Annotated in this window: 50 protein-coding genes (1 of these 50 running past the window's edge); 23 read left to right on the top strand and 27 right to left on the bottom strand. The window is 63.7% G+C overall.

Annotation, left to right across the window (positions count from 1 at the left end; genetic code table 11):
- Window positions 1-509 carry the 3' portion of a hypothetical protein gene (locus tag HKD46_RS08660; RefSeq protein ID WP_171865266.1) on the top strand. The gene continues 202 nt to the left of window position 1, outside the view, so only the last 509 of its 711 coding nucleotides appear in the window; its start codon lies off the left edge, out of view; its stop codon occupies window positions 507-509.
- 54 nt (window positions 510-563) lie between these two features.
- Here the strand turns inward: HKD46_RS08660 and HKD46_RS08655 are convergent, their stop codons facing one another.
- Window positions 564-1,304: a lipase secretion chaperone gene (locus HKD46_RS08655; protein WP_171865264.1), complete on the bottom strand. Its 741-nt coding sequence runs from the start codon at window positions 1,302-1,304 to the stop codon at window positions 564-566.
- Entirely contained in the window at window positions 1,301-2,212 is a 912-nt protein-coding gene (locus HKD46_RS08650; protein WP_151027224.1) for a triacylglycerol lipase, read from the bottom strand. Before HKD46_RS08650 ends, HKD46_RS08655 begins: the two co-directional genes overlap by 4 nt.
- A gap of 305 nt (window positions 2,213-2,517) precedes the next feature.
- Between HKD46_RS08650 and HKD46_RS08645 the strand changes: the two genes are divergently transcribed.
- Window positions 2,518-2,943: a hypothetical protein gene (locus HKD46_RS08645; RefSeq protein WP_029313599.1), complete on the top strand. Its 426-nt coding sequence runs from the start codon at window positions 2,518-2,520 to the stop codon at window positions 2,941-2,943.
- 23 nt (window positions 2,944-2,966) lie between these two features.
- On the top strand, window positions 2,967-3,581 hold the full coding sequence (locus tag HKD46_RS08640; RefSeq protein ID WP_171865296.1) for a superoxide dismutase: 615 nt from the start codon (window positions 2,967-2,969) through the stop codon (window positions 3,579-3,581).
- A gap of 53 nt (window positions 3,582-3,634) precedes the next feature.
- Here HKD46_RS08640 and HKD46_RS08635 read toward each other — a convergent pair whose 3' ends face one another.
- From HKD46_RS08635 to HKD46_RS08600, 8 genes are all read right to left on the bottom strand, one after another.
- Entirely contained in the window at window positions 3,635-4,516 is an 882-nt protein-coding gene (locus HKD46_RS08635; protein WP_103259414.1) for a vancomycin high temperature exclusion protein, read from the bottom strand.
- 156 nt (window positions 4,517-4,672) lie between these two features.
- Entirely contained in the window at window positions 4,673-7,420 is a 2,748-nt protein-coding gene (locus HKD46_RS08630) for a collagenase (RefSeq protein ID WP_171865262.1), read from the bottom strand.
- A gap of 176 nt (window positions 7,421-7,596) precedes the next feature.
- Entirely contained in the window at window positions 7,597-8,997 is a 1,401-nt protein-coding gene (gene menE, locus HKD46_RS08625; protein WP_103243808.1) for an o-succinylbenzoate--CoA ligase, read from the bottom strand.
- Window positions 8,998-9,000: 3 nt separating this feature from the next.
- Window positions 9,001-9,930 carry an o-succinylbenzoate synthase gene (menC, locus tag HKD46_RS08620; protein ID WP_041212276.1) on the bottom strand — a complete coding sequence of 310 codons (930 nt, stop codon included), beginning with the start codon at window positions 9,928-9,930 and terminating at the stop codon, window positions 9,001-9,003.
- Complete coding sequence (menB, locus tag HKD46_RS08615; RefSeq protein WP_039039779.1) at window positions 9,930-10,790, bottom strand: 1,4-dihydroxy-2-naphthoyl-CoA synthase; 861 nt, start codon at window positions 10,788-10,790, stop codon at window positions 9,930-9,932. Before menB ends, menC begins: the two co-directional genes overlap by 1 nt.
- On the bottom strand, window positions 10,783-11,547 hold the full coding sequence (menH, locus tag HKD46_RS08610; protein ID WP_052815629.1) for a 2-succinyl-6-hydroxy-2,4-cyclohexadiene-1-carboxylate synthase: 765 nt from the start codon (window positions 11,545-11,547) through the stop codon (window positions 10,783-10,785). The genes menB and menH overlap by 8 nt, the downstream gene beginning before the upstream one ends.
- Window positions 11,537-13,282, bottom strand: a complete 1,746-nt coding sequence (gene menD / locus HKD46_RS08605) for a 2-succinyl-5-enolpyruvyl-6-hydroxy-3-cyclohexene-1-carboxylic-acid synthase (protein ID WP_052815630.1) — start codon at window positions 13,280-13,282, stop codon at window positions 11,537-11,539. The genes menH and menD overlap by 11 nt, the downstream gene beginning before the upstream one ends.
- Before the next feature lie 33 nt (window positions 13,283-13,315).
- On the bottom strand, window positions 13,316-14,647 hold the full coding sequence (locus tag HKD46_RS08600) for an isochorismate synthase MenF (RefSeq protein ID WP_043154006.1): 1,332 nt from the start codon (window positions 14,645-14,647) through the stop codon (window positions 13,316-13,318).
- Window positions 14,648-14,857: 210 nt separating this feature from the next.
- On the opposite strand from HKD46_RS08600, the gene HKD46_RS08595 reads away from it, so the two are divergent.
- Window positions 14,858-15,763, top strand: a complete 906-nt coding sequence (locus HKD46_RS08595) for a 1,4-dihydroxy-2-naphthoate polyprenyltransferase (RefSeq protein ID WP_029313608.1) — start codon at window positions 14,858-14,860, stop codon at window positions 15,761-15,763.
- Between the two features lie 203 nt (window positions 15,764-15,966).
- Here HKD46_RS08595 and HKD46_RS08590 read toward each other — a convergent pair whose 3' ends face one another.
- Complete coding sequence (locus HKD46_RS08590; protein ID WP_161470174.1) at window positions 15,967-17,361, bottom strand: PepSY domain-containing protein; 1,395 nt, start codon at window positions 17,359-17,361, stop codon at window positions 15,967-15,969.
- Window positions 17,362-17,646: 285 nt separating this feature from the next.
- Between HKD46_RS08590 and HKD46_RS08585 the strand changes: the two genes are divergently transcribed.
- Window positions 17,647-18,039, top strand: a complete 393-nt coding sequence (locus tag HKD46_RS08585) for a hypothetical protein (RefSeq protein WP_185219242.1) — start codon at window positions 17,647-17,649, stop codon at window positions 18,037-18,039.
- Between the two features lie 9 nt (window positions 18,040-18,048).
- On the opposite strand, the gene HKD46_RS08580 is transcribed toward HKD46_RS08585, so the two are convergent.
- Together HKD46_RS08580 and dbpA are read right to left on the bottom strand one after the other, a co-directional pair.
- Window positions 18,049-18,339: a YkgJ family cysteine cluster protein gene (locus HKD46_RS08580; RefSeq protein WP_039039772.1), complete on the bottom strand. Its 291-nt coding sequence runs from the start codon at window positions 18,337-18,339 to the stop codon at window positions 18,049-18,051.
- An 85-nt stretch (window positions 18,340-18,424) separates the two neighbouring features.
- Entirely contained in the window at window positions 18,425-19,804 is a 1,380-nt protein-coding gene (gene dbpA, locus HKD46_RS08575) for an ATP-dependent RNA helicase DbpA (RefSeq protein ID WP_103259421.1), read from the bottom strand.
- A gap of 527 nt (window positions 19,805-20,331) precedes the next feature.
- Between dbpA and HKD46_RS08570 the strand changes: the two genes are divergently transcribed.
- Entirely contained in the window at window positions 20,332-21,537 is a 1,206-nt protein-coding gene (locus HKD46_RS08570; RefSeq protein WP_041214374.1) for a NupC/NupG family nucleoside CNT transporter, read from the top strand.
- Window positions 21,538-21,643: 106 nt separating this feature from the next.
- On the opposite strand, the gene HKD46_RS08565 is transcribed toward HKD46_RS08570, so the two are convergent.
- The 3 genes from HKD46_RS08565 to HKD46_RS08555 all read right to left on the bottom strand — a co-directional run bounded on the left by HKD46_RS08565 (window position 21,644) and on the right by HKD46_RS08555 (window position 23,092).
- Window positions 21,644-22,201, bottom strand: coding sequence for a cytochrome b/b6 domain-containing protein (locus HKD46_RS08565; protein WP_103259422.1), 558 nt, complete (start codon window positions 22,199-22,201; stop codon window positions 21,644-21,646).
- A 47-nt stretch (window positions 22,202-22,248) separates the two neighbouring features.
- Window positions 22,249-22,518 carry a PepSY domain-containing protein gene (locus HKD46_RS08560; RefSeq protein ID WP_010672753.1) on the bottom strand — a complete coding sequence of 90 codons (270 nt, stop codon included), beginning with the start codon at window positions 22,516-22,518 and terminating at the stop codon, window positions 22,249-22,251.
- Window positions 22,519-22,639: 121 nt separating this feature from the next.
- Window positions 22,640-23,092 carry a YaiI/YqxD family protein gene (locus tag HKD46_RS08555; protein WP_039039769.1) on the bottom strand — a complete coding sequence of 151 codons (453 nt, stop codon included), beginning with the start codon at window positions 23,090-23,092 and terminating at the stop codon, window positions 22,640-22,642.
- 131 nt (window positions 23,093-23,223) lie between these two features.
- On the opposite strand from HKD46_RS08555, the gene zntB reads away from it, so the two are divergent.
- Both zntB and HKD46_RS08545 read left to right on the top strand, forming a co-directional pair.
- Window positions 23,224-24,189: a zinc transporter ZntB gene (gene zntB / locus HKD46_RS08550; protein WP_171865294.1), complete on the top strand. Its 966-nt coding sequence runs from the start codon at window positions 23,224-23,226 to the stop codon at window positions 24,187-24,189.
- Window positions 24,190-24,198: 9 nt separating this feature from the next.
- Complete coding sequence (locus HKD46_RS08545) at window positions 24,199-24,717, top strand: mechanosensitive ion channel domain-containing protein (protein WP_052815684.1); 519 nt, start codon at window positions 24,199-24,201, stop codon at window positions 24,715-24,717.
- 36 nt (window positions 24,718-24,753) lie between these two features.
- Here the strand turns inward: HKD46_RS08545 and HKD46_RS08540 are convergent, their stop codons facing one another.
- From HKD46_RS08540 to HKD46_RS08505, 8 genes are all read right to left on the bottom strand, one after another.
- Window positions 24,754-25,002, bottom strand: coding sequence for a hypothetical protein (locus HKD46_RS08540; protein ID WP_010672757.1), 249 nt, complete (start codon window positions 25,000-25,002; stop codon window positions 24,754-24,756).
- A 69-nt stretch (window positions 25,003-25,071) separates the two neighbouring features.
- Window positions 25,072-26,862 (bottom strand): sodium:proton antiporter, encoded by a 1,791-nt coding sequence (locus tag HKD46_RS08535; RefSeq protein ID WP_171865260.1) that lies wholly within the window; start codon window positions 26,860-26,862, stop codon window positions 25,072-25,074.
- 94 nt (window positions 26,863-26,956) lie between these two features.
- Window positions 26,957-27,478 carry an MltR family transcriptional regulator gene (locus HKD46_RS08530; RefSeq protein WP_010672759.1) on the bottom strand — a complete coding sequence of 174 codons (522 nt, stop codon included), beginning with the start codon at window positions 27,476-27,478 and terminating at the stop codon, window positions 26,957-26,959.
- Window positions 27,479-27,575: 97 nt separating this feature from the next.
- Complete coding sequence (locus tag HKD46_RS08525; RefSeq protein ID WP_171865258.1) at window positions 27,576-28,721, bottom strand: mannitol-1-phosphate 5-dehydrogenase; 1,146 nt, start codon at window positions 28,719-28,721, stop codon at window positions 27,576-27,578.
- Window positions 28,722-28,758: 37 nt separating this feature from the next.
- Complete coding sequence (locus tag HKD46_RS08520; RefSeq protein WP_041212287.1) at window positions 28,759-30,687, bottom strand: PTS mannitol transporter subunit IICBA; 1,929 nt, start codon at window positions 30,685-30,687, stop codon at window positions 28,759-28,761.
- A gap of 644 nt (window positions 30,688-31,331) precedes the next feature.
- Window positions 31,332-33,353 carry an exoribonuclease II gene (locus HKD46_RS08515; RefSeq protein ID WP_171865256.1) on the bottom strand — a complete coding sequence of 674 codons (2,022 nt, stop codon included), beginning with the start codon at window positions 33,351-33,353 and terminating at the stop codon, window positions 31,332-31,334.
- An 86-nt stretch (window positions 33,354-33,439) separates the two neighbouring features.
- A complete protein-coding gene (locus HKD46_RS08510) occupies window positions 33,440-34,339 on the bottom strand; it encodes a LysR family transcriptional regulator ArgP (protein WP_010672764.1) in 900 nt (299 codons plus the stop codon).
- A gap of 232 nt (window positions 34,340-34,571) precedes the next feature.
- Window positions 34,572-35,201, bottom strand: coding sequence for an acyl-homoserine-lactone synthase (locus HKD46_RS08505; protein WP_029313613.1), 630 nt, complete (start codon window positions 35,199-35,201; stop codon window positions 34,572-34,574).
- Window positions 35,202-35,265: 64 nt separating this feature from the next.
- Between HKD46_RS08505 and HKD46_RS08500 the strand changes: the two genes are divergently transcribed.
- The 3 genes from HKD46_RS08500 (at window position 35,266) to HKD46_RS08490 (ending at window position 39,038) form a co-directional block, all read left to right on the top strand.
- Window positions 35,266-36,048, top strand: a complete 783-nt coding sequence (locus HKD46_RS08500; protein WP_010672766.1) for a LuxR family transcriptional regulator — start codon at window positions 35,266-35,268, stop codon at window positions 36,046-36,048.
- 262 nt (window positions 36,049-36,310) lie between these two features.
- Complete coding sequence (lysE, locus tag HKD46_RS08495) at window positions 36,311-36,931, top strand: L-lysine exporter (RefSeq protein ID WP_041212291.1); 621 nt, start codon at window positions 36,311-36,313, stop codon at window positions 36,929-36,931.
- 127 nt (window positions 36,932-37,058) lie between these two features.
- On the top strand, window positions 37,059-39,038 hold the full coding sequence (locus HKD46_RS08490) for a bifunctional 2',3'-cyclic-nucleotide 2'-phosphodiesterase/3'-nucleotidase (RefSeq protein WP_043153994.1): 1,980 nt from the start codon (window positions 37,059-37,061) through the stop codon (window positions 39,036-39,038).
- Window positions 39,039-39,152: 114 nt separating this feature from the next.
- On the opposite strand, the gene lpxL is transcribed toward HKD46_RS08490, so the two are convergent.
- On the bottom strand, window positions 39,153-40,076 hold the full coding sequence (gene lpxL, locus HKD46_RS08485; protein ID WP_103243797.1) for an LpxL/LpxP family Kdo(2)-lipid IV(A) lauroyl/palmitoleoyl acyltransferase: 924 nt from the start codon (window positions 40,074-40,076) through the stop codon (window positions 39,153-39,155).
- Between the two features lie 248 nt (window positions 40,077-40,324).
- Between lpxL and hldE the strand changes: the two genes are divergently transcribed.
- On the top strand, window positions 40,325-41,752 hold the full coding sequence (hldE, locus tag HKD46_RS08480; protein WP_052815074.1) for a bifunctional D-glycero-beta-D-manno-heptose-7-phosphate kinase/D-glycero-beta-D-manno-heptose 1-phosphate adenylyltransferase HldE: 1,428 nt from the start codon (window positions 40,325-40,327) through the stop codon (window positions 41,750-41,752).
- 154 nt (window positions 41,753-41,906) lie between these two features.
- Here hldE and tolC read toward each other — a convergent pair whose 3' ends face one another.
- Window positions 41,907-43,232 carry an outer membrane channel protein TolC gene (gene tolC / locus HKD46_RS08475; protein ID WP_029313618.1) on the bottom strand — a complete coding sequence of 442 codons (1,326 nt, stop codon included), beginning with the start codon at window positions 43,230-43,232 and terminating at the stop codon, window positions 41,907-41,909.
- 306 nt (window positions 43,233-43,538) lie between these two features.
- Between tolC and nudF the strand changes: the two genes are divergently transcribed.
- The 11 genes from nudF to parC all read left to right on the top strand — a co-directional run bounded on the left by nudF (window position 43,539) and on the right by parC (window position 55,083).
- The gene (gene nudF / locus HKD46_RS08470) at window positions 43,539-44,180 is read left to right on the top strand and encodes an ADP-ribose diphosphatase (protein ID WP_010672772.1); all 642 of its coding nucleotides are present in this window, start codon (window positions 43,539-43,541) and stop codon (window positions 44,178-44,180) included.
- Window positions 44,181-44,279: 99 nt separating this feature from the next.
- Window positions 44,280-44,726: a DUF1249 domain-containing protein gene (locus HKD46_RS08465; protein WP_039039758.1), complete on the top strand. Its 447-nt coding sequence runs from the start codon at window positions 44,280-44,282 to the stop codon at window positions 44,724-44,726.
- 28 nt (window positions 44,727-44,754) lie between these two features.
- Window positions 44,755-45,573, top strand: a complete 819-nt coding sequence (gene cpdA / locus HKD46_RS08460; protein ID WP_052815075.1) for a 3',5'-cyclic-AMP phosphodiesterase — start codon at window positions 44,755-44,757, stop codon at window positions 45,571-45,573.
- A gap of 9 nt (window positions 45,574-45,582) precedes the next feature.
- Window positions 45,583-46,170 carry a YqiA/YcfP family alpha/beta fold hydrolase gene (locus HKD46_RS08455; protein WP_052815076.1) on the top strand — a complete coding sequence of 196 codons (588 nt, stop codon included), beginning with the start codon at window positions 45,583-45,585 and terminating at the stop codon, window positions 46,168-46,170.
- A 2-nt stretch (window positions 46,171-46,172) separates the two neighbouring features.
- Entirely contained in the window at window positions 46,173-46,796 is a 624-nt protein-coding gene (locus HKD46_RS08450; protein ID WP_052815077.1) for an NUDIX hydrolase, read from the top strand.
- A gap of 36 nt (window positions 46,797-46,832) precedes the next feature.
- Window positions 46,833-47,237, top strand: coding sequence for a GFA family protein (locus tag HKD46_RS08445; RefSeq protein WP_039039754.1), 405 nt, complete (start codon window positions 46,833-46,835; stop codon window positions 47,235-47,237).
- A gap of 170 nt (window positions 47,238-47,407) precedes the next feature.
- The gene (locus tag HKD46_RS08440; RefSeq protein ID WP_039039819.1) at window positions 47,408-47,650 is read left to right on the top strand and encodes a DUF1656 domain-containing protein; all 243 of its coding nucleotides are present in this window, start codon (window positions 47,408-47,410) and stop codon (window positions 47,648-47,650) included.
- A complete protein-coding gene (locus HKD46_RS08435) occupies window positions 47,643-48,509 on the top strand; it encodes an HlyD family secretion protein (protein WP_069651983.1) in 867 nt (288 codons plus the stop codon). The genes HKD46_RS08440 and HKD46_RS08435 overlap by 8 nt, the downstream gene beginning before the upstream one ends.
- Window position 48,510: 1 nt before the next feature.
- Window positions 48,511-50,514 (top strand): FUSC family protein, encoded by a 2,004-nt coding sequence (locus tag HKD46_RS08430; protein ID WP_171865254.1) that lies wholly within the window; start codon window positions 48,511-48,513, stop codon window positions 50,512-50,514.
- Window positions 50,515-50,627: 113 nt separating this feature from the next.
- The gene (parE, locus tag HKD46_RS08425; protein WP_010672780.1) at window positions 50,628-52,538 is read left to right on the top strand and encodes a DNA topoisomerase IV subunit B; all 1,911 of its coding nucleotides are present in this window, start codon (window positions 50,628-50,630) and stop codon (window positions 52,536-52,538) included.
- A gap of 250 nt (window positions 52,539-52,788) precedes the next feature.
- Entirely contained in the window at window positions 52,789-55,083 is a 2,295-nt protein-coding gene (gene parC / locus HKD46_RS08420) for a DNA topoisomerase IV subunit A (RefSeq protein ID WP_161470340.1), read from the top strand.
- 102 nt (window positions 55,084-55,185) lie between these two features.
- Here parC and HKD46_RS08415 read toward each other — a convergent pair whose 3' ends face one another.
- Window positions 55,186-56,175 (bottom strand): toll/interleukin-1 receptor domain-containing protein, encoded by a 990-nt coding sequence (locus HKD46_RS08415; RefSeq protein WP_052815463.1) that lies wholly within the window; start codon window positions 56,173-56,175, stop codon window positions 55,186-55,188.
- Between the last annotated feature and the right edge of the window lie 164 nt (window positions 56,176-56,339).

The following is a 56,339-nucleotide window of genomic DNA, read 5'->3' as shown; positions in this document are numbered from 1 at the left end:
TCCTGAACGAGCAGGGTAAACAGGAAGGGGAGAGCCGTTACTACTTCAAGGGCGGCAAGCTGTTCGGGGTGAAGGAGCCCGCCGCCCAGTTCGCCTTCGATGACAGTGGCAAGCTGACCCAATGGCTGGACGACAAAGGGCAGCCTGCGGAGTTTGTCAGCAAGATGAGCATGCAGCAGCGGGAAGCCTGGCTGACCAGACGGGCGGCCGAGCTGGGCGGGTTGTTTGCACCGAGCACCGCCGAGGAGAGGGCTGACAAGGGCGTCAAGCTCAAGGGGGCCGAGCTCGCCCAGTGGCTCTGCAATGGCAAGCTGATGGCGCTCGCCGGAGGTGACAAGGTGACCTTCGAGCCGGCCAAACTCAAGAGGAGTGCAGAGGGCATCAAGGGAGAGGTTTCCCTGCGCCAAGAGAAGGGGTGGCAGGATCTCTGCCTCACCTGCGAGGTGCAGGGCAACCGGGTGACTCGCCTCACCTGGCAGCCGCTGCCGGGTGCCAACAAGCCGCAGTAAGGGCGGCAGCGTCAAAGAATGGGGGCCCACTTGCGGGCCCCTTTTTCATGCCGGTTACTGCTCGCCCAGGGTGAGCCGGGTGAGGGCCTCCACCCGTCGCCACTGACCGGGCTCGAACCAGCGTGCCAGGATCTCCGGCTGCTGGCTGACCCGGGCCTCGGCAGGCAGGGGCCTGATCTCGGCCAGATAGCCGGCCAGCTGCTGCTCGAACGCCTGCTGGCTCTCTGCCAACTGGTGCAACCGGTCTGCCGCCTCCGGTCCCAACTGTTCGCGCAGTGCGGCGTCACGCCCGGCTGCGGGGAGTTGATCCAGAGCCTGCAGATCGCCCAGCAGGCGGCTGTTGGCCTCCGCCTCCCGAAACCACTGGGGCTGCTCCGCCAGCCAGAGCTCCAGCTCGCTCGCCAGCAGCGGCTTGTCGGCATCGCTGGACTCCGCCAGCGCCTTGCGGCGCAGGGTCCACTGCTCCATCAGCCTGTCCTCGGCAAACAGCTGCTCCTGCTCGACCGGGGTGAAGCGCTGCCTGCGCAACTGTTCGCGCTCGTCGAACAGTTTCTGCAAGCTGGCGAGGCCCGGATCCGTCGGCACCGTCAGGCTGCCCTCGGCCGCGAGAAAGGCTTCATGGCGGGCCTGCAGCGAGCCCTTGTCCGACGGTGGTGCAGCCTGCCTGACCAGAGGGGAAGCGGGCCCGACATGTTGCGGCGAAGGGGCGGTTGCGTCAGCGGAGGGCCAATACTGCCAGTCCCCCAGCAGCAGGGCTGTCGCCAGCGGAGCAGCCATCAGCCATGCCCTGTTCATAGTCCCAGCCTCTGCAGGCGGTTGGCGTGCTGGCGATAGAGGTTGACCGGGTTGGTCTCGAACAGGTGGCGAATGCCGAACGACTGGTTCACCTCGTCCAGATGGTTCATGCGGTAGTGGGTGCCGATCACCTTGCCGAGGTGGCTGCTGCACACCCCGACCAGGCCGTCACTGGGCTCCTTGAAGAAGCTGCCGGTCAGCGCCAGCGCCGGATCCACCGGATCCAGGATGTTGGTCATGGTGCCGCGTCCGCTCCAGGAAAAGTAGTAGACCCCGTTGGCGGCCTGCATGGGCCCTTCGCCGCAATGCTGGCTCGGCAGCCCTTCCGGATAGCGCTGGTTGAAGCGCTGGGCGCCGGTGCTGGTGAGGGCGTCGAGGGCTGCGAGGGGATCCTGCGGCAGCTGGCTTCCCCCGGAGAGCAGCGAGATGACCCCGGACAGGGCCGAGGCGGCGGCCACCGCCAGACCTTCGGCCGCCGAGCCCGGCGTCACCTTGGCCCGCACCAGGTCGGCGATCTCCGAGCCATGGTTGACCCCGCCCACGCTGGTGGCGGAGGCGACCAGCTCGGGGGCGACCGAAGCGACGTAGCGAATGGTGGGGCCACCGTGAGAGTGGCCGATGAGGTTCACCTTCTCCGCCCCCGTGATGGCGAGCACCTGCTGCACCTGCTTGAGCAGCTGTTCACCGCGCAGCTCCGAGCTCTGGGTGGCGGAGACCTGTGCCACGTAGACCTTGGCGCCATCCCGGGTCAGGGCCTGGGGGATGCCGTAGAAGTAATCGACACCGAGCAGCTTGTCGAAACCGAACAGACCGTGCACCAGCACTATGGGGTAGCGGGTCTGGGTATAACCGGCCCCCTGACCCAGCATGGGCAGGGCGCACAACAGCATCAATAGCCATCTTTTCATCTTCACCGTCCTTGTGAAAAAACCGGCTGCACTCTGGTCGTCACCGGGGGTCGTCACCGGGCAGCCACCGGCCTCATGCCAGTACCGGCAGCATGGTGGCTGAACTCAAATGTATCTGTGGGTGGGATCACTAAACCGGGGATTGCAGAAAAACCCTACCCATATGGGCAAAAAAGGCGGCACCAACTATTCCTTGTGTCTGCCCATCAAATAAGTTAAATAATAATTATTATCATTTGAGTAGTCGAGTCATGACGGGAACCTGGGTGAAGGGATGGGTCGGTACCACCGGAGCGGACAGCAGCATGGCGCACTGGAAGGCGCAGACCCTGAGTGGCAACCGCCATTTCGATGCGGGGGAGTACGCCAGGGCGCTCGACTGCTATCAGCAGGCGCTGTGGCTTGCCCGCCAGCAGTTTGCCGACTGGCACGATGCCGACGAAGCGGTGGCGGCCCTGGTGGTGGCCCATCACAACCTGGCGGATCTGCTGGTGGCCATGACCCTGCCGGATCGGGCCGCCGACCTGCTGTGTCACATCCATGATTGCCTGCTGGCCACCAGCCAGTCCCCCACCAGTTCCGCTGCCCTGCGGGAGGCGGCTGTTCGCCACGCCCGCAGCACCCGTACCGAGCTGCTCGCCTTTCTGGGCAAACACGGTCATCACGACGGCATCCAGCGCAGCCTGGGTCAATGTTTGTGTCAGACCGGCTCTGCCCATCAACTGCATTGAGCCCAACAGGAGAGACAATGAACATGAGCCATACCCTGCCAGCCCTTCCTTACGCCTATGACGCGCTGGAACCCCATATCGATGCAAAGACCATGGAGATCCATCACAGCCGTCACCATCAGACCTATGTCACCAACCTCAATGCCGCCCTGGCCGATCTGCCGGAGCTGGCTGCCCTGCCGCTGGAGGCATTGCTTGCCCGTATCGACAGCCTGCCGGCCCAGGTTCAGGGGGCGGTGCGCAATCACGGCGGCGGCCACGCCAACCACAGCCTGTTCTGGCAGGTGATGAGTCCGCAGGGCGGCGGCGAGCCGGACGGCGAGCTGGCCGCAGCGATGGAGCGGGATCTGGGTGGGCTGGAGGCCTTCAAGCAGGCCTTTACTCAGGCGGCGCTGAGCCGTTTTGGCAGCGGCTGGGCCTGGCTGGTGGTCGATGGGCGCGGCAAGTTGCAGGTGGTGAGTAGCGCGAACCAGGACAGCCCCCTGATGGAGGTGCTCACCCCGATACTCGGGCTGGATGTGTGGGAGCATGCCTACTACCTCAAGTACCAGAACAAGCGTCCCGATTACATAGCCGCGTTTTACAACGTGATCGACTGGGATGAGGTGGCACGGCGTTACGTGGCGGCAAGGGCCTGATCGCCGGAAATACCGAGCCCAATGAAAGAGACCCGCCTGTTGGCGGGTCTCTGCTATTGAGGGGTCGGCGCGCTGCTGGCAGCCGGATTATCCACGGGTGTTGCTTCGCTCGGCACGGCTGCGCTGGTGGCTGTTGCCGCGCTCACGGCCGTTGCCTGCTTGGCCTTCGGCTGATGAGGGGGCGGTGCAATGGGCAGGCAGGGTTGGCTAGCCCCTATGGTGCTCAACGCCTGGCAGGGAACGGGAGCGCCGATGACGATGGGCTCGCCGAGGAACTTGGGTCCCTTGTCCAGCACGTAGAGGTCGAGCAGCCCCATCAGGCGGGCAAACACCTCGCGCACCCGGGTCTTGATGCCCTGATAGGCGCTGGGATCCACGGCGTTGAAGCCGACCGCCTCGATGCCGAAATGGCGGGCGATGAAGATGGCTCGCTCGTTGTGAAAGGCCTGGGAGACCACGGTGAAGTGGGCCTGACCGAACACCTCCTTTGCCCGCACGATGGAGTCCAGGGTCCGAAAGCCGGCGTAGTCGCTGTAGATGGCGCTGGCCGGAATGCCGGCCTGGATCAGGGCCCGCCGCATCTGGCGCGGTTCGTTGTACTGCACGGTGGCGTTGTCGCCGGAGACCAGGATGTAGTCCACCTTGCCGTTGTTGTAGAGCTCGGCGGCGGCCTTGATCCGGTATTTGAAGTAGTGGTTCGGGCTGCCGCCAATCAGGTATTTGGAGGTGCCGAGCACCAGGGCGACCCGGTTGTAGGGCACCGCGTTGACGTCGTCGTAGGTGTAGTGACGGGCGTCCGAGACGGTCCACTCGCTGTAGCCAAGCAGGGCGGCGATGGAGGCCAGCAACAGGCAGAGGCAGGCGAGCAGGATCTTGGCAAACTTCTTCATGCGCGGTGCGGTTCGGGTCTGAAGTAAGAGAAGACAGGGGGTCATTCTATTACAAGTTGTTGTGGCGCGTCAGGTTTGATGGCGGCGCAGGGGCTCACTCGGGCAGAGGTTGTCGCAGCGCGCGCCAGGATCCCGGGATTATCAAACGGCGCCATAAACAAGGGGCGGCCATGGCCGCCCCTTGTCATAGCCGTCTCGTTCTCAGTGGGAGGAGTCGTTGGCCTTGCACTCGTCGGAGTCCTTGCTGGCTTCCCACCAGGGCAGCAGCTCGCGGCCGAGCCACTGCTGGTAGGCCTCGCTGTCATTGGCAATCAGCTGGTCCAGCTCGGCTTCGAAGGCATTCATGGCCTGCTCTCGATCCGGGCCTCGCAGGGCCCGGGCCATGGCCAGCCAGCTGGCGCTGCGACCGGTCTCGTTCAGGAAGCGGTGCACCGTGTAGGACCAGGAGTAGACCATCTCGCCCCCCTTGTCGTAATCCAGATGCAGGATGTCGGCCAGGGTCGGACGATCGCTGGCCGGGCGGCCGGCGACGTTGTCCAGACCGCGGGCGAAGCACTGGCCGTGGGCGACGAACTCCGCCAGCCCTTCCGACCACCAGGTGGTGCGGTTGAGCGGGTAGTGGCCGAAGCTGCCGTACTGGTTGAAGCGGCCGTCCAGGTAGTGCACGTACTCGTGGCGCAGGTTCCACACCTGGAATGCAGGGCGCTTCCACTCCGCCTCGTAGGCGAAGAAGCGGGCCTGGTTGCCGGGGCGCGCCGGATCCCCTTCGAGGTAGATGCCGCCGTTGTCGGTGGAGACGCCGCCAAACAGAGCACTGCCGTAGCGTTTCCAGTCAGCGGAGGAGTCGAAGATCACCAGTTCCAGCGCCTCGTTGTGATCATCCGCCACCGGCTGCCAGCCGGTCTCCATCTGCTGGTGGAACTGCTGCTCTTCGGCACCCAGTTCACGGCAGATCCCCTCGGCCTGGCTCATGGTCAGATCCTGGGCCCGCAGGCGCAGGGTCGGCGAGCAGGTGTGCTCGAACGGCAGCACGTCCTCCACCCGGACAGGGGTGCAGAGCCCGGCGAAGTCACCGCTGATGCAGGCTTCGCTGGTGCGGTCCGTGTAGGTCAGGTAGTAGGTGGAGAGGGTCAGCGACATGTCTTCCAGCAGATCCTGGCTCTGCTGACCACCAGGGATCAGGTCGTGGTGGCGAACGAGGGCGATGACGGAGTCATCCAGCAGCTTGCGGTAGCCATCGAGCTCGTCCGGGCGGGTGTAGCGGGCGACCCGGTAGAGGCGGGTGTAGGCATCCAGCACGTTGTTGAGCAGGAACAGATCGGCGCCATCCCTTCCTTGCCACAACGCGAGCTCGCTCATGCCGAGGGCGTGCAGCTGCTTGCGCAGCTCGCCATCCTGCTGGCGGAAGTCGTTGGCGAAGGGGTCGCTGTAGTCGCTGGCGAAGTCGAGGAAGTTGAGCAGATCGAACAGACCGGTTGCCCAGGCGTGCTGACCGTTGATCTCGCTGGCATGGCGGGTGCTGTAGGCCAGCATCTGGTTGAACTCGCCGAGCAGGGTGCCAAAGCGGCTCTGCACTGCCGGGCTCTTGAACTGACCGTGCAGAGCGATGCTCCAGGCTCCCATGACGGCGCCTACTTCGTCGCTGGCCTGCTCCGGGAAGAGCAGCGGATGGGCACCGAGTGCCGTCAATGCCTCGGCCAGCGCCTCAGCAGCAGCCGGGCCGTCTTCCTTGTGCTTGCCGTAGTTGTGGTAGTTGTGGGCACGCACGTATTCCAGCAGCAGCTTCATGGCCGGATGGGCCGGCTGATTGGCCGCCAGCAGGCTCTGGATGCCGCGCGACACGGCCAGCAGCTTGGTGTCATCGTGACCATAGTTCTCCTGCCAGACCGGTGCGGGCTGGCCACTGGCATCCTGCACTATCTTGGCAGCTTCGGCGTCCAGCAGCTCGGTGCCCGGCAGATCCGGCTCGGAGCAGGCGCGGCCGTCGGCACGGCGACAGTCGAGCAGCTCTTCCTTGCTGGCCAGCACGATGGGGCGGTTGAGCACCCGGCTCTCCTGCCACTCGGTTGTCTCCGGCAGGGTCTGCCATTCGCTGCCCCCCACCGGGTATTGATAGCCGGTGTCCTTCAAGACCACCTGCACTTCGCTGCCAGCGGGCAGGGTTTGACGGCACACCCGGTAGCTGATGGTCTTGTCCCCTTCCTGACGCGTCTGGGGTTCATCGCACTCCTGCTGGGCCTTGATCTCGTCCAGCAACCAGGTGTACTGGCGCCAGACGTGCAGCTCGCTCACCTGCTTGGCGGCCTGGCTGCCCGCGATGGGCTGCAGGCGGAAGAAGATCTGCTCGAGGCGGCCATCCCGTTCATTGGGGGTCTCTTCCAGCACCTTCAATTGCTGCCAGTTTTGCGGCTGGTACTGCCATGCCTGCTCGGCGCAGCGACCTTCGGCGTTGAGCTCGCAGCGATCCAGCTCCTGCTCGCTGTGACCCAGGATGACCCGCTCAGCCAGCGGCAGACGATCCTGACGCGGCGCGGTCGGGGTGCCCGCCAGCGGCTCCCAGCGGCCCTGCTTCATGCCGTAGCCATAGTCATAGCTGCTGGCCGGGACGGCCTTGCCGGCCGGTACCACCTCTTCACAGCTGAGGTAGCGGATCTGCCAGCCCTGCTCGATCTTGAGTTGCGGCTCGCCGCACTGCTGCTCTGCCAGCGCAGCCAGGTTGGCATCGCGCCAGTCGAAGCGGCGATACACCCTCAACTGCTGATAAGGGGCGTCGCCGCTGCGGGCGCTCAGTTCAAAGGTCACTTCGGTGAGACGATCCCCCAGCTGACGGCTGGATTCGCCTTTGAGTTGATACTGTTGCCAGTCGGAGGGGGAGTAGTTGGCCAGCGCCGAAGTGGCGAGCAGGCCTGGGGCTGCCAGGAGCAGCAGCCGGGGAGAGAGGTGCTTCATCATGATCCCTTTGGTGGATGGAGAGGCGTGGGGACCAGAGAGGGTATTGGGCTCCAAAGGAATATCAATTGGCCAGATGGCGCAGCGAAATGATGTATTCGGGAGCAAACAACATAAAAACAGCCCCAAAGGGGGCTGTGTTGATAGCAAGGACTCCGCCCCATATGGGGGAGGCGTCACTCCTCTTGTCGCAAGCTGCGGGCGAGCAGGGTGCGGGAGGGTTTCAGATTGCCGCCGAGATCCGGCCAGGGATGCCACTGGTCCGGCACCATGAAGCCGGGTAACGACAGCCTGATCCAGGCGGCCAGCTCGGCAGATGGTGCCGGTTCGCCGTGCCAGTCGATGAAGGCGGCGGGCCTATGCCCCCACTCGTCGCTCGGCACCGGCACCACCAGGGCCTGGGCCACGGCGGGGTGATCCACCAGCCGCTGCTCTATGGTCTCGGGCTGGATGTTCTCCCCTCCCGAGATGAAGAGGTTGTCGAGCCGCCCCTCCACCACCAGATCGCCCCCCGGAGTGAGGCGGCCCTTGTCCCGGGTGTGGAACCAGCCCTCTTCATCGAGGGGGCGCACCAGCTCGCCTTCCCTGAAATATCCGGCAAACAGGGTCTCACCGCGCACGCAGATCTCCCCCTGGCGGATGCAGACCTCCCGCCCCGGCAGCGGGCGACCCACCACGCCGGCGGCGCAGGGTTGCCCGGTGCAGACCTGGCTGCCCATCTCGGAGAGGCCATAGCTCACCTTGGGCTCCAGCCCCAGAGCGGTCAGCCGGTTGACCAGGGGCGCCGGGATGGCGGCGCCCCCGAGCAGCAGCTCTCGCACCCGGGTGCGGGATGGGTCGAAGCCCTGTGCCAGCAGGCGCCAGAGCTGGGTCGGCACCAGCGAGAGGTGGGTGATGTGCTGATCCTCGAGCCGCGCCTTGAGGGGCCGGGTGCGATCGTCCAGCACCAGGGCGGCTCCCGCCAGGAAGACCCGAAACAGGATGGCGTAACCGCCGACGTGAAACAGTGGCAGGGAGAGCAGCCAGCCGCAGGCTTCGTCCAGGGGGATCAGGGTGGCGGAACCCCGGGCCGAGGCGAGGTGGTTGGCGAGGCGGTGGACCACCGCCTTGGGGGTACCGCTGGATCCCGAGGTGAGGATCATGTTGTTCGGCTGGTCGGGTACCAGCGGGAACTCCCCATCTGCGGCCAGCTCGCCCGTGAAGTCGAGGCTGAGGGCTTGCCAGTCGCCCGCCGGGATCTCGCCTGCCGACCAGAATGCCCGGGCCTCGAGCTGGCTCGCCAGTTCGCTGTGTCTGGTTGCCGGAAAGGCGGGATTGAGGGGGCAGAAGACGATGCCGCTGCGCACGCAGGCCCAGGCCAGCAACACATCCTCCAGGGCGCCGCGCACCACGGCGGCGAGATGATCTCCCCGTTCCAGCCCGGCCCGGGCGAGCTGATTGCACAGGCTGTTGAGGCGCAGGTCGAGGCGCTGGTAGCTAAGAGGCTCCCCGCTGTGGATGGCAATACGATGAGGGGCCTGTGTCGCCCAGCGTCGTACCGGGCAGGTTTCCTGCCGTGGGATCTGACGGGTCACCATGGGTCAGTCACGGTGAAACAGGGGGTCCATCCTGCCCGGATCGGGTTGTCCCTGCTTGTCCAGCAGATCCCTGGCCAGCCAGCGGCGGGTATCGAGGCCAGGGGCCTGATCCGGCGCCCACTCCCCCGCGAGGCGGGCGAGCTGACCGAGGCCGAGACCGGACTCGAAACAGGAGGAGACGATCACCTTGAGCTTCAGTTCGCGAGCGCGGGCCACCAGGGCCTCGCTGTTGGCCAGGGCGCCGAGCAGGGTCGGCTTGAGCACCAGGGCGCGCAGTTGCGGGATGGGCTCCCAGGGCTTGCCCTGGGCCAGCAGTTCGTCCAGCGCCACCGGCATGCCGGTGCGGCTGGCGACGAAGGCGATGTCCTCGAAGTCGGCGCACAGATCTTCGAGGTATTCGATGCGATTCGGATCCAGGTGGCCGCAAAAGGCCCAGGCCTCCTCGCGGGTCCAGCCCTGGTTGGCGTCCAGGACCAGCTTGAGGTTGGGGCGCCGATCGAGCAGTAGCCGGATTAGCGCCAGCTCGTCGCGCATGGGGTAGCGGGCCACCTTCAGCTTGGCCTTGAGGGGGGTCTCGTGCAGCCACTGCTTCCAGTTCTTGAGCAGCTCCTGGGGGGAGCCCTGGATCAGCGGATAGGGCTCGGGCAGGGGGGCACCCTGCTCGGGCCAGCTACGACGGGCGCAGTCGAGCCCGAACTGCACCGAGGGCAGCTGTGGCGTCGGGGTCTGTCCCCGCGCCAGCTGCGCCAGACAGTCGAGGGCCTCGGCCTGGGCGTCGGCCAGGGTCTCTTTGGAAAATCCTGGCAGGGGGGCTATCTCCCCCCAGCCATCGTCGATGCGTACCAGCAGGCCCTCGCGCGCTACCTGCAACTGACCGTGAAAGGCCAGGGGCTGGGTAAAGGGCAGTTGGTAGCGGTAGAGGGCGAGTGTCATCAGGGATTCCGCTTGTATTTGGAGAAGTCGGGACGGCGTTTCTCGTTGAATGCGTTGCGCCCTTCCTGACCCTCTTCGGTCATGTAGAACAGCATGGTGGCATTGCCTGCCAGCTCCTGCAAACCGGCCTGGCCGTCGCAGTCGGCGTTGAGGGCCGCCTTCAGGCAGCGCAGGGCCATGGGGCTGTGTTGCAGCATCTCGCGGCACCAGCGCACGGTTTCACGCTCCAGCTCGGCCAGGGGCACGACGGTGTTGACCAGCCCCATGTCGAGGGCCTGTTTGGCGTCGTAGAGGCGGCAGAGGAACCAGATCTCCCGAGCCTTCTTCTGGCCGACGATGCGGGCCATGTAGGAGGCGCCCCAGCCGCCGTCGAAGGAACCCACCTTGGGGCCGGTCTGGCCGAACTGGGCGTTGTCGGCGGCGATGGTCAGGTCGCACATCATGTGCAGCACGTGGCCGCCACCGACGGCGTAGCCAGCCACCATGGCCACCACGGGTTTGGGGCAGGTACGGATGTCACGCTGGAAGTCGAGCACGTTGAGGTGATGGGTGCCTTCATCGTCCTTGTAGCCACCGTAGTCGCCGCGGATCTTCTGGTCGCCGCCGGCGCAGAAGGCCTTCTCGCCGAAGCCTGTGAGGATGATGGAGCCGACCTTGTCGTCGTAGCGGGCATCGGCCAGGGCTTGCAGCATCTCTTTCACGGTGCGGGGGCGGAAGGCGTTGCGCACCTGGGGACGGTTGATGGTGATCTTGGCAATGCCCTCTGGGGACTTGTGATAGAGGATGTCCTCGTAACCGGCGGAGCAGTCGTGCCACTCGACAGGGGCATAGAGCTCGGCTTCCGTCATTGCTTCAATCATGGATCTTCTCTTCTGGTTGGTGAGCCCACTCCCGCAGGAGCCGGGCAAAGGTATCGGGCTGGCTTGTGTGCAGATTGTGTCCGCCATCCAGAGCCAAGTGTTTGATATTGCAGCCTTGCTTGACCAACTGGCAAGCGAGGGCATGGAATTTGTGATCCCGGTTGCCTGAGACCCACTGCACCGGCAGCCGGGTATCCCGAAGCCAGGGGGCGAGAGCCGGCTGCCGCCCCAGGGACGTGGCCCTCAGCATGGCGGCCATGGCCTTGCCGTCGTTGCCAAGGCGGCGTGCGGCCTGGCGGGTGCGGGCATCGTCGTCCAGGTCGGCGAAGACGCCCTGGCGGTACCAGTCGGCAAGCACCCGGGTCAGAGGCTCGCACTCGAAACGCCGGGCCCAGGCTTCATCGTGAGCGATGCGGGCCGGACGTTCCCCGGCAGGCAGCCCGGGGTGGCAGTTCTCCAGCAGCAGGGCCTGCAACCCCGCCGGGGAGTGGCTGGCGTGATGAAGCGCGAGCCGCCCCCCCAGCGAATACCCCACCAGCCGGTAGTGGGCGATATCCAGCGCGGCCAGCTCGTCGCAGAGCCAGCGATGGGCCTCGTCAAAGCCGCTCACCCGCAGTGCCCGGTTGCGGCCGTGGCCCGGCAGATCCAGGGCATGGCACGGGACGCCGGGCAGGGCCTGGATGACAGGTCGCCAGTCGTCGGCGTCCCCCAGCAGGCCGTGCAGCAGCACCAGCGGCACGGCGGGATCAGAGACCACGGATAGCGGCTCCCAGTGCTTTGAGATCCTCGGCGACTTCACTGCTCGGTACCTTGATTTCAATCAGGGTTACCCCGTTTTTCAGGGCTGCGGCATAGTCCTGCTCAAATGCGTCGAGGGTGGTGGGGGCCCGGTAGTGCAGGCCGAACATGGCGGCGGCGTGCTCGAAGTGCAGGCCGTGGGGCAGGCAGTAGTAGGTCTCCAGCAGGGCGTCCTGGGTGGGCACAGGCAGCATGCGGAAGATGCTGCCGCCGTCGTTGTTGAGCAGGATCACCACCAGGGGGCGGCTCCCCTTGCCGAGCAGCGCCAGGCTGTTGAGGTCGTGCAGGGCGCTGAGATCCCCGAGCAGCAGGGTGGTGGGCTCGCGACTGTCAGGCGGGACCGACTGTGCGAAGCCGTATGCGGTGGCGATAAGGCCATCGATGCCGGAGGCGCCGCGGTTGGTCATCACCCGGCTGGGGCCCTTGCCCACCTCGCCCAGCATGTCCATCAGCCGGGCCGGCATGCTGTTGCCGACGAACAACTGACCCTGGATGAGCTGATTCAGGCGGTGGCACACCCCGAGCTCCGAGAAGCGATCACAGGCGGTGCGGATCTGCTGGCTGATAGCCTGCTGGCGCGCGGCCAACTGGTGCCAGGGCTGCTGCGAATGGGGGATTGGATGGGTAGCCGCAAAGGCGGCGGGGTCGCACACCAGGCGACGGCGCAGCCGGTAGTCGGGGTCGAGGCGTGCCGGCTGCGGGTCCACCAGCCAGTAATCCTGCCAGGGGTGTTGTTTGATGAACTGGCCGAGGCGCTTGGAGATGAGGCGGGCGCCGAATTGCAGCAGTACCTCGGCGCGGGCCAGCTCGGCCACGAAGTCGCTGTGTTGCAGGGCGAGATCCGTGTGGACGAGGTTGCGATCATCGAAGCGGATCTGGCTTTGCAGATCTGCCAGCAGGGGCCAGCCGAGGCGGTCGGCCAGCTCGGCCACCGCCTTGCCTTGCACCGGATCCTGGATGCGTCCGGCGACGATGACACCGCGCTTGCCCTTCAGCTCCTCCCAGTCCGGCTGGGCGGGGCAGCCCGGCTCGCCCGCCAGCCAGGGGCTCCAGGGCTTGGCCGAGTGCAGCCAGTCGCCGAGAGGCGCCAGGTAGTCGGCAAAGTCCAGGTAGGTATCGCCGGGATAGAGGGGCTCGGGGTACATGCAGTTGAAGTGCACCGGCCCCGGGGTGTGCGCCTGTCGGGCCAGGGCCTGATCCACCGAGCTCAGCACGAAGGCCGCCGGAATGGCGGGAGTGGGGCTCGGCAGATTTTGCTGATAGACGGGGTAGCGACCGAAGATCCCCGGCTGATCGATGGCCTGGTTGGCCCCGTTGTCGATGAGCTCGGGTGGCCTGTCGGCAGAGAGAATGATGAGCGGGACCCCGGTGAGCTGGGCTTCCGCCACCGCGGGCCAGAGGTTGGCCACCGCGGTGCCCGAGGTCATGATCACCGCCACCGGGCGGCCGCTCCCCTTGGCCAGCCCCAACGCCATGAAGCCCAGACCCCGCTCGTCGAAGTGCAGATGGCGGCGAAAGCCCGGGTGGGCTGCGGCGGCCATGGTGAGCGGCGCCGAGCGGGATCCGGAGGCCAGGGCGATGTCACGCACGCCGAGGCGAAAGAGCTCTTCCAGCAAGAGGGAGGACCAGACATGGTTGAAGGTGGCGTGATGGCTGGCAAAGGCGTGATGCGCGGACACGTGGCTGGCGGACATGAAGCTCTCGCAGTGAGGAGTCGGTAAGAAACGCTATCCCAGCAGGGAGAGCACGTTGGCGATCTTGTTGTCGAGTTCGGCCCACTCGGCGGCGGGCTCCGATCCCGCCACTATGCCGGCACCGGCGAACAGGCTGATGCGCGGGCCCCTGATCCGGGCGCTGCGAATGGCGACGGAGAACTCCGAGGTCTCCCGGCTCAGCATGCCACAGGCACCGGCATACCAGCCGCGATCATGGGGCTCGCATTCACGGATGAAGGCGAGCGCCGCCTCGCGGGGGGCGCCCCCCACGGCGGGGGTGGGGTGCAGGGCAGCCAGCAGTTGCCAGTCGCAGACGCCGGGTTTGAGCTCGGCCTCGATGTCGCACTTGAGGTGTTGCAGCAGCCGCAATTTCAGAATGCGCGGCTCGGTCAGGGTGGCATCGGTCGTGAGGGGGGCCAGGCGGCTGAGAATGTCGGCGTGAACCAGCCGGTTCTCCAGCCGGTTCTTGCTGTCGGCCAGCAGCTCGGCGGCCAGGGCCGCGTCGGTCGCCTCATCCCCGGAACGGCGAATGGTGCCTGCCAGCGCCTCGGTAAAGAGGTGGCCCTTCTCCCGGCGGTAGAGGCGCTCGGGGGAGCAGGAGATGAAGCTCTGCTCGGGGGAGAACTGGAAGCCGAAGTGGAAGCACTCCTGGGCGTGGCGGGCCCACTGTGTCAGCAGGGACCAGGGGCAGAGGGGCGCATCGTGCGCCTCGCTCTGGAGCAGGCTCTCCCGCGACAGCACCACCTTGGGGGTGCGGGCCTGGAAGTCGGGGGCCGTGACCTGCTCCACCAGGGTCTGCCACTGGGCAGGGCCCGGCAGGTCCTGGCGCTGCCATGGCCGCTTTTGCAGGGCGGGCAGAGGGGCCTCGGGTTGCAGGGCATCGAGCGCCGCCTCGGCGGCGCAGAGTTCGGCTTCGAATGCGTGACCCTCTTCCCGAGCGGGCAGCCAGAGATTGAGGCAGAGGCTGGTGCACTCCCCCCGGCGTACCAGTTCGATACGGGGCAGCACGAAGCGGCAGGGGCCAAAACCCTGCCAGCCGGGCAGATCCGGGTCGAACGCCAGGCCACCGTAGTAGCGAGGGCTGTCTTCACTGGCCGTGCCGGCAAGGTCGCAGACCCGCTGGATATCCTCCGGCCGCGTCAGCTCGTGGATGGCGCCAAGCGCCACGTACTCCGGGCTCTGTTGCCCTCTGGCGTGCCAATAGATGCGGGGGTAGAGCGTCTGGGCCGCCAACCAGCCGGGAAAGACGTCGACGTGAGCGGCCACGCGCAGTCGCACGAAACCGCTGACAGTGCTGTGACGCAGGGCGTCCAGTTGTTGCTTGAGGTGGGTCTGAGCCAACATGGATGTCTAGTCTGAGCCGGATAATCGCGATCGCTCCGGGGGAGGATGGCGCAGGTTGATGCCAAAGGGCGACGATTTCCTATATATTATCTGCCCATTCGTCCATGTAAATTGCCCGGGGGAGCCGACGCCCCCGCGCAGCCAAGTATACCTAAATCCGGTTCGATAACCCTTAACACGATCAATATCTGATTGTTTGGCCATCACAATATGACAAATACCTTCTCTGTTTGGTTGCTGGCGGCGCGTTTGCGAACACTGCCCCTGGCGTGCTCCTCCATCTTGCTGGGCTCGGGGCTGGCAGCCAGCCGGGGAGCGTTCGACGGCACCATCATGGGACTCTCCCTGCTGACCGCCATCCTGCTGCAAATTCTCTCCAATCTGGCCAACGACTATGGCGATGCGGTCTCCGGTGCCGACAACGGGGAGCGGATCGGTCCCCAGCGCGCCGTGGTTTCCGGCCTCATCACCCGGCACCAGATGTGTGTGGCCATGGGGCTGACCGCCCTGGCGGCCGTGGTGAGCGGCCTCTCCCTGCTGGTCTGCGCCTTCGGGGAGGCGTGGCAGCAGATCCTGACGTTCATCCTGCTGGGGGGAGCGGCCATCGTCGCGGCCATCACCTACACGGTGGGCAAGAGCCCCTACGGCTATCGCGGCTTCGGGGACATCTCGGTATTCCTGTTCTTCGGCCTGCTGGGGGTGCTCGGTTCCTACTACCTCTTCACCCATAGCCTGGAGTGGGACCTGTTGCTGCCCGCCACCGCCTGCGGCCTGCTGGCGACTGCCGTGCTCAACATCAACAACGTGCGGGACATCGAGACCGATGCCGCCAGCGGCAAGATCACCCTGGCGGTGCGCCTTGGCCGCAACCGGGCCATCGCCTATCACTGGGTCTTGCTGGGGGCGGCGCTGCTGGCGACCATCGCCTTCCTGCTGACTCAGCCTGCGAGCCTCTGGCCCTGGATCTTCCTGCCCGCCATGAAGCCCCTCACCGATGCCGCCCGCACCCTGCGAGAGAGTTTCGATGGCGAGGTGCTGACCGGCGCCCTCAAGAAGACCGCCATCAGCGCATTTCTGTTCAGCCTGCTGCTCTCCGCCGGGCTGGCGCTCACCTGAGGCCGACGCGTTTGGCAATGAAAAGGGCTCCCGAATGGGAGCCCTTTTTGCTGATGTGTCGACGCGTTGTTGTTTCATCAGACCGATGTGATGATCGAAAGGGGAGGAGCATGCCGCCAGGCGAAGGATGATGCCAGGTGATGCAGACGACGAGGGCCCCCGACAGGGAGCCCTCGTGTGCATGAGGCGTGCTTGCCCCGAGGTCAGCTTGCCTGGGCCACGGCCGGGCGGCGAGAGAAGAAGAGACTGTCCAGCAGCCAGATGGCGACCATGGAGGCCCCCACCAGCGGGAAGCAGATCCCGAGCACGACCAGCACCGCGATGGCACCGCCCATGGGAGGCAGCTTGGCGGGCAGGGGCGGGGCGGCGAGGCGACCACTGGGACGGCGGCTCCACCAGATCCAGAGCCCGCTCACCGAGCTTGCCAGAATCATCAGGCAGATGAGCAGCATGACGAGCTGGTGCGGCCAGCCGTAGAGCTTGCCCATGTGCAGCATGACGCCGGTTTCCACCGTCTTGGCGACCGGGCCGTAATCCTGCCAACGCACGTCGACCAGCACCTTGCCGCTGTATTGGTCGATGTGCAGGGTGGCATCGTTGCGGGGATCATCGGCAAAGATGGCGATGGTATAGACGCCGGTTTCACCGACCGGGGGGGTGATGCTGTAACCCGGGCTGACCCCACGCTCGCTGGCGATGTCGACCACCTGTTGCAGCGGAATGCGATGGCTGGCCATGACCATGCCCTCGTGTCCGCCGCCATGGGTCATGGCGCTGTGATCATGGCTCTCTGCCGTGGGTTGGGAGCTCGGCATGGGCAGGGTCTCGGCCCCCCAGGAGACGGTCTGTTCGTGAGCCTGGTTGAGGCTGCGGGTGAGGGGGGCCGACTTGGGCACCTCGTTCCACATGGCCGCAGGGAAGCGGTTCCAGACGTCGGCGAACTGGCCGCCCCAGAAACCGGTCCAGGTCATGCCCGTCAGCAGCAGCAGCAGCAGGAAACCTGCGCCCCAGAAGCCGACCACGGCGTGCAGATCACGCCACCAGAGACGGCCGCGCTGGTGCATTCTCGGCCAGAGGATGCCTCCCACACCCGGTCCCTTGCGGGGCCACCAGAGATAGAGTCCGCTGACGAGGAGCACGATTCCCCAGCCTGCGGCCAGCTCGATCAGGCGATCACCCGTGGTGCCAAGCATCAGCTCCGCATGGAGAGCGCGCGCCACCGCCTGCAGGTTCCACTTGTTGTCCATGGTACCGAGCAGGGCGCCGTTCGCGGGATCCATGAAGAGGGTCAGCTCCTGCCCTTCACGCATCACGACTATCTGGGCGCTCGCGTCCGCTGCCACCGGGGGCAGGTATTTGCGCAGACTGGCGTCCGGCATGGCGATGGTTGCCGTGGCCAGCAGCTGGTCGGCACTCAGGGTCTGGGTGGCGGGCGTCACCTTCATCAGCTGGGGGTAGAGCAGGTTGTCCAGCTGCGGCTTGAACAGGTAGACGATGCCGGTGAGGGAGAGCAGGATCAGGAAGGGGGCGACGAAGAGACCAGCATAGAAATGCCAGCGCCAGATCCGTTGGTAATAACTTGCGTCTTGTTGCTTCATCGTTGTTCCCTGGGTGAACGCCAAAAGGTTTCAGTAGGTGGAATGTTTTGAGTGGCGCGGATAATAGCAGCAACGTTTTGTTAACTGCAACAGAACATGTCGAAGAAATGTACATTCCGCCACCGGGGTAAAAACGGGGGTTGAATGGCGCTTTCCGTTCACAATGCGGGGAGCTTCATGGACTTTTCGGGGATAAATTCTTACTTTGTGGCAACACAGGGCATATCAGCCGCAGCGAAGGACTCAAGGCAGGAGGTGAACGTGCAAGCACACGGCCATTTTGAGATGCAGCGACAAGGGCAACTGCTGATCTGTCGGCCGAGCGGCCCTTTCAACCTGGCAGGCGCCATGGCCTATGAGGGCAAGTTCAGCCAACAGATAAGCCGTTTGCAGGGAGCCCCCTGGGGCATCGTCGAGGTCGCGACCGAGTTCGAGGCCGCCGGCCCCGAGGTGTTGGCCCGTTTTCGTCGCCAGTTCAACTGGTGCGCCACCCATGGCTGCGCCTTTCTGGCAGTGGTCATGATCGGGGATTTCAAACGTTATCTGGCGGATCACGTCTTCAGCGAGCTTCCCTTTCAGGAGGTGCGCTATTTCGAGGAGGAAGCGCAGGCCATCCACTGGCTGACACAGCGCCTCGAGGGGCTGCAAGGCAAGGAGACCCACGTCAGCACGGGTTGAACTTCCCGTTCATTCCAGCCTGATGAACCACTTGTCCCGCTCGTCGAGGCAGTCTGGCTCCCCCATCTCGAATTCACGGCAGATAAGCGGCCGCACCTCGTAGATGCGACACATCATGGTGTTGCGGTCGAGGGCGGCGCACCAGCCATCTTCCAGTCTGTGCATCACGGGCACTTCTCCTTCCCGCTCCTCGATATAGCGGTCCGGCACGCCGGTGTCGGTGAAGAGCATCACCTCGAGGCGGCAGCAGCAGGCTTCGCAGTTCTGGCAGCTCACATCGCTCTGGATTGCTTGGGTCATGTCACCTGTCTTGCCGCATGGCGGCGAATGATATGAAACAGGCGCCTGTCAGGCGCCTGTGGTCTGGCCGGGAGTGTGAAATACCTTAGCCCAGTTTGCGGGCACGGTAGCTGCGCCCCTTGATCTTGCCTTCCTGCAACCGCTTGAGGGCGGCGCTCGCCACCTGGCGCTTCACCGCCACGTAGGAGTACTGCTCGGAAATCTGGATCTTGCCTACATCGGCCCCGGCAATGCCGCCTTCGCCAGTCAGGGCGCCGAGGATGTCACCGGCACGCACCTTGCTCTTGCGGCCCGCATCGATGGAGAGGGTCACCATCTGCGGCGCGATCGGCTTGATGTCGCGGCCGATCCCGGCCAGGTCGCCCTGAGGAATGGGGGCCTGCTGGTACTCCTCGATGAAGTTGACGCGCTGGGCCTCGTTCGGCTGGTAGAGGCTCAGGGCCAGGCCCTGCTGGCCGGCGCGGCCGGTACGGCCGATGCGGTGCACGTGCACCTCGGGGTCGTAGGTCAGCTCGTAGTTGATGACGGCCCCCAGCTCCTTGATGTCGAGGCCACGGGCCGCCACGTCGGTGGCGACCAGTATGGTGGCGCTGCCGTTGGCGAAGCGCACCAGCACCTGATCCCGCTCACGCTGCTCCAGATCGCCGTTCAGCGCCAGCGCCGAGAAGCCCTTGGCGGCCAGGTGATCGGCCACGTCGTTGCAGGCGCGCTTGGTGTTGCAGAACACCACGCAGGAGCTCGGCTGGTAGTGGCTGAGCAGCCAGGTGAGGGCATCGAGGCGCTGGCCGGCCGGCACTTCATACAGCTTCTGTTCGATGGCGCTCTCTTCGTGCAGGGACTCTACGCTCACCTCCACCGGGTTGCGCTGCACGCCGCGGCTCATCTGGGCGATCCCTTCCGGATAGGTGGCGGAGAAGAGCAGGGTTTGCCGGTCCCGCGGGGCGTGGCTGATGACGCGGTTGATGTCTTCGCCAAAGCCCATGTCCAGCATGCGATCCGCTTCGTCCAGCACCAGCGTCTTGAGGTCGTCGAGCGCAAGGGTGCCCTGCTCCAGGTGCTTGAGGATCCGGCCCGGGGTGCCGACGGCGATGTGGGCGCCAAAGCCCAGGGTGGCGGATTGCGGTGCGGTCGGGGTGCCGCCGCACAGGGTCACCAGCTTGACGTTGGGCAGGGTACGGGCAAGACGGCGGATCTCGGTGGCCACCTGATCCGCCAGCTCGCGGGTCGGACAGAGCACCAGCGCCTGCACGGCCAGTCGGTTGACGTCCAGCTTGGCCAGCAGACCCAGGCCGAAGGCCGCGGTCTTACCGCTGCCGGTTTTCGCCTTGGCGATCAAATCTTTGCCGTCGAGCACCAGGGGCAGGCTCTGGGCCTGGATCGGGGTCATCTGCAGATAGCCCAGGCTGGCGAGGTTGTCCTGCAGGGCGGAGGAGAGGTTCAGGCTGCTAAATTCGCTGTTGTTCACAAAAGGACTCTATATCGGAAAACCAGAAATGGGGGTGCGCGGTGCGCAAGGGGGCGCATCATACCAGAATGTGCCGCCGGATGCGGTGAATATTTGAACGGTTGGCGTCATGGGTTGCCGATGGAGGCTTCTGTCTGCGTTGGCGGGCTTGCGGTATGTAAAAAGAGCACAATGGAACAGGGTGGTCATGGCCAGATCATGATGAATGACGAGAAAACGTTTTTAATTAAACATGTCGTGGTGATGATGAGTCATCGGAGGATGCCATATGGGATATGGCCGTTATGAAATATATATACGAATGAGGAATAAAATTAACGAAAGAGCATAACTTATTGTTTTTGATTTATTTTTAAACTTCCCCAATGAAGATTAATAATCATGTGCCTTGGCAATTAATTTAAAAACGTTTGTATTATTTCGCATGCATATTTTTACCGCGGATTGTGATGACTCTCTGATTTTTAAATATGCAGTTCTTTATGATGGCGCCGGTCAAAAATAACAATTCAATGGGTGCTACTGGTATGGAATACGTTCATTTCGTGCTCGGACTCGTGATGGTCCTGGCATTGGCGTTGCTGGCAAACCGCCGCAACTGGAAACAGATCAAGCTGCGTTACATCGGCCAGCTGCTGGTGGTCGAGCTGGCGCTCGCCTGGTTCATGCTCAACTCCGAAGTGGGTCTGGCGGTGGTGGGTGGCTTTGCCGCCGGCTTCACCAAGCTGATGGAGTTTGCCAAGCAGGGGACCGACTTCGTGTTCGGCGGTCTGGTCAACGAAGGGGCCTTCTCCTTCTTCCTGATGGTGCTGATGCCTATCGTCTTCATCTCCGTGTTGATCGGCATTTTGCAGTACATCCGTCTGCTGCCCATCGTCATTCGTGGCATCGGCACCGTGCTGGCCAGGATCAACGGCATGGGCAAGCTGGAGTCCTTCAACGCCATCAGCTCCATGATCGTCGGTCAGTCCGAGAACTTCATCGCCCTCAAGAACATACTGCCGCACCTGAACGAGAAGCAGATGTACACCCTGGCGGCGACGGCCATGTCCACCGTCTCCATGTCCATCGTCGGTGCCTACATGCAGCTGATCGAGCCGCGCTACGTGGTGGCCGCGCTGGTACTCAACATGTTCAGCACCTTCGTGGTGCTTTCCCTCATCAACCCCTACGAGCCCGACAACACCGTGACCGATGCCAAGGCGCTGGCCGAGGGTGACGAGCACCATACCCCGAAGAAGGAAAACTTCTTCGAGATGCTGGGGGAGTACATCATGGCCGGTTTCACCGTGGCGGTGATCGTCGGTGCCATGCTGGTGGGCTTCATCGCCCTGATCGCCCTCATCAACTACCTGTTCGAGGCGGCGTTTGGCGTCAACTTCCAGCACGTCATGGGCTACATCTTCTATCCCGTTGCCTGGATCCTGGGCATCCCGGGCAGTGAAGCGCTGCAGGCCGGCTCCATCATGGCGACCAAGCTGGTGACCAACGAGTTTGTGGCCATGATGGATCTGGGCAAGATTGCCGCCGAGCTCTCCCCGCGCACCGTCGGCATCCTCTCCATCTTCATGGTGTCGTTCGCCAACTTCAGCTCCATCGGCATCATTGCCGGTGCGGTGAAGGCGCTCAACGAAGAGAAGGGCAACATGGTTTCCCGCTTCGGTTTGAAGCTGGTCTATGGCTCCACCCTGGTGAGCCTGCTCTCCGCCGTTATCGCCGGTGTGATGATCTAGGTCCTCCCCCCGCGCTGCTCATGACGACCCCCTGCCTTGGCAGGGGGTCTTTTTTTGGGCAGATGAGCGGGTGAACAGAGGAGGGGACTGGTCGGCAGCCCGGCCATCAAGCGCGGGGGTCTTCCACCTTGATGTTGGCGGGGACCCGCTTTTTGCCCAGCACCATGGCGCGGACCAAATCGCTGCGGGTGAGGCGATCGGTCAGGAGTACCACTGCCGCATGGACGCCAACGGCGGCCATCAGGGTGTTGGCGATGATGCCGTGCAGCTCCTCCAGCCACTCCTCGCCCCAGAAGGCATCCCAGGTGGTGAGCCAGCCGGTGACGACGGTCCCGACCAGGGACAGCAGCAGCAGCCAGATCATCAGGGAGCCGACCGGATTGTGGCCGAGGTAGTAGGGGTGGCGCCCCTGGGCGAGCTGGCGCAGGTAGTAGCGGACCCGGGCAGGGGTTGGCCACCACTGGCCGAAGCGGGCGTAATAGGGGCCGATCAGCCCCCACAGCAGGCGGATGATGAGCAGGATGCCCACCGCGTAGCCAGCATATCTGTGGGGTTTGCTGCCCTCTTCCAGCACGAAGAAGTTGAGCAGGCAGAGGGTGACGGTCGCCCAGTGAAACACCCGGATGAGGGGATCCCAGACTTTCACTTCAGAGGCAGGTGTCATGGCAAGGCTCCATGGTGGGGGCCGGGGGAAGACCGGCCGGGGCGGCGTTACTCGTCGATCTCTTCTTTCACCTTTTTCAGGTCGGTCGGGTCGAAGTAGATCTCGACCTTGCGCTTCTCCTTGTCCCAGCCGTAGATCTCGTAGCAGCCGGTCTTGGTGGCCTTGAACTTCTTGATGTCGTAGCCCATCGCCTTGATCTGCTGCTGGGCGTCGGCTTCGCTCATCCACTTGCTCTTGTCGGCCTGGGTGCATTGGGGGTCGGCCAGGGCTGCGCCGCTCAACAGGGGGATCAGTAACAACAGGGGGGTTAGTTTCATTGCTTGCTCCTTGCGGGTGGTTGGGTCAACAGTCGCAAGGCTAATCAAGGAGCATTAAGGAAGAATTAAGGGAAAAGGGAAATGAATGGCTCTCCCCGGCGGTGGGCCGGGGAGAGGGTGATCAGCTCAGCTTGCCCCTGACCAGCCACTTGTCCAGCGCATTGGCGAAGCGCTGCTTGTCGGCGGCGTTGAAGGGCGCAGGGCCACCGGTCTGGACGCCGGCAGAGCGCAGCTCCTCCATGAAGTTGCGCATCCCGAGCCGTGCCTGGATGGTCTCCCGGGTGTAGATCTCGCCCCGGGGATTGAGCGCCTCGCCCCCGGCGTCGATGACCCAGGAGGCGAGGGGAATGTCGCCGGTGATCACCAGGTCGCCTGGCTTGACCTGCTGGGCGATGACATGATCTGCCACATCGAAGCCCTTCTCCACCTGCTGGGTCTTGATGAAGGGGGAGGGGGGGACTCTGAGTCCCTGGTTGGCCACTAGCGTGGTCACCACCTGGGCGCGGTGGGCGGCGCGGTAGAGGATCTCCTTGACCGGGATGGGGCAGGCATCGGCATCAACCCAGATGGGCATGGCATGGCTTCCTGTGTCTGGAACGGGTGGCGCATCTTAGCATGGCTGGTGCGGGGCGGCTGCCCCGGGGCTGAGTCGTCCCCGCCTTTGGTGTAAGCTGGGGCCTGCACATGAAACGAGAAGGAGACGAGATGGATCGGGTGCCCGGTGACGTGATTTATGGCCTGACCCTGGACGGCAAGGGGGGCATGACCCCGCTGGCCGAAGGTAGCGAGATCCCCGGTGCCCAGCCCGGCTGGCTGCATCTGGACTACGGCAACCCGGAGTCGGCGCGCTGGCTGCTGCAGACGCCGCTGCTGGGGGAGGCGGCCCGGGAGGCCCTGCTCGGCCAGAGCAATCGTCCCAAGCTGGTGCGGATGGGGGAGACGGTGCTGCTGATCCTGCGCGGCATCAACCACAACAAGGATCACAGGCCTGAAGAGATGGTGGCCCTGCGGATCTTCATCACGCCGGATCTCATCATCAGCAGCCGACGTCGTCCGCTGCTCTCCGAGAAAGATGTGTTCGAGCAGCTGTCGCTGGGGGGCGGTGCCGACACTCCCGCCGACTGGCTGGTGGAGATATGCGACGCCCTGACCGACCGGGCCGGGGAGTTCGTCGAGGAGCTGCACGACCAGATCCTGGATCTGGAAGAGATGGTGCTGATGCGCGACCTGCCCGCCAACGGTCGGCTTGCGCGCATCCGCAAGCAGCTCATCATGATCCGTCGCTACCTCTCCCCCCAGCGGGATCTGGTGGCGCGCCTGGCCAACGAGAAGATCAGCTGGCTGGACGAAGATGACAGGCGACGCCTGCTCGACATCGCCGACCGCTTGCGGCGCTGGCTCGACGATCTGGATGCCGGGGTGGCGCGCACCGCCGTGCTGGCGGACGAGATCAACAACCTGATGGCGGAGGCGACCAACCGCCGTGCCTACCAGATGTCGGTGATGGCGCTGCTGTTCCTGCCCGCCAGCTTCCTGACCGGCCTGTTCGGCATCAACCTGGGGGGGATCCCCGGGGCCGAGAGTCCGACCGCCTTCTGGGTGTTCTGTGGCTTCCTGCTGGTGCTGGCGACCGGACTGGCGGTCTGGCTCAAGCACAGGCGCTGGTGGTAAGGAGTGAACATGACGACATGGGAATCTTTTGGCGTGACCCTGCTGCTGTTGCTGGGGCACACCCTGGTGCGCGGCCTCATTCACAAGAGCCTGATGGCCCTTGGCCAGAGCCGGCAGGTGAGCGAGAATCGGGTACTCTACGTGGAGCACGTATTCCACTTCCTGCTGGGCTGCGCCACCCTGCTGATCCTGGCCGGGGTCTGGGGGCTCGACTTCTCCCGGCTGGTGGTGCTCGCCTCCTCCTTCTTCGCGGTACTGGGGGTCGCCATGGTGGCCCAGTGGTCGATCCTCTCCAACATCACCGCCAGCATTACCATCTTCTTCGCCTTCCCCTACAAGATTGGCGATCGCATCCGCATCCTCGACAAGGATGACTCCGTCACCGGCATCATCACCGAGATCGGCCTCTTCTACGTGCGGGTGCGGGATGACAACGGCGATCTGGTCACCTATCCGGCGAACCTTATTCTGCAAAAGCCGGTGAGGCGGCTGGAGGGAAAGGAGGCTGAGCCTACGCAGCCGGAATGAGAAAAGGCTCCCTCGGGAGCCTTTTTCGATGGCTGTTCAGCGTTCGAAGAAGCGGTAGAGGTGCTCGACCTGGACGGGGCAGTCGGCCACCAGGTGGATGTGGTCCCGTGCCTCCTCGGTGGACGAGAAACTCATGGGGCACCCCAGGGTGTCCGTCATCACGTAGAGGTGGCCGTCCTGCCCCCTGAACTCCACGATCCAGCCGGGGGAGACGATGTCGTGCATGATCTCCGCCTCCTTGAACCTGTGCTGCTGGTGAAGCGCGCGCAATTCACTGACTGTCATGACTTCCTCCTATGACTCATGGCGCCACCCTCAAGTCTAGTTCTCCTTCCCGGTGGCGCCGTCATCGGATCAGGGCGCCGTCACCCCCTCCCGGGGTGGTTGCAGGGCGATCAGCAGCTCTCCGGGCAGCGGCGTGACAGGGCCGGTGACCACCCTGGGTCTGGCCTTGGCATCCAGCACGAACAGAGGAATGGCGCCGGGATTGGCCTCCTGATACTGGTCCCAGTCGAAGGTGTCGCTCAGGCGGGTCGCCTTGATCTGCCCGCCCCGACTCAGCAGGCCGCTCAGCCTGGCGAAGTTGATGTCGGCGCCGAACAGGTTCTGGCGGGCACGGAAGGTGGCGCTCTCCCGGTTGGCCTTGCCGTGTTGTTCGCTGGAACGCAGGGAGTGGACCTTCTCCTCCCCGTAGAGGTGGGCGAAGTGCAGTACCCCGAGGGCGTTGTTGTGGCGGCTGGGAGAGAGCGCCAGCACGGTGCTGATGCTGGTGAGGGGCAGGTGCCGCTCGGCGTGCTCCGACTGGGGGTTGCCGAAGTAGCAGGGCAGGCCGCTCATGCGGGCCAGCTTGCAGTGCTCCCAGGCAGGATCGGAGAGCTGCACCTGGATCCCCTGATCCGCCAGCGCCTTGCCGATGGCCCGGGCCACCGAGTTGGCGCCGATGAGCAGCCAGACATTGGGGGCGCTCTGGCGCATGTCGAGCAATCTGGCCAATGGCGTGGCCGTCAGGCTCTGCAGCACCACGGTGAAGATGATGACCGCAAACACCAGGGGCACCAGCTTGTCGGCATCCTCAATGCCGGCCTCGTGCATGCTGATGGCGAAGGAGGCGCTGACCGCCGCCGCCACTATGCCCCGGGGGGCTATCCAGGCGAGCAGGGCGCGGGCGCGCCAGGGCAGGTCCGACCCCCGGGTCGAGACCAGGATGCAGAGCGGACGGGCCACGAACTGCACCACGCACAGCAGGGCCAGCACCATGGGGCCGAGCTGCCAGAGCTGGGCCAGATCGAGGCGGGCCGCCAGCAGGATGAAGAGGGAGGAGATGAGAATGACGGCGAGATCCTCCTTGAAGGCCAGCACCTCCTCCAGATCCAGCCCCTCCTGGTTGGCGAGCCAGATGCCGAACACCGTCACCGCCAGCAGGCCGGATTCGTGACTGAGCCAGTCAGACAGGGTGAAGGTCACCAGCACCAGCGCCAGTACCCCGAACTTGTGCAGGCTGACCGGCAGCCAGTCCTTGCGGATGAGCAGGGTGGTGAGCCAGCCGGCACCGACCCCGATGAGCGACCCCACTCCCACCGTCTTGGCCAGGGCCAGCAGGGTATGACCGACCAGATCTCCCTGGCTGCCGAGGCGCACCGCCTCGAACACCAGTACCGCGAACAGGGCGCCGATGGGGTCGATGACGATCCCCTCCCAGCGCAGGATCTTGTCCACCTCCCGGACCGGGCGGATCACGTTGAGCATGGGGGCGATCACCGTGGGGCCGGTCACTACCAGCACGGCGCCGAGCACCATGGCGACACGCCAGTCCAGCCCAAGCAGGAAGTAGCTGGCGGCGCCGATGACGGCAAAGCTGGTCACCATGCCGGTGGAGCAGAGGTTGCGTACCACCTTGCCGATCCCCTTGAGTTCGGTCAGGTGCAGGGTCAGCGCTCCTTCAAACAGGATGATGGCGACCGAGAGGGAAACCAGGGGAAACAGCAGATCCCCCAGCAACTGATCGGGATCGAGCAGACCGGTCACCGGGCCGAGCAATAGGCCGCTCAGCAGCAGGAACAAAATGGCGGGAACGCGCACGGACCAGGCAAGCCATTGGGCGAGCAGGGAGATGAGGGCTATTCCGGCGAGGGAGAGAGCAATCATGCCAACCTCGTACAGGTGATGGGGTTGGACCTAGTGTAGCGGGGAAGGGGGGCAAGATGACACCCGCCAGGCGTGCAGGGGAGAGCCACTCAGATCAGATGGGGCTCTCTTTGTGGAGTTCGGTGACGCAATCGGTCACCGCCAGCACCAGGGCGGAGCGCACCATCTGATCGAGCCGGTTGAGCTGCATCTGGTAGAGGGGCCAGTCCTCCTCGTTGGCCGGGGGATCCTGCGGCATCATGCTGCCCTGCTGGATGGCATTCAGGCGCTCGAGCAGATCGCGGACCGGCTTGTCGCTGAAGCGGTAATCCTTGGGGTCGCGTACCAGAAAGTCGCGGATCTTCAGGTATGCCTCGAGATCCTGATAGCGCTCGAGGGAGATGAGGCCGAGGGCGAAGATGAGCTTGAGGCGCACCTCCAGCTGGCCGAGGGGTCCGCTCTGGTTGAGCAGGGGTTCGATGGCGTATTTGACGGCATACTCCTCCTGACGAAAGGCTCGCCGCATCAGGGAGTCGACCGCCTCTTCCAGGATGGTCACGACCTCGAGAAAGAAGCCGCGGGGGCCATCCTGCTCGTTCAGTCGCTCCAGTACTTCATCTTCCTGGTGTGTGGTCATAAGTGCTTCGGGTCCGGCTGACAGGGGGAGAGCAGGCCCTCCCCCGGTTTGTATCGTATGGGGTCCGTCACGGGCGGTGTGACGCCACCCCATCAGGTCACTTCAAGTTGTTGTAACGGGCGACGATGGTGCGTACCACATCGCTGTGCTCATCCAGGCCGGTGACGCGGGCCAGTGTCCGTGCCGGACCAAGTTCCGCCAGCATGGCCTGCAGCTCCACCGCCTGGGGATCGTCCTCATTGCGGTAATGCAGTGCGGCGGCGATGCCCTCCTGCAGGTGATCGCTCGGCAGGCCGTACTCCAGGGTGCCGAGCAGCGGCGTCACCAGCCTGTCCCCCGCCGCCAGCTTGCGCAGCGGCTGGCGACCGACCCGGTCAATCTCGTCCACCAGATAGGGGTTGGCGAAGCGGGAGAGGATCTTCTCGATGTAGGCGGCGTGCAGGCGCGGGTCGAAGCCGTAACGTTTCACCAGCACAGCCCCGCTCTCCTCCATGGCGCGGCGTACCTTGCTGCGGATCAGCGGATCCTCGATCGCCTCGCGCACGGTGTGATAGCCCCTGAGCTTGCCGAGGTAGGCGGTGACGATGTGGCCGGTGTTGAGGGTGAACAGCTTGCGCTCGACGAAGGCCATCAGGTTGTCGGTGGGCTCCATGCCTGCCACCTGGGGCAACTCCCCCTTGAACTGGGTCCGATCGACGATCCACTCGCTGAAGCTCTCCACCGTCACCTCCAGGGGATCGTCGTTCGCCGCGGCGGGCGGAACGATGCGATCCACCGCCGAGTCGACGAAGCCGACGCACTGCTCGAGGGTGGCATGATACGCGACCGGTAGGTACTTGAGTACCTCCTCCTTGAGGTGGCTGGTGCCGCGCACCATGTTCTCGCAGGCGATGACGTTGAGGGGAGTCAGGTTGCCGGCATCGAAGCGGGCCTGCAGCCCCTTGGCCAGGGTGCTGGCAATCTTGTCCAGGATGTTGGGGCCGACCGCCGTGGTGACCAGATCGGCGGTGATGATACGGGCGATCACCTCGTGTCCGGCCGAGCTGACGGCGGCAACGTTGCGCACCACGTCCAGCTTCTGATCCGTGCCCACCACGTGCACCTTGTACTCCTGGCGGTGGTTGAGCTGGTCGATCAGGGTCTCGTTGACATCGGCGAAGGTGACCTGATGGCTGGCGTCAGCCAGCAGTTTGCCGATGAAGCCCCGACCGATGTTGCCGGCACCAAAATGCAATGTTTTCATGATATTAACCTCTACAACCAAAGACGATGACGGATGATTACGCGGCCTGCTCGGCCCCCAGCAGATCCAGGAACTCCTGGGGATCCTGGGTGCTGGCCAGACGGTCGACGAGACCGGGCTCATCCAGTGCATTGGTCAGGCGGGTTATGACCTGTATGTGTTCATCGTTGCGGGCGGCAATGCCGATGACCAGGCGCGCCACTTCATCGGCGCCCTCGCCGAAGGCGACTCCGGCCGGGTACTGGCAGATGACGATGCCGGTACGCTTCACGTGCTCCTTGGCGGCGATGGTGCCGTGGGGCACGGCGATGGATTCGCCGAGGTAGGTGGAGACCAGCTGTTCGCGCTCCAGCATGGCGTCGACGTAGTCCGGTGCCACATAGCCTCGCTCGGCCAGCAGCTTGCCGGCGGTCACGATGGCCGCTTCCTTGCTCTCGGCCTTGAGGCCCAGGTGCACGTCCTGCAGGCTCAGGGTGAAGACTTCCGGCTCCTGCGGCTCGTAGCTGTCGTCGTTGGCCGCCACCAGCAGTTGCGGGTTGGCGACGTCATCGTTGGCCGCGTTGGCCAGGCTGAGGTTCTGCACCAGCTCCTGATAGAGGGCGTTGTCGAGGAAGTTGGTCAGCGAAATGTGCTGTGCATGCGGCGCATGGCGACGGGCACGGTCGGTGAGATCCTTGTGGGTGATGACCAGATCCACCTGATCGTCCAGGTTGTTGATGGCACGGTTGGTCACGCTGATGTCGAGACCGGCGGCCTGCACCCGCTTGCGCAGCATGCCGGCGCCCATGGCACTGGAGCCCATGCCCGCATCGCAGGCGACGACGATGTTGCGCACTGCGGTCAGCTCGGTTTCCGGCTTCTTGGCGGCGGTGGTCTCGGGCTTGGCACCCTTCATGGCCTTCATCTTGCGGGTGGCTTCACCCAGGGCATCGGCCTCGTCGGCTTCCGGCTGCTGGGCACGGACGAACACGGCGGCGACCAGGAAGGAGACGGTGGCGGAGGCGACGATGGAGAGCAGCACCCCGATGAGGGAGGCTTTCGGCGTCATCAGCAGCACGGCGAAGATGGAGCCCGGGGAGGCGGGGGAGACCAGACCGGCGTTGAACAGGGTCAGGGTGAAGACCCCGGTCATGCCGCCTGCGATCACCGCCAGGATGAGGCGCGGGTTCATCAGCACGTACGGGAAGTAGATTTCGTGGATGCCGCCGAAGAAGTGGATGATGGACGCACCGGCAGCGGACTGCTTGGCGGCGCCACGGCCGAACACCATGTAGGCCAGCAGCACGCCCATGCCCGGACCCGGGTTCGCTTCGATCAGGAAGAAGATGGAGCGGCCCTGTTCGGTGGCTTGCTGGATCCCGAGCGGCGAGAAGATGCCGTGGTTGATGGCGTTGTTCAGGAACAGGATCTTGGCCGGCTCGACGAAGATGGAGGTGAGGGGCAGCATGTGGTTGTCCACCAGGAAGCCGACACCGCTCGCCAGCACGCCGGAGAGCACCTTGACGAAGGGACCGATGACGAAGAAGGCGAGAATGGCGAGCAACATGCCGATGATGCCGGCGGAGAAGTTGTTCACCAGCATCTCGAAGCCGCTCTTGACGCGACCTTCCATCGCCTTGTCGAAGCGCTTGATGGCCCAGCCACCCAGCGGGCCGACCATCATGGCGCCCATGAACATGGGGATGTCGGTCCCCACGATGACGCCCATGGTGGTGATGGCACCGACCACGGCACCCCGGTCCCCCCCGATCAGCTTGCCGCCGGTATAGCCAATCAGCAGCGGCAGCAGGTAGGTGATCATGGGACCGACCAGCTTGGCCAAGGTTTCATTGGGCAGCCAGCCAGTGGGGATGAAGAGGGCGGTGATGAAGCCCCAGGCGATGAAGGCGCCTATGTTGGGCATGACCATATTGGACAGGAAGCGTCCAAAATTCTGTATCTTGACTTTGGTATCCGGTGATAACATGTCGGGACCCCGTTTTAAGCCTGTGTGATTAAAAGTGGTAGTCGGGATGACGAGTTTTGCCGAACTCCCATCCCAGTCGTCTAAGCAACTTCAATCTACCAGCTTGTGACCAAATTAGGCTGAAAACGGGGTGTCTTGTGACCTGGATCTCAAATACCCCGACCTCCCCCCTCCCGACATAGTGATGACGATCACAGTCAGTCGCTGTATTTCGGCTACATTTCGATCTTCTCGCCTCTGGGTGTCAATTTTTTGTGATTGATGTCTCGTTTTGCGGTTTGCGCAAATACGGTGTCAATGTGACTGTCGTCACAAAATCAAATTTTGCACTCAAATGAGTCATGATTTGTCGCCTCGTATTCGCAAGTAATGACGATGGATATGCCGTAGTTCATCGTTAATCACCAATGAATCATTTATTTTGTAACCCACTTTCAGTTTTTCCCCCGAGAGGATCGGTTCCAACAAGGCCTCTTGTGACGCCCGGGTGGCGGATCCTGATCCGCTCCCGTCTCGATCCTCCCTGCCGGTAGCGACGCAGGCTGGGGCCTGCGAGCGGGTCTCCCATTCCGTCTGCCTGCGGAGCGCAGCCATAAAAAAAGCCCGCAGGATGCGGGCTTTTGCAGGGCAGACAAACAGGGGGATCACTGCGCCTTGGGGGCCTCGTCGGCAGGCGCGGCATCGGCCTCGCTGGCAAGGGCGACCGGTGCCGGACCCGGCACCAGATCCACCGCCGGCTTGGCGATGAGGGAGCGGGTCTCTTCCACCGCCTCGGTCAGCTTCACCTCGATGATCTGGCCGAGCTCGTAGACCACCTCGGTCTTGTCCAGATAGACGCGGCCGTTGTCCCAGTTGCACTCCAGCCGATCCTTGTTGTCCAGGATATGGCGGGCGGGCATGAAGACCACGGCGCCGTTCTCCTGCAGGCGCAGCTTGAGGCCGGCGCGCATCACGTCGATGATCTCGGCGTTGAACACCTTGTCGGTGCCCGCATCGGCCTTGAGGTAGCGCACATAGAGCCAGTCGCCGATGTCGCGCTCCACCATGCGGTGCAGGCGGCGGCAGGCGGTCAGGTGCTCGGTCAGCTCCAGGCTGGGGCGCTCACCCGGGGTCTTGCCGGCGATGACCGCCTTGAGCAGGCGATGGTTGACCATGTCGCCGTATTTGCGGATGGGGGAGGTCCAGGTGGCGTAGGCATCCAGACCCAGGCCGTAGTGGGCACCCGGTTCGGCGGACATCAGGGCATAGCTCTGGAAGCGGCGGATCTTGCCGTCCAGCCAGCGGGTGTCCAGGTTGTCTATCCAGCGTCGCAGGGCGCAGAAGCCGGAGAGGCTGGCGATCTCTTCCTTCTCGAACGGGGCCTCGGCGGTCTTGAGCAGCTCGATGGCGCCGTCCAGGGACTCCTCGTCAAAGCCGGTGTGGACGTTGAAGATGCCGTAGCCGACCTCTTTGCCCAGCACGCGGCCGGCGCAGATGTTGGCGGCGATCATCGACTCTTCCACCATGCGGTTGGCGATGCGGCGCGGCTCCACGTGGATGGCCAGCACTTCGCCGTCTTCACCCAGCTCGAAGTCGTAGTCGGGTCTGTCCGGGAACACCAGGGCGTGCTCGGTGCGCCACTTGATGCGGGCCTCCGTCATCGCCTTCATCAGGGGCAGCTGGGCCAGGACGCCGGCGTCGATATCCAGCGCTTTGCCGTGCTCGGCCCAGTCGGAGACGTCGTCATAGCTGAGACGGGCATGGGAATTGATGCGGGCGGCGAAGAACTCGGTCTCCTCCAGCAGCAGGCCATCCTCGGCGATGAGCAGACGGGCGCACAGGGTGTTGCGCTCCTCGCCCTCTTTCAGGGAGCAGAGCTCGTCGGAGAGGGTGCGCGGGATCATGGGCACGTTGCGCCCCGGCATGTAGACGGTGAAGGCGCGCTGGGCGGCCTCCTTGTCCAGCTCGCTCCCCTCGGCCACATAGGCGGTCGGGTCGGCGATGGCCACCAGCAGCTCCCAGCCGTTCTCCAGCTTGGTGATGGCCAGGGCATCGTCCATGTCCTTGGTCTTGGCACCGTCGATGGTGAAGAAGGGAACCTGGGTCAGATCCCGGCGGGGCAGCTCTTCCTCTTCGATCACCTTCCACTCCGGCAGGTCCGCCGGTTCAATCTGGGCCAGGTTGTGGCGCGCCAGCACCACCCACCAGGGCACGTTGTGATCTTCCTGGGTGGCGATGAGCTGGGTGATCTCGGCGGAGAAGTTGCCGTCCACCAGGGCATGGCGCTTGAGGGTGGCGACCACCCAGTCCCCTTCCTTGAAGGATTTCTCGTCCAGACCCTTCTTGGCGCGGGCCTTGATGGCGTCCTTGATGAGGGGGTGGTCGGGCACCACGTTGAGGCGGTCGCGGAACATCTTCACGCGGCCGACGAAGCGGGTGACGGCCTGTTCCAGAAGGGCATCCGGCTCGGCCACCTCTTTCTCTTTTTCAGTGCGGATCAGGGCGCTCACCCGGTCACCGTGCATCACCTTCTTCATGTAGGGAGGCGGCACGAAATAGCTGGTCTTCTCATCGACCTCCAGGAAGCCGAAGCCCCGATCGGAGGCGCGGATCACACCCTCTTTCTTGGGGATGTTTTCGCGGATTTGTTGCTTGAGCTGGGCCAGCAGCGGATTGTCTTGGAACATAAATGGGGAACCTGAGTGGAGACCTGATGGTTAATCGCCCAGCACTATACGTTTTTACCCCCCCAAAGCCAAGGTGAATGGCCCCCTCAACGGGGTTGCAGTGCCCGTCGCCCCTGCTGGATCAGGCGCTGGGATATCTGCTTGTGCAGCCCCCGCTCCAGCACCCAGCGGTGCCAGTAGAGCTGCTCGACCAGGTGGTGATCCGGGTTGAGATCGAGCAGGCGCCCCTCTTCCAGTTGCTGGCGGATCTGCAATTCCGGGATGAGGCAGCAGGCCAGCCCCTGCTCCGCCATGGCGACGAAGGCCTCGGAGGATCGCACCGTGTGGCAGGGGTAGCCACCGGGGGGGAGGGCGAAATGACGGGCCATGTAGCTGATGTGCATGTCGTCGCGCTGATCGAAGGCCACCGCCGGCGCCTTGGCCAGGGCCGCCGCCGTGAGGCCGTTCGGGAAGTGGCGGGCGACGAAGGCGGGGCTGGCGGTGAGCAGATAGCGCATCTCGCCGAGTTCGTCGACGCAGCAGCCCGCCAGCGGCTGGGGTTGCAGGCTGACGGCGCCGAACGCCTGCCCCTCGCGCACCCGGTCCAGGGTGCGGCTCTCGTCATCCACCAGCAGGTTCAGCTCGATGGGGTATTGCTCCAGCAGCGGCGCCAGGGCGGGCAGGAACCAGGTGGCCAGGCTGTCGGCATTGACGGCGATGCTGACCCGGATGGGGGCCCTGGGCTCGTCGGGGGAGAGTTCGCCGGCCAGCTCCAGCTCCAGCTGGCGCACCTGGCGATAGTGGGCCAGCAGCTTCTGGCCGAGCCCCGTGGCCTGCAGCGGCTGGCTGCGGATGATGAGCGGCTCCGCAAACTGCTGCTCCAGCTGCTTGATGCGCTGGGAGATGGCGGACTGGGTGATGTGCAAGCGCTGGGCGGCACGCTCGAAGTTTTGCTCCCGGATCACCGCGTCCAGGGCCAGCAGCAGCTTGTAGTCCAACGTCTTCATCAGCATTCCTTATGAAAAAAGGGAGTTCAGCAAGAATGCTACTCAAGGGAGCGCCAGAGGACAACCTGACCGCCCCATGGAGGGGGCCGGTGCCCGGGGCCGCCCCTGTGAGATGTGACAGTAGTCCTGACATGAGATTCATAAGATACTCACCCGGTCCGTTTTTGCATGGGGTGGAAACGGATCATAGCGAGCGTCTTGAATCCCGGGCCGGTCCCGGGACTTTTTTTGCTCAGATGACGGCGAGCAGAGCATCCCCCGCCGGCCGGTAATGGCCCTGCAGGGGGCGATGGACGGCGCGGTCGAAACGCTCGTCCAGGTGGAAGCGGATACCGACCCCGCGCACGGCCCCCAGATCCACCGCCTGGCGATGGCCGAGGCGCTCGATGGGCAGGCCGAGGCGGCGGAAGATGCGCTCCACCGGCAGGCTGACCACGGCCACCAGCTCGCGGATCCCCTGCTCCCTGGCGAAGGCCAGCACCTCGCGGAAGATGACGCAGGTGAGTTCGCTGATGCCGTTCTCCAGGCGAGGGGCCCGGTCGGCGTCGATGGCGAGGCGGGTCAGCTCCCACACGTCGTTGCCGCGAGGGGGGGCTTCGCCAGCGAGGGCGGTGGGGAAGATGCTGGGCAGCATGTAATCCTGGGCGCAGCTGAGCAGGCGGATGCAGCCGCACAGCCCCTGCTTGTCTTCAATCAGCACCCAGTGGGTGTCGGGCTTGTCGAAGTTGTCCCGCTCCAGGCCACGGCGGGATTCCACGTCCCAACCGAGTCGATCGGAGAAGACGCGGTTGCGAAATCGGTAGAGCTCGTTTTCGACCTCCCATCTGGGGTGTTCTTTCAATTTTCCTTTGAAAACAAGCATTCATGTCTCTCCATTTCATGGTTAGGCGCTATAATCCAAGGCCTTGGCCAGGGGAGGCTTGCCTATGACACGCGACCAACTGCTTGAGTACCTGGAACATTTCACGCTGGTGACCGATGGCAACCGGTTGTCCGAGCTCATCGGCCGCTTCACCCTGGGAATGGGTTACGACTACTACCGCTTCGCCCTCATCCTGCCCATGTCGATGCAAAGGCCCAAGGTGGTGCTGTTCAACCAGTGCCCCGACTCCTGGGTACAGGCCTACACCCTGAACAACATGCTGGCCTGCGATCCCATCATCCAGCTCGCCCGCAGGCAGACCCTGCCCATCTACTGGAACCGGCTGGACGAGAAGGCGCGCTTCCTGCAAGAGGGGAGCATGGATGTGATGGGGCTGGCGGCGGAATTCGGGTTGCGCAACGGCATCTCGTTCCCGCTGCACGGGGCGGCGGGGGAGAACGGCATACTCTCTTTCATTACCCGGGAGCGGGCATCGAGTGATCTGATGCTGGAGTCCTCGCCCATCCTCTCCTGGATGTCCAACTACATCTTCGAGGCGGCGATCCGGATCGTGCGCCAGAGCATGAGGGAGGACGATCCCCAGGAGCCCCTGACGGAGCGGGAGACCGAGTGCCTGTTCTGGGCCAGCGAAGGGAAGACATCGGGGGAGATCGCCTGCATCCTCGGCATCACGGAGCGCACCGTGAACTACCACCTCAATCAGGTCACCCGCAAGACGGGGTCGATGAACCGCTACCAGGCCATCGCCAAGGGGGTGAGCAGCGGCATCCTGCTGCCGAACCTGGAGCAGGTGGTGGTCACCAACTTCCCCTCCCTGCTGCAGTGAATACAGGCCCGGCGGCACCGGCTCGTCGCCTGGCATCCCCTCTGTCGCCATCACCGCTGTCCTGCGCCGTCCCATCCTGCCGCCGATTCTCGGGGCGGGGCTGTGACCCCACAATTGTCAGATCCTGCAATTGACAACCTTCTTTGTGTGGTTTCGGCCCGGTTTTCATCAGTTTTATGAATGCATCAGAAAATGAATGAATTTCTCTGATTACCCGCGCCCCCTTATAGTGCGTTTCTCTCTTTCACAGGAACGCATCCCCATGTTCGCCACCACCCTGCAAGGCTTTACCCTCGGCCTTGCCATGATCATCCCCATCGGGGCCCAGAATGCCTTCGTGCTGAGCCGGGGCATTCACCGCAATCACCACCTGCTGACGGCGACCCTCTGCTGCCTGTGCGACCTCGTGCTGATCGGCATCGGGGTGTTCGGCGGGGCCAACCTGCTGGCGGCCAGCCCGATCGGCCTGGCCCTGCTGACCTGGGGCGGCGTGCTCTTCCTCGGCTGGTTCGGTATCCGTTCCCTGCGCAGTGCCTGGCGCGGCCAGGAGGCGGCCCTGGCGGACTCGCCCCGGTTGATGGGGGTGAAGAGCGTGCTGGCCATGACCCTCGGAGTGACCCTGCTCAATCCCCACGTCTATCTGGATACCCTGATGCTGCTTGGCTCCTTCGGCAGCCAGTTTGCCGAGGAGCTCAGACCCGCCTTCGCGGCGGGGGCCATGCTGGCTTCTCTGGTCTGGTTCTACGGACTGGCGTTCGGGGCGGCCGCCCTCTCCCCCTGGCTTGCCCGGGGCCGGGTGCAGCAAGCCATTGATCTTGTTGTAGGTCTCATCATGCTGGTGCTGGCGGTCAAGCTGGCATTGGGTGCCATACCGGCCTCATGAGGCTATTTTTGTGCCGGGCTTCATAAAAATGAGTCCCGGTGCCATCTGCTGACATATTCGTCTGTTAAATTCCCGGCGCTGGTAAAGCGTTACTCATAATAAAAGGGAAAAAACAGTGAATAACACCATGAAGCTGGGGGCTATTGCCGCCATCGTGCTGCTGTCTGCTTGCAGCAACGAGAATGACAGCAAGGCGCAGCCGGGGACCGTCTCCCTGCGCCTGATCCAGACCTCTGATATCCACTCCAACGTGCTGGGGTACGACTACTACCAGAACAAGGAGGATCGCAAGTTCGGCCTCTCCCGCACCGCCCTGCTGATCCGCGCCGCCCGCGCCGAGAACCCCAACAACCTGCTGCTCGACAATGGTGACCTCATTCAGGGCACGCCGCTGGCGGACTACATCTTCGAGCAGTCCGGTGCCGGCTATCTCGAGAAGCAGGCGCACCCGGTGTTCAAGGCGATGAACGAGCTGGGTTACGACGCGGGCAACCTGGGCAACCACGAGTTCAACTACGGCCTGGACTACCTTGGCAAGGTACTGGCGGGAGCCGACTTCCCCTATGTGAACGCCAACGTGTTCGAGGCGGGGGCCTTCAAGCGCGATGCCAAGGGACAAATTGACTGGAGCGGCAACAAGTTCACCCCCTATCTGCTGCTGGAGCGCGAGGTGACCGATGACAAGGGCCAGCGCCAGCGCGTCAAGGTGGGCATCCTGGGTCTGACCCCGCCCCAGGTGCTGCAGTGGGACAAGCGTCATCTGGAGGGCAAGGTGGTGGTGGCCGACATGGTCGAGACCGCCAATCACTATGTGCCCGAGCTGCGCGCCAAGGGCGCCGACATCGTGGTGGTGGTGGCTCACACCGGCATCAATGCCAGCAGCTATGAGGCCATGATGGAGAACTCCGCCTGGCATCTGGCCAAGGTGAAGGGGGTGGACGCCCTGATGCTGGGCCACGCCCACAAGAACTTCCCCGGGGACTTCCCGGATCTGCCGGAGGTGGACAACCAGGCCGGTACCCTGAGCGGCATTCCCACCGTGATGCCCGGCTACTGGGGCAACCACCTCGGCATCATCGACCTCAAGCTGGAACAGGTGGACGGCAAGTGGCAGGTGAAGCAGAGCCAGGCCAGCCTGCGCAAGATAGACGCCAGCGAGGGCAGTGCGGTGGATCAGCGGGTGGTGGACCTGGTGCAGGCCGACCACGACGCCACCAACCAGTGGCTGGACGAGCCGCTCGGCAAGATCACCTCCCCCATCCACAGCTTCTTCGCCCTGGTGCAGGACGACCCCTCGGTGCAGCTGGTGAGCGATGCCCAGCGCCGCCACGCGGAGCAATTGCAACAAGACGGCCTGCTCAAGGAGTCCTACCCGATCCTCTCGGTGGCGGCCCCCTTCCGTGGCGGTCGCAACGGCATCAATGACTTCACTTACGTGGCTCAGGGTGACATCTCCCTGCGCAACGTCTCCGACCTTTACATCTATCCGAACACCCTGCAGGTGGTCGAGGTGAACGGGGCCACCGTCAAGGAGTGGCTGGAGATGAGCGCCGGCCAGTTCAACCAGATCGACACCGGCAAGACCGGGGTGCAGTGGCTGGTGAACGAGAGCTTCCCCACCTACAACTTCGATGTGATTGACGGGGTCAGCTACGAGGTGGACATCACCCAGCCGGCCCGCTACAGCAAGGACGGGGTCAAGGTGAGCGACGGCCAGCGCATCAGCGGCCTCACCTTCAACGGCCAGCCCGTGGACCCGGCCCAGAAGTTCTACGTGGTGACCAACAACTACCGCGCCAGCGGCGGCGGCCACTTCCCGGGCATCGACGGCAGCAACATAGTGCATGAAGATCCCTTCGAGACGCGGGAGATCATCGCCCAGTACCTGAAGGCCCAGTCTGCGGACAACCCGGCCGGCTTCAGCCCGGCGGCCAACAACAACTGGCACATGAAGGCCCTGCCCGCCAACGTGGACGTGCGCCTCTACTCCTCGCCGACCGACGAGGCCAAGGCCTTGGCGGGGGCGGATCTGTCGTACCAGTCCACCCTGCCGATGGATGACGCCAAGCACCCCGGCTACGCCATCTACCGCCTGATCCGCCAGTAAGGCAGACGCTGGCAGCCAACAAATAAGCCCTCGCAGTGCGAGGGCTTTTTCATGGGGCGCGGTGCCATCCTGCCCTGTCGTCTGGACTTGCCCGGTCGACGGGGCGGGAGGGCATCAGTAGTAGCCGGGATCGTCCGGATTGGGGCGGGTCTTGAAGCGGCGGTGCAGCCACATGTACTGCTCCGGCGCCTTGCGCACGGCGGCTTCAATTTCGCGGTTGGCGCGGCTGGCATCCGCCAGGTCGTCACCGCTCGGGTAGTCTGCGAGCGGGGCCCCGATATGCAGGGTGTAGCCCTCCCGGGTGCGGATGTTGTAGCAGGGCAGGGTGACAGTGTTCTTCACCCGGGCCAGGGTGGCGGTACCCGTGATGGTGGCGGCCTGCTCCACCGCGAAGTAGGGCACGAAGACGCTGGCATGGCTGCCGTAGTCGTGATCCGGTGCATACCAGAGGGCGTCGCCGTTGCGCAGCGCCTTGATCATCCCCTTCACGTCCATCCGGTCCACCAGGTATTTGTTGGAGGCGCAGCGACCGTGGTACTGGGCGTACTCCAGCACCGGATTGGTGTTGGGGCGATAGACGCCGACCCCGGGGCGCACCAGGCCGAAGCAGCGGGCATTGAGCTCCAGCGTCAGGAAGTGGCAGGAGAGCAGCAGCATCCCCTGGCCCTTCTCCATGGCGTTGATGACGTGCTCTTCCCCTTCCACCTTCATCAGGCGGCGCATCCGCCAGTCTGGCCAGAACCAGGCCATGCCCACCTCGAAGATGGCGCAGCCCACGCTCTCGAAGTTCTGCACCAGGAGGGCTTCGCGCTCATCCCGGCTGAGCTCGGGCATCGCCAGCTCCAGGTTGCGGCGGGCAATCTTGACGCGGGATTTCAGCAGTTTGCGGGCCAGGGTGCCGAGCTGGCGGCCCAGCCACATCTGGCTGCGCCAGGGCAGCAACACCAGCAGCCAGAGCAGGGAGAGGCCCAGCCAGCTCCCCCAGTAACGGGGATGGAACAGACGGGGTTCGAGGCGGGGAGCGTGTTCTTGGGCCATGAAGAGTCTCTTGTTCGCAAAGGCAAAGGGGGGAGTCCGACCGAACCGGGGGGCCTGTGTGGGGTGGCTCGGCGCGGATGCGGTCACTCGCATGTCGAGGATTCTATCCGAAAAGCGGGGGCGGGCGCGAATCGCCGTCATCTGGTCAGAGGGGGCATCAGGGCACAGGGCCGTGCTTTTTTCACGCCCCGGAAAAGAGTGTGATAAAATCGGCCGCTGAATTTTTCAGGTTTTGAGAGCCGATACAGATGAAAATCACCCTGCCCGAGTTTGAAAAAGCCCGCATCCTGGTCGTTGGCGATGTCATGTTGGATCGCTACTGGCATGGCCCTACCGGCCGGATCTCCCCCGAGGCGCCGGTCCCCGTGGTCAAGGTCGAGCACATCGAGGAGCGCCCGGGTGGCGCCGCCAACGTGGCGCTCAACTCCGCCGCCCTCGGCGCCCAGGTCGTGCTGCTGGGCCTGACCGGTCAGGATGAAGCCGCCGATGCCCTCGCCAGCCAGATGGTCGGTGTCAAGGTGGCCTGTGATTTCGTGCGCCTGACCGACTATCCGACCATCACCAAGCTGCGGGTGCTGTCCCGCAACCAGCAACTGCTGCGCCTCGACTTCGAAGAGGCCTTCCACGACGTGGATGCCAGCCTGCTGATGGGCAAGGTGGAGCAGGCGCTGCCCCAGGCGGACGTGATGATCCTCTCCGACTACGGCAAGGGCGCCCTCAACGATGTGCCCGGTATGATCCGGCGTGCCCGCGCCGCCGGCATCCCCGTGCTGGTCGACCCCAAGGGGACCGATTTCGAGAAGTACCGCGGTGCCACCCTGCTGACCCCCAACATGTCCGAGTTCGAGGCCGTGGTGGGCAAGGTGAAGGGGGAAGAAGACCTGGTCGCCAGGGGGCTGGAGCTGGTCAAGCGCTTCGAGCTGGACGCCCTGCTGGTCACCCGTTCCGAGAACGGCATGACCCTGATCCGCGAAGGGCAGCCCGAGCTGCACCTGCCGGCCCAGGCCCACGAGGTCTATGACGTCACCGGTGCCGGTGACACCGTCATCTCCACCCTGGCGACTTCCCTTGCCGCAGGCAAGAGTCTGGATGAGGCCTGCGCCCTGGCCAACACCGCCGCCGGCATCGTGGTCGGCAAGTTGGGGACCTCCACCGTGAGCCCGGTGGAACTGGCCAACGCCCTCTACACCGAGCAGGAGACCGGCTTTGGCGTCATGTCCGAGGCCCAGCTCAAGGTGGCCGTCCAGGCCGCCCGTCTGCGCGGCGAGAAGGTGGTGATGACCAACGGCTGCTTCGACATTCTGCACGCGGGTCATGTCTCCTATCTGGCCAATGCGGGCAAGCTGGGGGATCGCCTGATCGTGGCGGTGAACACCGACGAGTCCGTGCGTCGCCTCAAGGGGCCGGGTCGCCCGGTCAACCCGACCGAGCGCCGTATGACGGTGCTGGCGGCCCTGGGTGCCGTGGACTGGGTGGTCCCCTTCAGCGAAGACACTCCCCAGCGTCTGATCGCAGAGATCCTGCCAGACCTCCTGGTCAAGGGGGGCGACTACAAGCCCGAAGAGATCGCGGGTTACGCCGAGGTGACCGCCAATGGCGGCGAGGTGCGGGTGCTGAACTTCGAGGACGGCTGCTCCACCACCGACATCATCAAGACCATCCGCGAGCGCGGATAAGCGTAAAACCCGGCCAAGGCCGGGTTTTTTGATGGGGCTGCCGGGTCGGTGATATGGCCGCTGCCTGGCAGGCCCCGACCAACGCACTTCCAGCGGCGAACAGAGATGAAAAAGGCGACCTAGGGGTCGCCTTTTCTCATGGTGTGCGCCTGGCTCAGGACTTCTTGGTGACCTGGGCGGCTGGCATCAGACCCTGGTTCACCTCTTCCAGATCCTTCTGCTCCAGGATGCCGGCGGCCTGCTTGAGGGAGAGGATGCTGAGGATGTAGTTGTAGCGGGCCTCGGAGAGCTTCTGCTTGGCCTGATACAGCTTGCGGGTGGAGTCCAGCACGTCGACGATGGTGCGGGTACCCACCTCGTAACCGGCTTCGGTCGCCTTCAGGGCGCTGTCGGCGGAAATGACGGACTGGCTGTAGGCGCGGACCGAGCCGATGCTGGCGTTCACGTTGTTGTAGGAGGAGCGGACCGTGCTCTGTACCGAGCGGAAGCTGCGCTCGAGCTGTTCGCTGGCGGCCACGTAGTTGAACTGTGCCTGCTTGACCTGGGAGGTGGTGGCTCCGCCGGTGTAGATGGGCAGCTTGAAGTTCAGGCCGATGTTGCCCTGATTGCTGTTGCTCTCGGGGTTGCGGATCTCGTCCTTGTAATCGTTGTAACCGGCGTTCAGGCCAGCGCCCAGATCCAGGGTCGGTTCATGACCGGTCTTGGCCAGATCGATCTGCTCCTTGGCGATGTCCTTGCCGATGCGGGCGCTGTGCAGCTCCAGGTTCTTGTCCAGGGCCAGTTCCAGCCACTTGTCGGAGTTGAACGCGGTCTTCTGCGGGCTGAAGCGATCGGTGTTGAGCACATCCAGTTGACGGTGGTCGATACCGGTCAGCTCGCGCAGGCTCTCGTAGCTGTTGTCCAGGGTGTTCTCGGCATTGATCTCGTCCGCCAGCGCCTGATCGCGCTCGGCCTCGGCCTCGTGCACGTCGGTGATGGCGGTCAGGCCCACTTCGAAGCGCTGCTGGGTCTGTTCAAGCTGACGCTCGACCGCGGTCTTGTTGGCACGCACGAATTCCAGGGTATCCATGGCCTTGAGCACGTCGAAGTAGGCCTGGGCGGTACGCAGCATCAGGTTCTGGTACTCGAGGTTGTAGGCCACGTCGGACTGGGTGGCGCTCTTCTCGGTCAGATCCAGGTTGACCCAGTTGCTGCGACGGTAGATGGATTGATCCAGGGTCACGGAGCCGGTAGCGCCCGTGTTGGTCATGGTGTCGTTCTTGTTTTGCAGGTAGTTCAGGCCGGCGCCCAGGTTGATCTGGGGCAGCAGGGCTGCACGGGATTCGTTGATCTTCTCGAAGGCCTGGTCCCGCTTGGCCTTGGATTCCAGCAGCTGGGTGTCCTTGATCTGGGCCTGTTGGTAAATATCGAGCAGGTTTTCGGCATGAGCGGCGCCGCTCACACCCAGCATCACCATGACTGACAAGAGTGTTCTTTTCATATGATAGTTTTAACCTTTTGTATCAACCCAAAGCTGTCCGCTGGATGAAGGGGGGATTGTCACCGACCAAGCTTGATTTCAGCTTAACCACTCTACTATAAGCAGATTTCATTGCGAACTGTCTCTTTTCCAGCTGCGGAAACGTCAAGGTCCGGGGCGAGTTTTCTCGGCAACGCGCCTAGCCAAATGCCCTGTGGCTGCTAAAATCCTTCCCTCATCGTCGGCGAGAGCGAGTGAATGAATGTTCATTCATGCCCCCGAATATTATGGTCAAACCAAGCCAAGTCAAGCTGGCAGGAGTCTCGAATGTCACAGCAAGCCTTGCCTCAAACCTGCCACTACTCCAGCGATGATGTGAAAATCATTGAAAAATCAGCTGGATATAATGGCTTCTTCAAGGTGAATGTCTACCGCCTGCAACACAGGCTGTTTGCCGGTGGCTGGAACGCCCCCATCGTCCGGGAACTGTTCGAACGTGGCCATGCCGCCGCCCTGCTGCCTTATGATCCGGTGCGGGACGAGATCGTGCTGGTGGAGCAGTTTCGCATCGGCGCCATGGAGACCAGCGCCACCCCCTGGCTGCTGGAGCTGGTGGCCGGCATCATCGATGAAGGGGAGACCGCCGAGGCAGTGGTGCGGCGCGAAGCGGTGGAAGAGGCAGGGATCGAGGTGGGACGCTGCGAACACGCCATCAGCTATCTGGTGAGCCCGGGTGGCAGCACCGAGCGCATCGAGGTGTTCGTGGGCGAGGTGGATGCCAGTCAGGCCAAGGGGATACACGGTCTGGCGGAAGAGGGGGAAGACATCCGGGTCCACGTGGTGAGCCGCGAGCAGGCCTATGCCTGGCTCAAAGAGGGGCGCATCGACAATGCCGCCTCCGTCATCGCCCTGCAGTGGCTGGCCCTGAATCACGGCGAGCTGCGGGCACGCTGGCTGGCGGGGCGCTGAGGTGACGCTCGTTCAGACCCGGGTCAGGTGCCCTGTGTCCGACTGGAACACTGTGCAGTGGGTCCACCCTTCATGGACCCTGATTGAGGGAGCCGCGACATGTCATTAGTCCAGAGCCCGATGAAGCGCTATGTGCCTGATTTGATGTCCTTGCAGCGTACCTGCGAGGTCAATTACATGGCGCTGATGAAACTGTTGCCGCCCGGCGGCAGCGTGGGTGCCGAGCGCCGCTATCAGGTCGGCAACGGCCTGCAGTTCCAGCTCACGGTGACCGAGGAGAGCCGCTTCACCAGCCAGGTGATCCTGGCCCAGCACAACCCCGAATTGCCGAGCTACTTGCAAGCCCGGATAGAGATTCGTTTGTATCATGATGTGCGAATGGCGGAAGTGTGTGCGGCGCAACAGATTTCAATGTTGCAACCACGTTATGATTATCCCAATCAAAAAATGCATCACAGGGATGAAAAGGAGCAGGTAAATCTATTCTTGGCCGATTGGTTGAGATTTTGTCTCAAACACGGCACCAGCCTGATTAACATCCTCTAGTCGAACCCATAAAAAAAGAAGCGTGATTTTGGAAACAGAGCTACCTCAGGCGCCGGACGGCAGTGTGCGCCTGTTACAGATTACCGATACCCATCTCTTCGCCAGTGCCGAGGGGCGGCTGCTGGCCGTGCCCACGGCGCAGAGTCTGGCCGCCGTGCTGGAGCGGGTGCAGGCCAACGAGCACCCGTTCGAGCTCATCCTCGCCACCGGGGATCTTTCCCAGGATCACAGCCCGGAGTCCTACCAGCGTTTCGCCTCCATGATGGCGCCCCTGGCCCGCCCCATCTACTGGTTGCCCGGCAACCACGACGACGGCCCCCTGATGACCGAATACCTCCATGCGGCCGGCATCAGCGAGGCCAAGCAACTGGTGGGGGATCACTGGCAGGTGATCCTGCTGGATACCCAGGTGCGCGGCAAACCCCACGGGGTGCTGGGGGATCACCAGCTGGCGGCCCTGGATCAGGCCCTGCGCCAGCATCCCGAGCGCCATGCCCTCATCGCCCTGCACCATCAGGCGGTGCCGGTGGGCTGCGCCTGGCTGGATCAGCACAACCTCAAGAATGCCGACGACCTGTTCGCCGTGCTGGCCCGCCACCCGCAGCAGAAGACCATCCTGTTCGGCCACGTCCATCAGGAGTTTGACGAGGTGCACCACGGAGTGCGGCTCATCGCCAGCCCCTCTACCTGCATCCAGTTCAAGCCGCTCTCCGACGGTTTCGCACTGGACGAATCTGGCCCGGGCTGGCGCTATCTCACCCTGCACCCGGATGGCCGGGTGGCGAGTCAGGTGTGGCGCCTGCCGCTGGGGCAGTTCGTGCCCGACCCCAATGCCACCGGTTACTGAGGGGTTGCCATGAAGCCCGTACTCCTCTACCTGCACGGTTTCAATTCATCCCCCGGCTCGGCCAAGGCGCAGCAGATGGCGGCCTGGGTGGCAGAGAACAGGCCCGATATCGAGGTGGTGATCCCGGCCCAGCCCAACACCCCGGCGGCCGCCTGGGTGGCCATCGAGCAGACCATTGCCGATCTGCAGAGCCGTTATGGCAACGAATTCAAGCTTGGCGCCGTGGGCAGCTCCCTCGGTGGCTTTATGGCGACCCGGGTCAGCGAGCGATACGGTTGCCGCGCCGCCCTCATCAACCCGGCGGTGCGCCCCCACGAGCTGCTCTGCGACTACCTCGGCCCCCAGACCAACCCCTACAGCGGCGAACGCTATGAACTGTTGCCTGGGCACATGGACGAGCTGAGAGCGCTGGCGGTGCCGGTGACTGCTCCCGAGCGGCTCTGGGTGCTGCAACAGCAGGAGGACGAGGTGCTCGACTATCGCAAGGCGCTGGACGAATACCGCTTTGCCCGTCTCTCCCTGGAGTGCGGCGGCGATCACGCCTTCACAGGCTTCGAGCGCTACCCCGCCCAGATCGTCCGTTTCCTCGGGCTCTAGCCATGCAACCGCCGTTGGCCGCCTTCCTCGAACAGGTGCTGGCCACGGCCCAGGCGGGGCTCACCTACTCCCGGGATCCCTTCGACATCGCCCGCTTCGAGGCGCTGCGAGCGGCCACGGTGACGCTCATCGCCAGCCAGAGCGAGCTGGCTCCCGATGCCATCGGCGACTGGATTGCCCTCGACAGCGGCTATCCCACCCCCAAGCTCGATGTGCGGGCCTTCATTCAGAACGACGCGGGCCATGTCCTGCTGGTGCAGGAGCGCAGTGACGGGCGCTGGACCCTGCCGGGGGGCTGGTGCGACATCGGCGATTCGCCTGCGGACGCCGTGGTGCGGGAAGTGGTGGAGGAGACCGGCCTCGTCTGTCGGGCGGTGCAGCTGCTGGCCCTGTTCGACAAGCTCAAGCATCCCCATCCCCCGCAGCTGCCCCACGCCCACAAGGCCTTCTTCCTGTGCGAGGTGACGGGCGGCGCTCTGCTTACCGACACCGATGAAACCAAAGGGGCGGAGTACTTCCCCATCGACGCCTTGCCCGAACTCTCCCGCCACCGGGTGGTTGCGTCCCAGTTGCGCACCCTGCATGACCATCTGTCGCAGGGGCGGGGGGATACCCTGTTCGATTAACCGGTTCGCAGCCTGACACTGCGGCAAGGAGGCAGCATGATCACACGCATCGGCAATACCCCCATCCAGAAGAAACACAAGGCAAGCTGCCACTGCGGCGCCGTGGTGCTGGAGCTGACCCTGCCGGATGGCGTGGTGGATCCGCGCCGCTGCGACTGCTCCTTCTGTCGGCGGCGAGGGGCCATCGTCGCCTCGGTGCCGCTCTCCGGCATCCGCATCCTGCAAGGGGAGGCGGCGCTTCGCTGCTACCAGTTCAACACCCGCACCGCGAAACACTACTTTTGCAGCGTCTGCGGCATCTACACCCATCACCAGCGCCGATCCAATCCGGCGGAATATGGCTACAACCTCGCCTGTCTGGAGGGGGTCAACCCGTTCGATCTGGGAGAGGTGCCGACCCGCGACGGGGTGCATCACCCTGCAGATACCGTAGCCGATTGAACGCGAGGTGACTGCCCGACGGGTGGCGGGGAGGACGGGCGAGGCGTTGCCGCGTCACTCCCGTGACGACATCTCAGGGGGTCATCTGCTTGTGTAGCCCCCGCCATGGCTGTGTTAACCTTGCCCTGTCCGTCTCCCGGCGGACCCCGGCCTCTCTCTTCATTCCATCTCTGCCAACAGGGGGCACACCCGTGACGACTGCTTCAGCGCTGCCGGATCTGATCCTCGGGGCCTCGCTCTATTTTCCGCCCCTGTTCAAGGCTGTGCTGCTCGGCCTGCTGGGCTGGCTGCCGCTGCACCATCTGCTGCGGGACTGGCTCTACGGCGGCGAGGTCTGGCACCCCCTGCTGATGGATCTCTCCCTCTTCATCCTCGCCGTCAGCGGCGCCCTATGGATATTGCTACATGGCTAAATCACCCCTTGCGACCCTCAAATACTTCTCCACCCTGCTGGTCTTTGCCCTGGCGCTGGTGTCGCTCTGGTGGCTGTGGAACGACTACATGCAGGGTCCCTGGACCCGGGATGGCAAGGTGAGGGCCGAGCTGGTCAGCATCACGCCCCAGGTGTCGGGCAAGATCGTCAGGATAGGGGTCAAGGACAACCAGCTGGTGAAGGCGGGGGAGCTGCTCTTCACCCTGGATCCCGAGCCCTATCGCATCGCGCTGGACAACGCCAGCGCGGCCCTGGCCAAGGCCAAGTCGGATCTCGATAAGGCGGAGCACGAGGCGAACCGTCGCCAGAGCCTCTCCCGCACCGTCATCTCCGCCGAGGCGGTGGATGAATCCAGGCTCAATGCCCAGGCGATGAAGGCGGCCTATGAGGTGGCCCAAGCCAATCTGGAGCAGGCCAGATGGTCCCTTGCCCGGACCGAGGTCCATGCTGCGAGCGACGGCTACATCACCAACCTGCAGGCCAGGGTCGGCAACTACGCCACCGCCGGGGTGCCCCTGGTGGCCCTGATAGACACCCACTCCTTCTATGTGCAGGGCTATTTCGAAGAGACCAAGCTCAGGCACATCGCCCCCGGCAAACCGGCCGAGGTGGTGCTCTACAGCGGGGATCGGGTACTCAGGGGGGAGGTGGAAAGCATAGGGCGCGCCATTCACGATCAGAGCCTGGAAGGCAGCGAGGGGCTGCTGCTCGACGTCAAGCCGAACGTGCCCTGGGTGCGCCTGGCCCAGCGGGTGCCGGTGCGGATCAGGCTGCTGGCGATTCCCCCGGATCTGGTCTTGATCGCGGGCACGACCTGTACCATCACCATAGGGGACTAGAGTGATCCCCTCGCTCTGGCGCCAGACCCCCTGGGGCAAGGCCAACGGCGGACAGTGGCGCTACGCCCTGCGCAATGCCCTGGCCATGTGCCTGTCGCTCTGGCTGGCGTTCGTGCTGCAACTCGACTCTCCCTACTGGGCCATGACCTCCGCCGCCGTGGTGAGCTTTCCCACCGTGGGGGGCGTCATCAGCAAGAGCCTGGGGCGGGTGGTGGGCAGCCTCATCGGCGCCATGGCGGCGGTGATGATCACCGGCCTTGGCATCGGTGATCCCTGGCTCTTCAGCCTGCTTATCGCCCTCTGGCTGGGGGGTTGCACCTACATCTCCAACCACCATCAGAACAACGTCTCCTACGGTTTCGCCCTGGCGGGCTATACCGCCGCCATCATCGCCTTCTCCTGCGTCAACCTGACCGACCCGCAACATATCTTCGACATCGCCCAGGCCCGGGTGAGCGAGGTGATCGTCGGCATCCTCTGCGGCGGCCTGATGATGATGATCCTGCCGAGTTTCTCCGATGGCGAGACCCTGCTGGACTCCCTTGGCAAGAGCCAGACCCGGCTGCTGGAACATGCCCAGCTGCTCTGGCTCGGGGAGACGGGCGCCGATGTGCGCACCGCCCACGAGGGGGTGATCGGTCAGATCCTCACCCTGAACGTGCTGCGCATCCAGGCCGTCTGGAGCCACCACCGCCTGCGTCGCCACAACCAGTTGCTGAACTATCTGCTCCATCGCCAGCTGAGGATGGTCAGCCTCATCTCGGGGCTGCGCCGCATGCTGCAACACTGGCCAGAGGACGCAGTCGACCCGGCCCCCATGCTGGCCGCCGTGCTGCGGGAGCTGGGACAGGGGGGCTGCGACAAGCTGCGCATCGCCCGCCTGATGGCACCCTTCGTGGCCCGTTCGGGGGACGATTATCGCTGTCAGGCCTTCTGGCTGCGGCTGCGCCACTTCTGCTGGAGCTACCTGGAGTGTCAGCGCTGGCTGGAAAGGCTGGCCCGCCACGATGGTCAGGAGTGGCCGGCGCCGCCGCGCCACAGCTCTCTGACCAGCCACACCGACGGCCTGGAGGCGGCCTACAACGGGGGGCGTACCTTCCTCTGCGTGATGCTGGGCTGCACCTTCTGGATCCACACCCAGTGGGATGCGGGCGCCGCAGCCCTGACCCTGCTCGCCATCTGCTGCGTGCTCTATTCCGCCACCCCGGCCCCGGCCAAGGGGGCCCAGACCATGCTCAAGGCCATCGTGCTGCTCAGCTTTATCTGCTTCGGGGTCAAGTTCGGGCTGATGATCCGCATCGACGACTTCTGGATCTTCTGCTCCCTGCTGTTCCCCGCCCTCATCACCCTGCAACTGCTGAAATTGCAGCGCCCCCAGGGGGCGGCGCTCTGGGGCCAGCTCATCGTGCTGCTCGGCTCCTTCCTCGCCATCACCAATCCGCCGAGCTACGACTACCTCGCCTTCGTCAACAGCAGCCTTGCCCAGGCACTGGGAGTGATGAGTGCAGGGCTGGCGTTCCAGCTCCTGAGGCCCAGCTCGGATCGGCGCAAGAGCCGCCGCCTGATGCATCGTCTGCGGCGGGATTTCGTGGACCAGCTGGCCCCGGCCCCGCATCAGAGCGAGGGGGAGTTTGAATCCCGGGTCTATCACGCGGTGAGCCAGCTCAGCCAGAGTCAGGATCAGGGGGCCCGGCTCTGGGTGCTGCGCTGGGGCGTGGTGCTGCTCAATTGCAGCCATATCGTCTGGCAGCTCAGGCTCTGGCGCAGCCGGGATCCGGCCCTCTATCTGGTGCGGGACGGCTGTCTGCGCTGCCTGAAAGGCATTCTGACCGAAGGGGGCGTGCAGCACGAGACCCTGGGGCGCACCCTGGCGGAGCTGGACCGCATCAGCCAAGGGCTGGGGGAACATGCAGACCCGGCGGCCCGGGCACTGGCGGGACTGGTGTGGCGACTCCATTGCTCCCTCTCCCAGCTTGTGCAGGCCCTGCCCGGGGAACCCGCCTGATCCCGGGCGGGGAGGCCGGAGCCCCTCTGGATCACCCTTTGCGAGCGCCCCATTTGTCCCGGGCCCTCCCAGCGAGTAAGATTCCCCCCAAACGTCAATTCGCAAGGCCCTCCATGTCCACTCAATACAATGCGGATGCCATTGAGGTCCTCAATGGCCTTGAACCGGTGCGTCGCCGCCCCGGCATGTACACCGACACCACCCGGCCCAATCACCTCGGCCAGGAGGTCATCGACAACAGCGTCGACGAGGCGCTGGCGGGTCACGCCCGCAATCTGGAGGTGATCCTGCACGAGGATCAGTCCCTCGAGGTGATCGACGACGGTCGCGGCATGCCGGTGGACATCCACCCGGAGGAAGGGGTCTCCGGTGTGGAGCTGATCCTCTGCAAGCTGCACGCGGGGGGCAAGTTCTCCAACAAGAACTACCAGTTCTCCGGCGGCTTGCACGGGGTGGGGATCTCCGTGGTGAACGCCCTCTCCGATCGGGTCGAAGTGACTGTGCGCCGGGACGGCCAGGTCTATGACATCGCCTTCGAGCGGGGCGAGAAGGTGTCTGATCTGACCATCACAGGCACCTGCGGCCGTCGCAACACCGGCACCCGGGTGCGCTTCTGGCCGGAGGCGCGCTACTTCGATTCGCCGCGCTTCTCGGTTTCCAAGCTGGAGCACCTGCTCAAAGCCAAGGCCGTGCTCTGCCCGGGCCTCACCATCAAGTTCCTCGACAAGAACACCGGCATCAAGTTGGAGTGGTGCTACGAAGACGGCCTCAAGGATTACCTCATCGATGCGGTCAAGCAGTTCACCTGCCTGCCGGAGCAGCCCTTCGTCGGTTCTTTCAGCTCCGAGCAGTCGGCGGTGGACTGGGCTCTGTGCTGGTTACCGGAAGGGGGCGAGTGCCTCGCCGAATCCTATGTGAACCTCATTCCCACCGCGCTCGGTGGCACCCATGTCAACGGCCTGCGCCAGGGGCTGCTCGATGCCATGCGCGAGTTCTGCGAGTTCCGCAACCTCTTGCCCCGCGGGGTCAAGCTCACCCCGGAAGACATCTGGGATCGCTGCGCCTACATCCTCTCCATCAAGATGCAGGACCCGCAGTTTGCCGGCCAGACCAAGGAGCGTCTGTCGTCCCGCCAGAGCTCGGCCTTCGTGTCGGGCGTGGTGAAGGATGCCTTCAGCCTCTATCTGAACAGCAACACCGAGCTGGCCGAACAGCTGGCGGAGCTCTGCATCTCCAGCGCCCAGCGCCGGATGCGCGCCGCCAAGACGGTGGTGCGCAAGAAGATAACGCAAGGCCCGGCCCTGCCCGGCAAGCTGACCGATTGCGGCTGCGCCGACCCCATGCAGGGGGAGCTCTTCCTGGTGGAGGGTGACTCCGCGGGCGGCAGTGCCAAGCAGGCGCGGGATCGCGAATTCCAGGCCATCATGCCCCTGCGCGGCAAGATCCTGAACACCTGGGAGGTGGAGGCCGGTCAGGTGCTCGCCTCGCAAGAAGTACACGACATCTCGGTGGCGATCGGGCTCGACCCCGACTCCGACGATCTCAGTGGCCTGCGCTACGGCAAGGTGTGCATCCTGGCGGATGCGGACTCGGACGGTCTGCACATCGCCACCCTGCTCTGCGCCCTCTTTGTGAAGCACTTCCGCACGCTGGTGGAAAAGGGCCATGTCTATGTGGCCATGCCGCCCCTCTATCGTATCGACATCGGCAAGGAGGTCTTCTACGCCCTCGACGAGGACGAGAAGAACGGCGTGCTGCAACGGGTCGAAGCCGAGAAGAAGAAGGGCAAGGTGATGGTGACCCGATTCAAGGGGCTGGGTGAGATGAACCCCAAGCAGTTGCGGGAAACCACCATGGATCCCAACACCCGCCGCCTGGTGCAGCTCACCATGGGCGCGGAAGGGGGGGCAGAAGGGGAAGATGGGGACGAGACCCTGCAACTGATGGACATGCTGCTGGCCAAGAAGCGCGCCGGTGATCGCCGCGAATGGCTGGAAGAGAAGGGCAACCTCGCCATCATCTAAAGCGAGTCGCAAGTACCCCGGCCCTCCCCTTCGCAAGGGGAGGGGGCCAAGCCTCTCCTCCCCCTCATGGAGGGGGAGGTTGGGAGGGGGGCTTGTGATTCACCGTCGGCCCCCTGCCGACCCGCATTTCCGGCGTGCCCTCTGAGGGCGTGCCATAGCAAGAGAACAACCTTATGAGTGATGCTATCGAGCTCAGTCTGTTGGATGAAGTAGAGCGCCAACCAGCTCCCGAACCGAAAGAGATAATCACATGAGTGATGCCATCGAGCTCAGTCTGGACGGGGTAGAGCGCCAGCCAATGCGCACCTTCACCGAGCAGGCTTACTTGAACTACTCCATGTACGTCATCATGGATCGGGCCTTACCGCATATCGGCGACGGCCTCAAGCCCGTGCAGCGGCGCATCATCTACGCCATGAGCGAGCTGGGGCTGTCGGCCCTCTCCAAGCACAAGAAGTCCGCCCGTACCGTGGGTGACGTGCTGGGTAAGTACCACCCCCACGGTGACAGCGCCTGTTACGAAGCCATGGTGCTGATGGCCCAACCCTTCTCCTACCGCTACCCGCTGGTGGACGGTCAGGGCAACTGGGGTGCGCCGGACGATCCCAAATCCTTCGCCGCCATGCGTTATACCGAGGCGCGGCTGTCGCGTTTCTCCGAGCTACTGCTCTCCGAGCTCGGCCAGGGCACTGTGGAGTGGACGCCGAACTTCGACGGCACCATGAAAGAGCCCGTGGTGCTGCCTGCCCGTTTGCCGCACATCCTGCTCAACGGGGTGACCGGTATCGCGGTGGGGATGGCGACCGATATCCCGCCCCACAACGCGCGGGAAGTGGCCCACGCCTGCGTGGAGCTGCTGGACAATCCCAATGCCGGCCTGGATGCCCTGATGGCCCATGTGCAGGGGCCGGATTACCCGACCAATGCCGAGATCATCACGCCCCGCGATGACATCCGTAAAATCTACGAGACCGGCAAGGGCTCCATCAAGCAGCGGGCGGTCTGGAGCGAAGAGGATGGCGATATCGTCATCACGGCGCTGCCCCATCAGGCCTCCGGCGCCAAGATCATGGAGCAGATTGCCGCCCAGATGGTGGCGAAAAAGCTGCCCATGGTTACCGATCTGCGGGATGAATCGGACCACGAAAACCCGACCCGTCTGGTGATAGTGCCGCGCTCCAACCGGGTGGACGTGGAGGGGCTGATGGCCCACCTGTTCGCCACCACGGACTTGGAGAAGAACTACCGGGTCAACCTCAACATCCTGGGTCTGGACAACCGGCCTCAGGTGAAAGACCTCAAGACCATCCTCACCGAGTGGCTTAGCTTCCGCCGCGAGACGGTGCGCCGCCGCCTGCAGTATCGCCTCGACAAGGTGCTGGCCCGCCTGCACATCCTCGAAGGTTTGCTCATCGCCTACCTCAACATCGACGAGGTGATCGAGATCATCCGCACCGAGGAGGAGCCGGGCCGGGTGATGATGGAGCGTTTCAACATCACCGAGACCCAGGCCGAGGCGATCCTCGAGCTCAAACTGCGCCACCTGGCCAAGCTCGAAGAGTTCAAGCTGCGCGCCGAGCAGAACGAACTGGCGGAAGAGCGCGACAAGCTGGAACTGATCCTGGGCTCCGAGCGCCGTCTCAGCACCCTGCTCAAGAAAGAGATCCTGGCGGATGCCGAGAAGTACGGCGACGATCGCCGCACCCCGCTGGTGGAGCGCGCCACCGCCGTCGCCCTGACCGAGAAGGAGCTCACCCCGAGCGAGCCGGTGACCGTGATCCTCTCCGACAAGGGGTGGGTGCGCGCCGCCAAGGGCCACGACGTGGATGTGGCCGGCCTCTCCTACAAGGCGGGGGACAACTATCTCGCCCACGCCCATGGCCGCAGCAACCAGCAGGCGGTGTTCCTCTCCACCCTGGGGAGAACCTACTCGCTGGAGGCCCACACCCTGCCGTCGGCCCGCAGTCAGGGTGAGCCGCTCACCGGCCGCTTCGCACTGGGTGCTGGGGAAGAGGTGCGCCATCTGGTGATGGGCAACGAAGGTGAGCCGTATCTCGTTTGCTCCGACGCCGGCTACGGCTTCGTCTGCAAATACGACGACCTCATTGGCAAGAACAAGAACGGCAAGGCGCTGCTCACCGTGCCGGAAGGGGGCATCGTCATGGCACCCCAGAGGATAGGGGCGCCGGACACGGATCTCTGTATGGCCATCTCCAACGAGGGGCGTATGCTGCTGTTCCCGCTCAATACCCTGCCGGTGCTCGGCAAGGGCAAGGGCAACAAGCTCATCAGCATCCCCTCGGCTCGCGTGAAGGCGAGAGAGGAGTTTGTGGTGATGGCCGCCGTCATTCCGCAGGGCCAGTCCGTCACCCTGTTTGCCGGCAAGCGCAAGCTGACCCTCAAGCCATCTGACCTTGACTACTACCGCGGCGAGCGCGGCCGCCGCGGCGCCAAGTTGCCCCGCGGTCTGCAGCGAGTCGATCGCATCGAGATTGAACCCGTCGCCGGCGCCGAGCCGGCAGCCGGGGAAAATCAGGAAGGGTAATAAAATAATAGGGAGCGAATAGTCGCTCCCTATTATTTTGAGGTAATAAATGAAACCTTAATTTATTACCATCGCTGGTGTTAAATGTTAGTTTTCGTAAAATCAGCCTAACTTGCGGTCTTGCTTAATTTGGTTGAAAAACATATCCCAGAGGTGTTCCGCCATTCCTTCGTTCGTGAGCAATGTTTCTCTTGAAGAACTCATGGTGTAACCACCCATCAATGGACGAAAACCAAGGGTTTGACCATTTTCGGTAATGGTCAAACATTCATTGTAACTATTTCTGGCCATGCCATCCTGGCCATAACATATATCACCCACCCCATAACTACGGCCATTGTTACGCCAAATAGCACACTGACCAACCCGGCTACCGCTGATGTAAATCGCGCAACTGAATGCATTGGCATCCAGCTGATGGAACTCAGAGTCTACTCCTGAATTACGCTTTTTAAGCTCAGATAGGGAGTTTTCAAAATATCTGGTAACGTACTCAAACCCTTCACGGCAGGCACGATCTTTATCGAGATCGGTGAAGCTCTTCGGCAAGGAAAGGTTGCTGGATCTTGGTGTGAGAATTGATCCAGTTTCTTGAGCCGAAGAAAATGTAGTAATCTGTGAACGAAGGCTCACATCCTGCTGCGTATTTTTCGCCTCCATATTATCAATGGCGCGTACTACGGCATCGACCACCTGCACATAACCTTCATCGTGACTAGCGAATTTCGTAATTGGTTTACCATCCACAGTGGCAGCAAGGATTTTGCCAAACGGTAATTGATGCCAAGCACATTCCCTTAAAATTACCGGAATAACTATTGCCTCGCCCCTTCTATGGCGCTCCATAGCATTTGCCATTTCAACCTGATAACAATAATCAGAAGCAATAAAGTCACTGCTAATCAGCAAAAGCACAATGTCTGCTTCAGAAAAATACTGATCAATCTTATGCTCGAATACTTCCCCAGGAATAATGCACCGATCGTGCCATGTGGATATTCTCCCCATGCGTTTCAAGGGTGATAGATGTTTTTCAAGTTCATTACGTAATGCTTCATCAGCATGAGAATAGGAAAAAACGAGGCTGGCCATAATTCTAAGATGCTCCTGAACCATTACTGTTAGATACCCGTCATTCCGCACCTGATTTTGCTATTTTCAGTGCTTGACGGCGATCGGCCGTTCTGATCTATTACTCTCTTTTGCAGGTAGATCATCATGGCCGCACCCGCTATCTCGATCCGTAACCTCGATCA

It is taken from the genome of Aeromonas sp. TW 6 (assembly GCF_013168745.1).
Lineage (GTDB): Bacteria > Pseudomonadota > Gammaproteobacteria > Enterobacterales > Aeromonadaceae > Aeromonas > Aeromonas caviae.
The sequence above is the reverse complement of the archived record's forward strand: the minus strand, read 5'-3'. Positions and strand labels throughout refer to the sequence as shown.

Bases quoted from the DNA above. Each gene is read 5' to 3' on its own strand.
- HKD46_RS08655 (WP_171865264.1), bottom strand. From the start codon at position 1,304: ATGAACAGGGCATGGCTGATGGCTGCTCCGCTGGCGACAGCCCTGCTG.
- HKD46_RS08650 (WP_151027224.1), bottom strand. From the start codon at position 2,212: ATGAAAAGATGGCTATTGATGCTGTTGTGCGCCCTGCCCATGCTGGGT.
- HKD46_RS08645 (WP_029313599.1), top strand. From the start codon at position 2,518: ATGGCGCACTGGAAGGCGCAGACCCTGAGTGGCAACCGCCATTTCGAT.
- HKD46_RS08640 (WP_171865296.1), top strand. From the start codon at position 2,967: ATGAGCCATACCCTGCCAGCCCTTCCTTACGCCTATGACGCGCTGGAA.
- HKD46_RS08635 (WP_103259414.1), bottom strand. From the start codon at position 4,516: ATGACCCCCTGTCTTCTCTTACTTCAGACCCGAACCGCACCGCGCATG.
- HKD46_RS08630 (WP_171865262.1), bottom strand. From the start codon at position 7,420: ATGAAGCACCTCTCTCCCCGGCTGCTGCTCCTGGCAGCCCCAGGCCTG.
- menE (WP_103243808.1), bottom strand. From the start codon at position 8,997: ATGGTGACCCGTCAGATCCCACGGCAGGAAACCTGCCCGGTACGACGC.
- menC (WP_041212276.1), bottom strand. From the start codon at position 9,930: ATGACACTCGCCCTCTACCGCTACCAACTGCCCTTTACCCAGCCCCTG.
- menB (WP_039039779.1), bottom strand. From the start codon at position 10,790: ATGATTGAAGCAATGACGGAAGCCGAGCTCTATGCCCCTGTCGAGTGG.
- menD (WP_052815630.1), bottom strand. From the start codon at position 13,282: ATGTCCGCCAGCCACGTGTCCGCGCATCACGCCTTTGCCAGCCATCAC.
- HKD46_RS08600 (WP_043154006.1), bottom strand. From the start codon at position 14,647: ATGTTGGCTCAGACCCACCTCAAGCAACAACTGGACGCCCTGCGTCAC.
- HKD46_RS08595 (WP_029313608.1), top strand. From the start codon at position 14,858: ATGACAAATACCTTCTCTGTTTGGTTGCTGGCGGCGCGTTTGCGAACA.
- HKD46_RS08590 (WP_161470174.1), bottom strand. From the start codon at position 17,361: ATGAAGCAACAAGACGCAAGTTATTACCAACGGATCTGGCGCTGGCAT.
- HKD46_RS08585 (WP_185219242.1), top strand. From the start codon at position 17,647: ATGCAGCGACAAGGGCAACTGCTGATCTGTCGGCCGAGCGGCCCTTTC.
- HKD46_RS08580 (WP_039039772.1), bottom strand. From the start codon at position 18,339: ATGACCCAAGCAATCCAGAGCGATGTGAGCTGCCAGAACTGCGAAGCC.
- HKD46_RS08570 (WP_041214374.1), top strand. From the start codon at position 20,332: ATGGAATACGTTCATTTCGTGCTCGGACTCGTGATGGTCCTGGCATTG.
- HKD46_RS08565 (WP_103259422.1), bottom strand. From the start codon at position 22,201: ATGACACCTGCCTCTGAAGTGAAAGTCTGGGATCCCCTCATCCGGGTG.
- HKD46_RS08560 (WP_010672753.1), bottom strand. From the start codon at position 22,518: ATGAAACTAACCCCCCTGTTGTTACTGATCCCCCTGTTGAGCGGCGCA.
- HKD46_RS08555 (WP_039039769.1), bottom strand. From the start codon at position 23,092: ATGCCCATCTGGGTTGATGCCGATGCCTGCCCCATCCCGGTCAAGGAG.
- zntB (WP_171865294.1), top strand. From the start codon at position 23,224: ATGGATCGGGTGCCCGGTGACGTGATTTATGGCCTGACCCTGGACGGC.
- HKD46_RS08545 (WP_052815684.1), top strand. From the start codon at position 24,199: ATGACGACATGGGAATCTTTTGGCGTGACCCTGCTGCTGTTGCTGGGG.
- HKD46_RS08540 (WP_010672757.1), bottom strand. From the start codon at position 25,002: ATGACAGTCAGTGAATTGCGCGCGCTTCACCAGCAGCACAGGTTCAAG.
- HKD46_RS08535 (WP_171865260.1), bottom strand. From the start codon at position 26,862: ATGATTGCTCTCTCCCTCGCCGGAATAGCCCTCATCTCCCTGCTCGCC.
- HKD46_RS08530 (WP_010672759.1), bottom strand. From the start codon at position 27,478: ATGACCACACACCAGGAAGATGAAGTACTGGAGCGACTGAACGAGCAG.
- HKD46_RS08525 (WP_171865258.1), bottom strand. From the start codon at position 28,721: ATGAAAACATTGCATTTTGGTGCCGGCAACATCGGTCGGGGCTTCATC.
- HKD46_RS08520 (WP_041212287.1), bottom strand. From the start codon at position 30,687: ATGTTATCACCGGATACCAAAGTCAAGATACAGAATTTTGGACGCTTC.
- HKD46_RS08515 (WP_171865256.1), bottom strand. From the start codon at position 33,353: ATGTTCCAAGACAATCCGCTGCTGGCCCAGCTCAAGCAACAAATCCGC.
- HKD46_RS08510 (WP_010672764.1), bottom strand. From the start codon at position 34,339: ATGAAGACGTTGGACTACAAGCTGCTGCTGGCCCTGGACGCGGTGATC.
- HKD46_RS08505 (WP_029313613.1), bottom strand. From the start codon at position 35,201: ATGCTTGTTTTCAAAGGAAAATTGAAAGAACACCCCAGATGGGAGGTC.
- HKD46_RS08500 (WP_010672766.1), top strand. From the start codon at position 35,266: ATGACACGCGACCAACTGCTTGAGTACCTGGAACATTTCACGCTGGTG.
- lysE (WP_041212291.1), top strand. From the start codon at position 36,311: ATGTTCGCCACCACCCTGCAAGGCTTTACCCTCGGCCTTGCCATGATC.
- HKD46_RS08490 (WP_043153994.1), top strand. From the start codon at position 37,059: ATGAAGCTGGGGGCTATTGCCGCCATCGTGCTGCTGTCTGCTTGCAGC.
- lpxL (WP_103243797.1), bottom strand. From the start codon at position 40,076: ATGGCCCAAGAACACGCTCCCCGCCTCGAACCCCGTCTGTTCCATCCC.
- hldE (WP_052815074.1), top strand. From the start codon at position 40,325: ATGAAAATCACCCTGCCCGAGTTTGAAAAAGCCCGCATCCTGGTCGTT.
- tolC (WP_029313618.1), bottom strand. From the start codon at position 43,232: ATGAAAAGAACACTCTTGTCAGTCATGGTGATGCTGGGTGTGAGCGGC.
- nudF (WP_010672772.1), top strand. From the start codon at position 43,539: ATGTCACAGCAAGCCTTGCCTCAAACCTGCCACTACTCCAGCGATGAT.
- HKD46_RS08465 (WP_039039758.1), top strand. From the start codon at position 44,280: ATGTCATTAGTCCAGAGCCCGATGAAGCGCTATGTGCCTGATTTGATG.
- HKD46_RS08455 (WP_052815076.1), top strand. From the start codon at position 45,583: ATGAAGCCCGTACTCCTCTACCTGCACGGTTTCAATTCATCCCCCGGC.
- HKD46_RS08450 (WP_052815077.1), top strand. From the start codon at position 46,173: ATGCAACCGCCGTTGGCCGCCTTCCTCGAACAGGTGCTGGCCACGGCC.
- HKD46_RS08445 (WP_039039754.1), top strand. From the start codon at position 46,833: ATGATCACACGCATCGGCAATACCCCCATCCAGAAGAAACACAAGGCA.
- HKD46_RS08435 (WP_069651983.1), top strand. From the start codon at position 47,643: ATGGCTAAATCACCCCTTGCGACCCTCAAATACTTCTCCACCCTGCTG.
- parE (WP_010672780.1), top strand. From the start codon at position 50,628: ATGTCCACTCAATACAATGCGGATGCCATTGAGGTCCTCAATGGCCTT.
- parC (WP_161470340.1), top strand. From the start codon at position 52,789: ATGAGTGATGCCATCGAGCTCAGTCTGGACGGGGTAGAGCGCCAGCCA.
- HKD46_RS08415 (WP_052815463.1), bottom strand. From the start codon at position 56,175: ATGGCCAGCCTCGTTTTTTCCTATTCTCATGCTGATGAAGCATTACGT.